Here is a 57,671-nt window from a genome sequence, read left to right on the forward strand (position 1 = left end):
GACCCTTGAAAACATCCATATTTAAACCTTTTTATTGACTTTAAAGATAAGTATTTAGATGATTACCTCTATAAATTAAATTTACAATTCTTGCAAAACAATATCAGATCTTACTGCAATAGATTATTTACCAGAATTTCTGAAATTAGTACTGTTAATAGAGACTTCACTGAAGGGTTTAAAACCTGAAGTAGTTATGCAAGATGTTAAAAATAATTTGGTTAAATATTTTTTGAACGAACATTTTATATAATCAAAATATAAAGGTAATTATTAGTCAATCATTGGTAACAGTCTTAATGACGTTTTTTAACTTAAGCTTATTTAGTAAGATACTGAAAATGTTAATTTTAAACACAAAAAAACCGATGCTTTACAGCATCGGTTTTGATCTTTTTCAAAGCAATTTTAATTCTAAAATTTATTTTGATGTCACGTAAAATGCGTGAATCATACCTGGTATTCCACCGAATAAGGTTAGAATAACATTGATTATAAAATCTTTACCTAATCCTTTGTTCATAGCTACACTTAAAGGCGGTAAGAAAATATTTAATATAATAGTAAGAATGCTCATAGTTAGTTTTTTTTTGATACAATCAAATTTACTGATTTACAGTGGTTTAATTTCTTAAAATATTAAGAATTGTTATTCTATTAACTATTACAAAATGTAGTTGCTTTTATTGGATATTTTTATTGATTTTGGTAACGCTACTTTTAATAGTAACAGAAGTGATAAACACAAGAATTACTGTTAGCGAAATACTTAATTCAATTAAAGAACTACTTTTTTCAAATCTGAAAATGGACTCCATGCGTTCCCTAATTTCTAATCTTATAATATTTGTTATCATATAAGACGTAAATATTACAAGAAGGGTTAATGCTAGCATAATCCATTGGAAATACTTAGTCATAGTTCTGTTAGAATAGCCTATGAGATGTAAATTATTGAATGCACTTTTATTCTTGTAAAACATTAAATTAAAAGAAAGCAACATAGCAACACAAGCTAATACAATGATGATGCAAGCAATAACAAACAAGAAAAGGAAAATAAGCTGAAAAAAGAACCAAATCTTATTTTGTTCTAAAGCTTCCTTGTTGATATCAATATTTCTATTCTCAAAAAAACTAGAAAGTTCAGGATGATCGCTTTGAGATATCTCTATCAATATTCTGCTTGGGTTGCTATTACTGTCATTTCCGTAATTATCATTTGCCCATGACATGAATTTTTCAGGTACGAGAATTGAATTTAACTTGTCACTAAAATCTATTATTCTCCCTTTAAACTTTCTTGATTTTTCTTGTCCTTCAACTTCTATCCCAAATTGCATTTGTGAAATAGTATTTTCAGAAATTACAGGTAAGTTTTTAGACTCTGCCAGTCCAAAGTTGTAAAGTTTTAAATAACTGCTTGGGATTATAATAGGGATTAAGCTATCAGATTCTTTCCACTGCCATTGATCGGTTTTTATGTCTAGGTATTTCTCTGGAATTCCCTCAAAAAACAAATCTGTTTTAAAATCGGGCATTCCTTCCTTTCTTTCTGTAAAACCCTTAATTTCAAACTGTGCGGTTGAGAAAGTCGCAAGATCTCCCACAAACTCTTGATCTCTAATTTCTTGTAATTCTTCTTCTGTAAAATAAATACTCGATTTATCAACTGTTTTGAAAACAGAAACCTGCTTGCTTGCAACAAGTACACGACTTCCCAAAACTGACGATTCATTTGTGAAATAGGGTTTCACATCTATATATAGTTGAGCTGCCAATAGGATTATAATACTTCCTATGGCAAGTACCAGTGCATATCCCAAAATTTGCTTGAGAGGTAGAATCTTAAACTGTAATCTTGCGAGTATGTTCATATCTGCAAAATTTGATCGGCATCCAGTTCGGTTGAATTTCCTAAAGAAGCTATAATAATTGATGCACTATTCTCAAGAGCATCATTTTTAATAATCTCCATAATAATTTTCATGTTGTCATCATCCAGATGGCTGTAGGGTTCATCCATCAATAATAATTTGTAGGGCATGCACAACGATCTAATAATGGCAACTCTTTGTTTTTGCCCTAAAGAAAGAGTCGCAGCGCTTTGGTTTAATTGTTTACTTAGACCAAACTGATTAAAAAGCTCTTTAATTACAGTAATCTCTTTATGTTGAGTAAGATTATTTTTGAGCAATACATTTTCTAGGGCGGTTAATTCTTTAAAGAGTTTTAGATCTTGAAAAACATAAGAAATTTGATCTTTCTTAATTTGATCCTTCTTTATACCGTGATAATGTAATGCGCCTTCATACTTTTCATGGACACCGTAAATAATATTAAGAAGAGAACTTTTTCCTTTACCAGAACCAGCTTCTATAACATACCTTTTCTCTTTTTCAAAAACTACGGATTCCTGTAAATAAATTTGAGAATCAGAAACCTGCTTATCTGAAAGGTAAGCAGGTTTGAGATTATTGAGTTCAATAAGCATGAGACTAACGATTGTTTAGATCACGATAACTATTTTCTGCAAGTTCAATGATTTGAAATAAACTATTATCATCATCATTTTTCATGTATAATGTCATTTCCATTTTGTTTTTATCAGTGACTTTATACTCCATACGATCCATCGTGTTGTTCCAACGATTTAATGTATTACTTACACGATTTCCCATTCCTCTAGTAGCTGCTTCTGGCAATCGGTCACTATTCATATCCATAGATGCGTAAAAAGGATAGTCTTTCATATTGGGCGCAAGTTTAGAATCGCTCAGTGAGTTTTCAATAGCTTTACCAGCTTTATGAGATAATGCATGAGATTCATTTGTTGTTAAAAGAGAGCTCGTATTATTCATACTTAAAAATATTTGATAGTTCTCAATTTCCATTTTCATGATTCCTTTATAATCCTCTAATTTCTCTCCCATTTTAGACCTTAGAAGGTTCTCCATGTAGTTCTTATCATTGATCCCCATAACCATTGAAAATTCAGGAATGGTTTGTTTCCTTTTATATGATCGAGAAGAATAGCGATTATTAACTTCCACCTCTTTTTCATCAACACTTATTAAAGTCATTGCAGCATTACCTTCAAATTTAGCAAGAAGGTTTTCAAGATCCATTTCATCAATGACCTTTTGGACATTTCTCATGGCGCGTTGATCATTTGCCATACCATCCTTAATTAAATTAAGGTAACCTTCCAGATTAATTGTAAAACTTCCAGCAGCGATATTATCGGCTGGTAAGTAGTTCAGCAGTTCATTGGTGACTTTATGATTGCCGGCAAGAATTTTATCATACATCTTCTCCATGTCCTCATTATAGTCCATGTTGACTTTTAAATTAACCTTATCATCATCAAAATTAAGATGAGCCATTAAGGTATTACCACTTAAATCGTAAGGAAGATTTTGCATCTCTCTTTTATATTGTGGCATTTCTGAAATAAAATCAGTTGATAGATATAGATTGATATCTTCTTGATTATCCATATAATCCTCAAAAGCATCATTTTCAAAAATATTATCATTTTCTTCTAATGTAAGCAACTCATTAGTAAGTGCATTTAAGGTGTTTTTTCCACCATAACCTTCTTTAAATAAAATAAGCGCTTTATCTCCATTAAACGCAATATTCATTCTGTTTTTAATGGAATAGATGGTAAATCCGTTTTCATTTTTCTCACTATAGTTGGTTATCTTAGACATATCCAGAATGTCTTTTGCAAACTTTGAAAAATCATTTTCATCCCATAAATGCATAGTCAGACCCATAAATGGATTGTTATTTCCGTCAGACACCATGAACATAAATATAGGATCACGTAAGTCTATCCCTGCACTCAATGGATCTTCCTGTAAATCATCTAGTATATTGTAGAACTGTCTGTTTTCACTTTTAATCTCACTTTCCAGACTTTTAAAAGAAGAAAATTCAGCCACTTTTTCAAGGTTCCCTTTTTTAGCAAGAGATTCCACATCATAAGACATAACTAGAAACGCATCTTCAGGAATTAGTGTGGTCGCAAGTTTTTCATTGGTACACGATATCAGTAGTGTATAGAGAAACAGCGTGTATAGGCTTATTCTAAAAATATTTTTCATGGTGGTTATTTAGTTGGTTGTTTGGTAAAAATAATGAACGTTGGGTTATTATTAAAATAATAATTCTGCTTTCGCGATAGCGGAAACTTGAAATATAAATAAATTATGAAAAATCACTTAAAAGAACAACTTTTCTGGTTTCAAATAATAAGTGTCCAGTTGAAATATTATTTCTTATTAGAGGTCAACCAGAAAGCATGAACTATACCTGGTAAATAACCTAAAAAGGTGAGGATTATATTTATAGTAAGATCTTTACCAGCACCTTTTTTAAGCGCAACACTTATAGGTGGTAAAAATATGTTTAATAGAATAGTAAGAATGCTCATAATGGTTTGGTTTAATTTATGTAAAATTAGTAAAAGTCGCAAATCTATAATGTAGTAAGTTGCAATAAAAGGGAATGTCTGTATTTAAAATAAGCCAAAAGATACTTATGACTAAACATGAAAAAAGCCCTGACTTTTAGTCAAGGCTTTGGTACAACAGGTAAAGGATAAGAATTAAATCCCTGTAAAAGTACTAGGAGTAATGACTCTCATTTCTGCTTTAATATCTTCACTTACGTCTAAGGTTTCAATGAAGTTTGCGATGCTCTTACCAGTAATTTTTTCATTAGTACGAGTTAATTCTTTTAAAGCTTCATAAGGATTTGGGTACGCCTCACGACGTAAAATAGTCTGTATAGCCTCTGCAACAACAGCCCAGTTGTTTTCTAGATCTTGTGCAATCTTTACCTCGTTTAATAAGAGTTTATTAAGTCCTTTTAAAGTAGCTTTAAATGCAATGATCGTGTGTGCAAGTGGTACACCTACATTTCTCAATACGGTAGAATCTGTAAGGTCACGTTGTAATCTAGATATAGGTAATTTTGCTGCTAGGTGTTCAAAAAGAGCATTTGCAATTCCTAGGTTACCTTCAGAATTTTCAAAGTCGATAGGATTTACTTTGTGTGGCATGGCACTAGAACCTATCTCACCAGCTTTAATTTTTTGCTTAAAGTAATCCATAGATATGTACGTCCATATATCACGATCTAGATCTATAAATATGGTGTTGATTCTTTTTAAGTTATCAAAAAGAGCAGCCATGTGATCATAATGCTCAATTTGTGTTGTAGGGAAACTGTGTTTTAAACCTAAACGACTCTCAACAAAATCTTCTCCAAAATGCTGCCAGTTCACTTCTGGAAACGCCACGTGATGTGCGTTATAATTACCTGTCGCACCACCGAATTTTGCTGCGTGCTGTACTTGCTCCAGCATATTCATTTGCTCTTCTATACGTACTACAAATACATAGAATTCCTTACCTAAACGAGTAGGAGATGCTGGCTGTCCGTGAGTACGAGCTAGTAATGGGATGTCTTTCCACTCTTTTGCTAGTCTATGAATATCATCACGTACCGCTTCTAACTCTGGTAAATACACATTTTCTATAGCGTCTTTAATAGAAAGAGGTATAGCAGTATTATTGATATCTTGAGAGGTAAGGCCAAAGTGTATGAACTCTTTGTGGTCAGATAATCCTAGCCTATCAAATTGTTCTTTTAAGAAATACTCTACCGCTTTGACATCGTGATTAGTCACTTTTTCTATGTCCTTAATTGCTTGTGCGTGCTCATCATTAAACTTGTGGTACAAGTCTCTTAATTGTTCTTGAGTTTGCTCAGGTAGTGGTTGTAGTTGTTTAATTCCGCTTTCGCTTAAAGCGATAAAATATTCTACTTCTACAAGAACGCGGTAACGTATTAGTGCAGACTCAGAAAAGTAATTTGCAAGTGGCTCGACTTTAGAACGGTAGCGTCCATCGATAGGAGAAATAGCTTGTAAAGCAGTAGGCATAATTGTGTCTTTAAAGCGTGCTAAATTACGGTTTTAATAATTGATTATAGATCTATTGAGAGTCTATTTTGGCTAAGATTTTTCTAGCACTAGACTTAAAACCGTTACCATAATCTTCTTGTAATTTTTGTTGTAAAACTGGCGCTAGTTCTGGATATATCCAGTTAAATTCTTTGCCTAGTTCAAAGAGACTGTAAACAGAATAAGCCATGTTTGCTGTCTTATCTGTTGTTATTAATTCTTGAAAACAACCTTCTATCATGCTTTCTCTCATGGATTTAAGAAGTAGTTTTTTTACTTTGTTATCTTTTTTGCTATAGAATTGTTTGGTTAAAATTCCAGATATTTTACACAAAGCACGCATGCCAGAAGAGTTGATTTCTAACTCGTATAATTCACCTATTTCCTTTAAAAATGGATAGCAAGCATATTCATGAATCAAGAAAGATTGCTCTAGACTCCAGCAGGCCTGGTGAGAAACGCCACTTTCTGGACGACACAATTCTATAAGTTCTGGTAACAGATTAAATTCTACAGCAGCGGTTCCCAGCCTTACACGTTCTGCCTTATAGGCTTTGAGTTTTTTTAAATTCTGTTTTAAATCTGCAGCGGTCATTGCGATCTAATTCTATTTAAATATGATATTTGCAATTTCTTTTTCTGTTCCTGCCATGTGATCACCTCCAGTAATAATGTGGTAAATACGATTTTCTTTACGTACCATAAGTGCTGGCAAATTCCGGTCTATACCTTCTTTCCATGCAGTTTTACTACTAGATTTTAATACCATGAGTCTGGTGTAACTAGTGACAGCTATAGATTCGTTTTTAAAGATATATTCGGTTACACTTCCTTGAGAAAATATATTACCATTTCTCTTTACCTGAGCTTTGTATTGAAAACTATTCTTTTTAACCACCGTTTTTCCTACTTCCTTTAAAGCACGTTCTATGTTCTCTATTCCTTTAGAATACGTCTGGTCGATATTGTAAAAACCAGGAGGTGAAAGTAATCCGTTGTGGTTGCTTATTACATATTTATATTTAGATGCTTCTAACTTAGATTTGTATAATGGTAGGTAAGAGGTAACATTTGCACTTGTGCTGTCAGTGACAGACTCTTTTATCGGCCTGGATTCTGTGGTAGGAACGATCACATCTTCTACCGTATCGTGTTCTGTGTTTTTATTATAGTCGTTGTTACAACTAACTAGAATCAAGATCGATAATAAGCTTAAAAGTGTTTTCATTATTTTTCTATATTTAAAAGATTGACTACCATGGGCACACCTTTACTTGCTTTTTCCTTAATAACAGTAAGTTTTCCATGAGACTCTATAGATGGTGCAGGGTCTATAAAATAAATAGGTGTAGTGCTAGGTGCAAAATCTTTAAGTCCAGCAGCAGGATAGACCTGTAACGATGTCCCTACTATAAGGAGTACATCTGCTTTTGAGACCAGCTCTATAGCTTGTTCCATGGCAGGTACTTCTTCACCGAACCATACTATGTGTGGTCGCAATTGAGAACCATCGGCACTTAAATCGCCTATTACTATATCGCCATCGCAATCTTGAATTTCATTGCTATTTTTAGAACTGCGTGCCTTTTTTAACTCGCCGTGTAGGTGAATTACAGTAGAAGAACCAGCACGCTCGTGTAGGTCGTCCACATTTTGGGTAATAACCTGCACATTATAATTGTGTTCTAATCTTGCGATACAAAAATGTGCATCATTAGGTGCAACTTCTTTTAATTGCGCACGACGCTTGTTGTAAAAATCTAATACTAATGCAGGGTTTGCCGCATAACCGTCTGGCGAGGCTACTTCCATAATATCATGTCCTTCCCATAAACCACCAGCATCTCTGAAGGTTGCTATACCACTTTCTGCACTAACACCTGCTCCAGATAGAACTACTAGATTTTTCATAAAATTTTATTTTAGGCTTAAAAATAGGCATTCTTTAAAAAATATGCATCTTTTAAAATTTTTGACAGCTATGAGATTTTAGTTAAAAAGGTGGTCTTTGAAGTCCTTAGGCTACTGGATAAATAAGTAGTTTAATACAGGGATGGTAGGTAAATTTATGCACAATGTTTATGTGGGTTCCGCTTTCGCGAAAGCGGACATATAACTATCTTTACCGACCTTAAAAAGTAATGGATATATGAGAGTTTCCTATAACTGGATCAAGCAATTTATCAACGTACCAAATGCGCTGGAAAAACATACTGACTTATTAACCTCTCTAGGGTTAGAAGTAGAAGGTATAGAAAAATATGAAAGCGTAAAAGGTGGGCTGGAAGGCATAGTCGTAGGATATGTAGAATCTTGCGAGCAGCATTCTAATGCAGATAAACTTAAAGTCACAAAGGTAAACCTGGGTAAAGAAACGGTTCAAATAGTATGTGGAGCGCCTAATGTCGCTGCAGGTCAGAAAGTGCCTGTTGCTACCATAGGTACTACTTTATATGATGATAAGGGTGAAGCCTGGAAAATCAAAAAAGGTAAAATAAGAGGTGAAGAAAGTCATGGAATGATATGTGCCGAAGATGAGTTAGGTCTAGGTAAATCACATGACGGTATTATGGTTCTAGATGAGAGTCTAGAGGTAGGTACACCGCTTAAAGATGTAGTAGATATAGAACTAGATCATGTTATAGAAATAGGTTTAACGCCTAACAGGTCTGACGCCATGTCGCACATGGGCGTGGCACGTGATTTAAGAGCTGGACTTGCTGTTAATGCAGACGCGGTAGAGTTTATAACGCCGTCGGTAAGTGGTTTTCATGTAGATAGTCGCTCTTCTAGAGTAGACATAGAAGTAGAAAATACAGATCTAGCACCGCGTTATTGTGGTGTAACTCTTACAGGAATTAAGGTTAAGGAATCTCCAGAATGGATTAAAAATAGATTAAACGCTATAGGTATAGCTCCTAAAAATAATGTAGTAGATGTTACTAATTATGTAATGCACGAGTTAGGACAGCCGCTACATGCTTTTGATTTATCAAAAATTACCGGTAATAAAATTATAGTAAAAACACTCGAGAAAGACACGCCGTTCACAACCTTAGATGGTGTAGAACACAAGCTTCATGAAGATGATTTAATGATTTGTGATACAGAAAAACCTTTATGTATCGCCGGTGTTTATGGTGGTGAGAATAGTGGTGTTACTAATGGTACAACTTCTATTTTCTTAGAAAGTGCTTATTTTAATCCAGTAAGCGTGCGTAAAACGGCCAAAAGGCACAATTTTAATACAGACGCCTCTTTTAGATTTGAGCGTGGTATAGATCCTAATATTACGGAATATGCTCTTAAAAGAGCGGCATTATTAATACAGGAAACTGGTGGCGGTGAGATATCTAGTGATATTACAGACTTGTATTCTCAGAAAATAGAAGATCAACAAGTGTTTTTAACTTATCAAAAGGTGAATTCTTTAATAGGTCAAGAAATACCTAAAGAAGAGATTAAAAGTATTTTAAGAACTCTAGATATAAATGTAAATAACGTTACAGAAACTGGTATAGGACTTACTATTCCTGCTTATAGGAATGATGTAACTCGCCCGGCAGATGTTATTGAGGAGATATTGAGAGTTTATGGTTATGACCGTATAGAAAGCCCTTCAAAGATTAATGCAACTATTGCAAAGTCTTCAAAACTAGAAAACAATAGAGTGCAAAATATAGTAGCACAGCAACTGGTAGGGCAGGGCTTTATTGAGATGATGGCAAACAGCTTAACGTCTGAAAAGAATCACACACTTACTGATCACATCTCGCCTAAAAACCAGGTGAGTATGTTAAATCCGTTAAGCAGTGATCTTGCTGTGATGAGACAGAGTTTAATTTATGGTGGTCTAGAAGCGATCGCTTATAACTTAAATAGAAAACAAGAGAACCTGAGGTTATTTGAATTCGGTAGTAGTTACCACCAGTATCAAGAACGTCAGTTTACAGAAAATAAGCATTTGAGTATTTTAACGGCTGGTAATACTTCTAGTCCTACATGGAATGGTCCATCACAACCAGCAGATTTCTTTTACCTTAAAGGTGCTGTGATTGCTGTTTTAAAACGTTTAGGAATTAATACTATAAATGAAAAACCTACTAAATTAGATTTCTTAAGTGAAGGTATTGCCTTAAGTAGTGGTGCAAAAATTGCCGATCTAGGTGTGGTGAAAAAGAAGGTTGCAAAGAACTTCGGTATAGAGGTAACGGTACATTTTGCAAACATTTATTGGGATGAGGTTTTAAAGATCGTTTCTAAGGAATATACTCCTGTTACTGATATACCTAAATTCCCTGAAGTGAGTAGAGATTTTGCATTGTTAGTAGATGATGCTGTGAATTTTAAACAACTTAGAGAGATTGCTTTAAATTCTGAAAAGAAGATTTTAAAGTCGGTGCAGCTTTTTGATGTTTATGAGGGTAGTAAGTTGCCTAAAGGTAAAAAATCTTACGCCTTAAACTTTACACTTCAAGATGCTAATAAAACACTTACAGATAAGCAAATAGATAAGACTATGAATAAGATACAACAGCAGCTAGAGAATCAGGCTGGTGCGGTATTGAGGTAGATAGATCTTTCTATGTTTAAAAAGATCATTAAAAGGGTAATAAGTTTGTTCAGTGCTGCGTGTACTGAACAAACTGTTATCAAGATCAACGATGACTTTTTTAATACATTGTAATCTTTGATCATTAAGGATCAATAAGCAGGTGGTGTTAAGTCTAACGGCTTTGAGTTTAGAGCTAGAAGATTTCCTAACAATGTACAAATATCTATAAATGAATCTGATGATGGTACTTATACCATTGTTGCAGATTTTTTTATCTCCTTTTGCCTATTACGCATTTCTTCTTATTACAGCAGGAATTTTTAGCTATCTATTCTCTTACTACTTTTGGACTGTTATAGGTATATCTACGTTTGTAATTCTTATCGTAAATAATTTAATAAGTTGGTCTCGTAAAAAGCATGTGGACCATTTTCTGATGAATTATTTTAAAAATAAACGTGGGTATTCTAAAAGCCCTAGAAACCCTAATGGATATTAATAGATTGTATTTTCCGCTTTCGCGAAAGCAGAAAAATTAACATTCTCATTTTGAAATTATAGAGACTCCTTTACGACCTAAACGGTGAATGAGTTACTCGTTCTTGTAACAAGGCTCATTTCATTCTCAATCGTTTAATCAAGAAGTTGTTATGTGGAGTCGTACTAATATTGAAGAAAAGCTCAAGAAATCTAAAGCAAAAAGCTTTAAAGGAACTGAAATCATGGATCAGGTGGCAGCTATTCTTAAAGAAGATGATAAGAGAGAAGATGCGATTATGGCACGTATGAAGAGTCCTCAAAAACCCACGCCTCGCAATCATTTTAATATCGATTTATTAAATAAAGATCGCATTTATCACGTAGATCAAATACAAGATATTTGTATAACCTATAGATTGCGATTTCTGGATACTAAGTATTTTAAGAACGAGATACCTTATGAAGCTTTAATGAAGATTAAAGAGATGGAAAAGGATCACGATATAGAAATGCGCGGTTTTAAAATAGTTGCTCCATCTAAGTTGTTCAAATTAGAAGATGCAGATGATCCGTTACTTTTTGCACCTATTGGAAACGGTTATTTCTATCTTATACATAAATGGGGAAATGATTTAAATCCCTTCAGAAAAATTTGGGCTTGGAATTTTAAGAGTTTTGAAAATCTTATTTTCTCTACGGTAATCGTTAGTCTTTTATTAACTTACTTAATTCCTAATGGAGTCTTCTCAAAGGATACTACAAATGTTCAATTTTTACTTATTTTCTTTTTTACTTTTAAATCTATCGCTGCTATAGTGCTGTACTATTCATTTGCGGCTGGTAAGAATTTTAATACCGCTATATGGAATTCAAAATATTTTAATGGTTAATTTATGAATTGCTATAAGTAGTTTTTCAAATCAAGGGCCTGTCTCTAATGGTCATATTTCCTTTATAGCGTGTCGTGTACTTTTTATTTATCTTTGTTGGATAAAAATATAATTATGGCAGTTAGAAAAAGAAATCCGATTTTAGGAAGTATTATGGCAGTAGCTTTTATAGGTTTTGGTGCTTATAGATTATATGCGCACTACGGTCTAGGAGAAGAGATGGCATCATGGCGACTCGTATTATCGGCTGGTTTTATAGTATATGGACTATATATCGCCTACACTTTATTGCCTAAGAAAGATGTCTAGTAAAGAAGATAATAAACGTAAATACACCTTATTATTATCTATAGCTTTTATAGGTATAGGTGCATGGAAACTCTACGATAAGTTTGTACAAAATTCTGATGTAGAGAGTTACCAATGGATTCTTGCAGCAGGACTTATAGTTTTAGGAATCTATCAATTAATAGGGCTAAGAAAAAAGTAGTTCTACAAAAAGGTTACTTTTATAAAATAGAAAACGGCTATCCGATTTAATGGGATAGCCGTTTTCTATTTTAATAAGAAACTATGTTTAAAGACCTTGTTTTATCGCAGCCATTTTAATAGCTGCCACAGCCGCTTCACTACCTTTATTACCATGAATACCGCCGCTGCGTGCAACAGATTGTTCATGAGTGTTATCTGTTAAGACACAAAAGATGACCGGTACTCTAGATTTATTTAAATTTAAATCTTTAATACCACTAGTAACACCGTTACAAACAAAGTCAAAATGTGCCGTCTCACCTCTAATAACGCTACCTATAGCTATGATAGCATCTAGAGGTTTACGTAGTTTGCTATCTTTAATAGGGTAAGTTGCATATTGCATGTTCTTACATCCGTAGATAAGTTCAAAAGAACCAGGTACATCCATACGGAAAATACGCTCTGGATCAATACCACAATCTAATAAGGTCTGTTGAGCACCTTTAAAAAGGTTTTCAGTAATATCATCATTCCACTCAGACACAACTATACCTATACGCATGTCAGTAGCGTCTGGCATACTTTCTTTATCGTAATGTGATAGGTTTTTTCCTACGGTTGCCATAGTGTTTTAGTTAGAAGCTGCTTGAGCCTGTCCTAGAAGTACTTGTGCTGTCTTAAATTCTACAGCATTAGGATAATTTTCTTTAATTCTTTCTAGAGCTTTTACAGCAGTACTGTTATCTCCAGTAGTTAGAGCTATTTGAGCAGCTTTAAGTAAATACTTAGGAGTTGTAAATTCATTTTCATTAGTATCTGCAGCGTCCATGTAATAAGAAACAGCATCACCAGCCTGACCAGCCTGTACTAGTGCATCACCTATTCCAGCTTGTGCGATAGACTGTAATACAGAATCACCACCGTCATAAGCCTTAAGGTAATCGATAGCTTTTTGAAGCTTATCACCACCTATATTTAAAAATGCCATACCAGCCTGGTAAGTAGCAATGTTACCTACATCTGTACCACTGTACTCTTCAGATATTTGAATTAAACCATATTTTCCATTAACACCTTCTAGTGCTAGGGTATAAAGAGAGTCTTTTTCTTTACCAGTAGAGTTGAGAGCAAGATCATAGTATTTGTTTGCTTCAGTAGTTTCAGAAGCTGCCTCTTCTTGTTTAGGTTCTAGAACAAACTGACTATATGCCCAAGCGCACAATGCGCCTATAGCTATAACAGCAACTATTATAATAAGAGGCTTTTGGTTTCTTTCTAACCATTCTTCTGTTTTGTTAGCACCTTCATCTAGAGTGCTAAATACTTCAGCTGTAGTAGATTCAGAGTCATCAAAGATCTCTTCTTTCTCTTCTTTTTCTGGTTTTGTTTTGGATTTGTATCCTCTTTTGTTATAAGTAGCCATAGTAGTCATTAATTGAACGCGCAAAAATATAATTTTTATCCATATATAAAAATGTGTGAAAGCTTTATTCTCTACCTTTTCTTAGGTTAAATTTGCAAACCTGTTTTAAAGATCGTTATAATTCCGCTTTCGCGAAAGCGATAAAGTTACAATCATTTAATATTCAATATTTTATATTATTTTTCTATGCATCTTAACTCTATTAGTCTTATTAACTATAAAAGTTTTTCTTCGGCCGAATTTGACTTCGATCAAAAGATAAATTGCTTTGTAGGGAACAATGGTGTGGGAAAAACTAATGTTTTGGACGCGATTTATCACCTTGCTTTTGCAAAAAGTTACTTTAATCCTATCACTATTCAAAATATTAAGCATAGTGAAGAGTTTTTTGTGGTTAACGGTAATTTTTTAAAAAACGATCAAGATGAAAAGATAGTAGTCAGCGCAAAAAAAGGGGTGAAGCGTGTAGTAAAACGCAATGGTAAAATCTATGATAAAATTAGTGATCATATAGGGTTAATACCTCTTGTTATTATCTCTCCAGCAGACAGGGATCTTATTATAGAAGGTAGTGATACGAGACGTAAGTTTTTAGATGGTGTGATATCACTAAGCAACTCGTTGTATTTAACTAAACTAATTAATTATAATAAACTGATACAGCAGCGCAATGCATTGCTTAAGTATTTCTTTATTAATCGTACTTTTGATAGTGATGCTCTTGCTGTTTATGACGAGCAACTAGTTGTAATAGGAGGCTACATTCATAAAACTAGAACTGAATTTTTAAAATCATTTACTCCTATTTTTAAGAAGTATTATCATCAAATTTCTCGATCTGAAGAGGTAGTTGATATTTACTATAAAGCCGATTTTAATAATGTAGATCCTGCACAAGTTTTAAAAGCTGCGCAACAAAAGGATATGCAATTGCAGTACACAAGTGTGGGAACGCATAAGGACGACATGTTATTCTTGCTGGATAATCATGCCGTAAAAAAATTCGGTAGTCAGGGACAACAAAAAAGTTTTCTAACTGCATTAAAACTGGCGCAGTTCGAGTTTATTAAACAAGAAAGTGGTACCGTGCCTATCTTGCTATTAGATGATATTTTTGATAAATTAGATGAGTCTAGAGTGGCACAAATTATAGATATGGTTAATGATGATCAATTTGGGCAGTTGTTTATAAGTGACACACACCCAGAAAGAACAGAAGCGGTTATTAAACAAACAGAGCAATCTTATAAGATATTTAAGTTATGAAAAACCTAATTTACATAGTACTAGTTTTTTTACTTATTTCATGTAATTCTAACGAAGAAAAGATAAAAGCCATAGAAGGTTACTGGAATATAGATCAAGTGGTTTTACCTAATGGAAGTGAGCGTGAGTTCCCTTTTTCAAATCATATGGACCATTTTGAAATAGATGGATTTAAAGGGGTTAAAAATCGTGTAAGTCCAACTTATGATGGTAGCTTTGTATCCTACGGTGATCCTGTTAGTTTTGTTTGGGAAGAAAGGGATGGTGATTTATGGCTTTCTTTTAAAGAAGGGGAACAAGCTTACAATCAAAAAGTTGAGAAGGCAACAGAGCAGACTTTGATTTTAATTCACGAGAACGGTACGAGCTACACCTATAAAGCATACACGCCAGATGAGAAATAATAAGAAGAACGATTTTTTAAGCATGAGTGATTTATTGAGTGATTTTAAATCACAAAGTAAGTTGCAAAAAGGTTTTGTAAAAGTAGACGTAGAAGGTGCGTGGAATACAATCATGGGACCAGGTGTTACTAACTACACCACACAGTTAAAGTTTACAGCAGGAACTTTATTTGTTAATTTATCATCTTCTGTATTAAGACAGGAACTTATGTACGGTCGCACCATGATTATTAAAAACCTTAATGAACACCTAGGTAAGGATATGATAGAGAAAATAGTATTGAGATAAAATCTGTGTTTTATTTAAATCGTATAGGAGCACTATCTACTTCTTCACTAGCTTTTACCTCTCTAGCTTTGACCATTTTCTTTTTAAAGATGCGTTCATATAGTTCTTTTAGACTGTCAAAGTCTATGCGGTATTGCAGTCCTAAACCTTGAGTATAGTCTTCTTGTTGTCCTAGTTGTTGTAAGGTGTTTTCTCTATTAAATAGTTTTAAACGTAGGGTGCCATCTTCATTTATTAAGAATTCAATTTCTACATTACCTATTACAGCTCTTTCACTAGAACTGGTTGAGCCCACAGGGACACCTAATTTTCCATTAATCAATACGCGATCGGTAATTTGCGTACTTAAAGTTATACCAAAACGATCTGCGCGCTCTAGGTCAGAATTAGGATTGCGTTCTGACGCTTCATAACTTACCCCAAAATCAAATTTACTATCCTCACGACTTACTAGATCATTAACAATTCCTGTGACGCTCTCTACTACGTTACCAGTGACTGCGTTTTGTCCTATGCTGTTGGGGTTATAGAAAGAGCCAGTAGCAACTAGGGACAGCGCTTGCAGCTGTCTTTGAGATTTATCATCTAGTCTATACTGTAATTCAGAGCTTACCACAGAATTGGTATTAGGAAATCTAATAACAAACTCAGGATCAAAGAAACTTAAGTCACCTTGTAATTTAGTAAGAACCTCTACCGGTACTTGTGCGTTAAGGTTAGGGTTATCTAATAAAATAGAAGGGTTTGCTCTTGTAATGTAAATAGCTTCTACGTCGATATTAGCATTAGTAGGATCTCCATTCCAGTCCATAGTCCCACCTGGTTCGATGGTAAAGTTTTTATTTACGATACCAGCATATTTAAAATTGTATATTCCTTCTGTAACGATAAAATCACCATTCATTATAAATTTACCGTTAGTATTAATTTCTAATAATAGATTACCGACACCTCTACCGCGTATATAACTGCCGTTAGTTGGGTCTACTGTAATTTCAACTTCAGCATCAGGGGTAACTTGTAGTTCAAACCTTAGCTCTAGACCGCTTATCTTATTGGTTATAACTTGCTCGCCAGAAATACGTGCTTTCTTTTCTTCTGGACTTAAGAAATATATGGCAGACGTATCTCCTAGGGACTCACCGTCATCTATAGGAACCTTAAATACAGTTCCTTCTCCAGTAGTAGCGATCACGTTTATAAATAGCTCATTTGTAGGACCGGTGATGGTAGCCTGTCCATCGATAAATGCGGTTCCATAATAAAGAGCATCTGGTGTGAGTTGCGTGTCTAAAGCAAGTAATTTTTCTGATTCTATTTTAAGGTCTAAATCCCAGAAACCAAAGTTTTTATGATTTATAGCACCAGATAACACACCTCTAGTATTGTATTTTGTATCCTTAATTTGTAAGTTATTAAAGTCAAATGAGGTAGATGTAATCGATATTTTTGAGTTATTTTCTATGTCAAAATCGGTATTGAGGTAAGGAATTCTTAAACCTGCATCTCTCATTTTAAGAGAGCCGGAGATATCTGGCGCTTGTACATCTCCTGTTAGTCTCGCTTGACCAGATGTAAAACCTCTTATATTATCTAAAACCTCACCGCCTAATGGGCTTAGGGCATAAAGGTTAAAGTCTTTAAAAACAGCATTTACATCTATAGTACTAGCTTCTCCACTGGCGTCTATATACCCAGATGCTGTAAATGTTTTTTGAACATCATCTTTAAGTTGCGCATTAACATCAAACCTACTTAAATTATCGTTACCTATAACAGATAGTTCAAAATCACCCAAAGGAGTTTCATTCACTTCTAGTCCTTTTACTGTGAAATCACTGGTAGGTGCATACTTACCATCAAATTGTTTTAAAGATAGATCTCCATCTATATGACCTTTGAGTTTTAAACTGTCTATAGGAGATGTTAAGCTAGAGACTCGTACATCTTTAAATCCTATGTGTAGATCTTTACTGTCTTTTCTAGCTACATGACCTACTATGGTGATTAATTCTTCTTGGTGTTTTACAAGTAGACTGTCTAATTTAAATGTTTTGAAATTATGGTCAAAGTTTAATTTTACTTCTCGGTCTTGTTTATTTAGAAACCATTTTTGACCTTGAAAAATGACATCACTTTTTCTTATTCCTACTACAGACTCGTTACTATCATTAACAGTATGATAGAAACTTAAATTGAATTTATCGGTTTCACGTGCCATACTGTTAAATTTAGTACGGAAAAGCAAGGTGTCCTTATTAGTAACATTAATCAACTGAAAATCTTCAATGTCGTAAACATCATTCTTTACTTGATCTATTTTAATGAACGTATTAAATAGTGGATTCTGATTGTTTATTTGAACGTTAACCTGATCCAGTTCAATACCATAAACCTTTATATCTGGCGATCTAAATGTCATTCTAAACTGGGCCTCGTTACTAGCCACTTGACCTTTTAAAATAGTGTTTTCTCCTAAATCAATTTCAGGAAACACGAGATCAACGATTTTATCGTAAATCTTAAATTCATAATCCAGATATTGGTCTTCAGTAATATTTTCTGACCTGTAATTTGTGTAAACGTTACCTAGGCTATTTTTAAATAGTTCTGGTATCTCAGCAATTTTAAATATTCCAGATAATTCACCTTCTATAATGTCAGGGCTGTTTATTGTTATTAATCGCTCTTCATTTTTAAAAGACGATTTTATAGCAAAATCTTCAAAAACATAATCATCATTATGATTTTTATAGCTAGCATCGTTAATTTTTATAGAACCGATAGCATCATCTAGAGTGGTACCTTTCATATTCATGATGACATTTCCTTTTAAAATAGAAAGAGAATCACGAGTAAATAAATTAATGGCTTTTAAATCTGCATATTCTATTCTAGCCTTAAAATCATAAGTATTAACGGCTGCAGTAAGATCAGCTAGTCCGTTAAAGTTCATTTTAACATTAGGGTCATTTATAGATACTTTCCCTTTGAAAATAGGTTTTTTAAATTTTCCATTAATAACTATATTTTTATAAGAATAGCCGTTAAAATCTAGTTGAGCTACTTTACCTCTGAGTGTCGTGTTTATCTTTTCAGGGTCAAAACCACGGCCGTCAACATCTAGGTTTAACGTTACTGTACCAAATTCTTCTAGATGAAGTAAAGAACCTAGTTGAATTTCATCTAATTTTATGTTCCCTTTATAAGCTATATTTTCACTTTGAATATCATTTAAAACTAAATCAGAATTGAAATGTCCCTTGCGTGTAGATCCAGATAATTTAGTTATTACTCGATTAGAATCAACACTAGCATATCCTATAGCCTTAACGGTTCCTAATTGATTTAATTCACCAGGCATCGTTTTACCTAGAATATTTGGTAAGAAGCGTTTTAAATCTGTATTACTTACTTGCAGATTATTAAAATCACCTTCTATAAAAAAGTCATCTTTATTTTCTATGAGGTTCTTAAATCTCATTTTGCCATCGATAGTAATATCGCTCAGTGTAGTTGCGAGCATGTTACTTACGGTAAAATCATTTAATGGACCTTTTAGTACGCCTTTTAACTTTACCGTTTCATTCTCAATTATTTCATTATAGAATTTTCTTAATTCATTAGTAGATAAATCGGCATTTTTAATATGAAAATCCCAAGATACTTTATTGACAAAATCGATAAAATCTTCTCTTTTGTAAGACATTTTTAAATCACCTTCCAGCATAGAGCCAGCCGTATTAATAACTAGATCTGTCGCAAGTATTTGTGATGGAGTGTAAGAAAAGTCAGCTTTAAGACTTTTAACTTTTAAAACTTTAATACCATTTACATTTGGTTTCATTACACCGGTGTACATGTCAAAACTTGCATCTTCTATTACGGCCGATATGTTAGATCCCTCAATTTTCAATCCATCAGATTGTAGATTAAAATTTGTTGCGATAAATGATTCAGGATACTTTAAATTTTCATCCACTATACTAATTCTAGAATTAGTAATATTTAAATCGTCAGTAGTGAGTATAAATGGGCTCTTAGATGGTCCACCATCACTTTTTCTGAACTTATGAAGCAACTCTGTTAAATTATCATCGCTATCACCTTTATACCTTTTCATATTAAAGAAGAGCCCATCTATAGAAGTGTCTCCTAAATCTGGCTGTCCACTTAACAAAGCATTAAAACCCAGTATGGAAGAGGTAAGCTTTTTAAAATAAAATATAGTATCCTTTTGAGAGTCTAAAGCCCTCGATTCTTTAATTATAACGTCCCCTGAAAAAGAAACGTCTATAGCTTCTATTTTTATATTTGTATTATATTCTTCGTTGAGATAGGTCGTCGCGCGACCTGCAACTGCGGTTTGCACAGCTGGGAAAGAGAATACTACTACTAACAACATAAATAGTATTAGAAGTACAAGAGTGGCTTTCGCTAGTATTTTAAGAAGCTTCTTAATGATATATCATTTACTTTTGCAAAGATTACCAATTTTTATGCCTTTATGCCTTAATGGATACACAAATTTCATACATTCTTGCAATTGAATCATCTTGTGATGACACCTCTTGTGCCGTTCTTAGAAATGATCACGTATTATCTAACGTAGTCGCTGGTCAGGAAGTACATAAAAAATATGGCGGTGTCGTACCAGAGCTAGCTTCTAGAGCACATCAGTCTAATATAGTTCCTGTGGTAGATCAGGCATTATCACAGGCCGGGATATCAAAAGAAAATTTAACTGCTATTGCTTTTACCAGAGGTCCAGGACTGATGGGAAGCTTATTAGTAGGTTCTAGTTTTGCAAAATCATTATCTCTAGCACTAAATATTCCACTTATAGATGTCCACCATATGCATGGACATATACTAGCGCATTTTATTAATGAGGATCAAAAAACTCCAGATTTTCCATTTTTAGGTATTACTATAAGTGGTGGACATACGCAAATCGTAAAAGTTACAGATTATCATGATATGGAGGTAATAGGCACCACTCAAGATGATGCAATAGGAGAGGCTTTTGATAAAAGTGGTAAAATTCTAGGGTTAGGATATCCAGCAGGTCCTCAAATAGATAAATTAGCCCAAGAAGGTGATCCTAAGAAATTCTTATTTCCTGTTCCTAAAGCGCCCGATCTTAACTACAGTTTTAGCGGCTTTAAAACAGCTGTATTGTATTTTATACAGAGAGAGGTGAAAAAAGACCCTGATTTTATTGTAAAAAATCTAAAAGATATATGTGCTAGTATACAGTACACGCTTATTAAAATTCTTTTTCAAAAAATTGAAAAAGCAGTAAAACTAACCGGTATAAAATCTGTTGCGATAGGTGGTGGTGTTAGTGCAAATTCAGGTATTAGAGCCCAACTTTTATCTTATGAAAGTAAAGGATGGAATGTATTTATACCTCCATTTCAATATACTACAGATAATGCTGCGATGATAGGTATATCGGGATATTTTAAATATTTAGAAGGAAACTTTGCAGGCATGGAAGTCACTGCTTCACCTAGAATAAAAATGTAATGCAATTATTTTATTTTGAAAATATTACCCAAGACACTACTGTTCTTCAGTTAGATAAAGAACAAGCGCGTCATATGACTAAGGCTCTACGTAAAAAAGTAGGTGATACTGTCCAGATAACAGATGGTGCGGGAAATCTATTTAATGGAACTTTAAATCTGGTTACTAGTAATAAATGTAATATAGATCTCGCTTTTGCGAAAGCGTACCCTCAACAATCTCCTAGACTACACGTAGCAATTGCTCCTACTAAGATGAATGACCGCATGGAATGGTTTCTGGAAAAAGCAACAGAAATGGGCATAGCTTCTATTACACCATTATTGTGTGACCATAGCGAGAGAAAGAAAATAAATCTAGAAAGGTATAAAAAGATAATTGTGAGCGCAATGCAACAAAGTAATCAGTTTTACTTACCTCAAATCAAGGATTTAACAGCCTTTAATGAGTTCTTAAAAAACCCAGTGACTGATAAAGGTGTGAGATGCATCGCACATTGTGAAGAGACAGATAAAAAATTATTGACCCAAGCAATTAATAAAAATCAAGATCTAACCATTATCATAGGTCCAGAAGGTGATTTATCAAGTAGGGAAATAGAAAAAGCGATTAACGCAGGTTTCTTACCTGTATCTTTAGGAACTAAAAGATTACGTACGGAAACCGCAGGGGTTTATGCTGCAGCTGTTTTTAATAGTTTTATTGAACAGTAGCTATAGATGCTGCTACTACAGTCATGTTTTCATCTTGTAATAAAAGAGCAACCTTAAATTTATTATTTTCATTAACCATACTCGGTAATTCAAAAGTTAGAACACCTTTTTTTACACTAGTTTTAAGAGGTACTTTTTTTAAAACTACATTAGGATTTACTAGCGTCATGTTCATGTAAGGATTTTTGTTTATATCTATTTTAAACGAGTCCATTAGTAATAATGCATAAGCACTAGAATAATTATGATTTTTGTCAAGGTCGTAAAACATTTCTATAGCTCTACCATTTCTTAAAGCTGTAGGACTTAATAAAGGCTCTGTGGTGCTTTTCTCTTTTAAAGAATTGTTGAGTAATCTTATGTTAGTACCGTCAAATTGAGTCTTCCCATTCACCACCATTTGTGGAGTAAAAGAAGGTTGTTCTAACTTGTTCTCATACATACGTTGATAGTCCGTGTGTGTAGAGTCAGAGAAGATGTCCTTCCATCCTAGACTATTCCAGTAGTCCACGTGATAGGAGAGGAGTATAACATTTTTATAATCCTTTATTTTATGAGCCACAGCATCTGCATTGTTACAAGTGTAGCAACTTTGAGAAGTGAAAAGCTCAATAACGACAGGGTTTTCCTGAGGTGAAAACTGAATAGGTTGCGAGCTGTTTTCAATATGTTGAAATGCGAGCATACAAAAAGCTACCGATAAACTAATAATGGGTAACAGTATCTTTTGAGAAGTTGTTATGTTCATAACAGGGGAATTATGATGTGTTCAAATATAAAGAATTAACGTTATCGTAACAATTTTATTTTATTTTTTTTACCTAAATATTAATTCCATTTAATAAGAATTGTGATATAAGTTTGTATTTTGCTTACTTATGAAATTTTTCACTTTTATTTTATTTTTGTTTTGTAGTTTATGCAGTAACTCTCAGCAAGTTGCTGTTTTAAAATATAAGGGAGGTGGTGACTGGTATTCTAATCCTACTGCTATGCCTAACCTGGTACAATACTGTAATGAGAATTTAAAAACTCAATTAGATAAAGAAGTTGCCACAGTAGAAGTAAGTAGTATTGATATTTTTCAATACCCTTTTATTCATATGACAGGACATGGAAATTTTGTTTTTAATGAAGGAGATGTTCAAAATCTTAGAAACTATTTATTAAGTGGTGGTTTTTTACATATAGATGATAATTATGGTATGGAGCCTTATGTTAATAAAGAACTCGTTAAACTTTTTCCGCAACAGGAATTGATAGAATTACCATCTACACATCCTATTTTTCACAGTTATGTAGATTTTCCAAAAGGTCTCCCTAAAATTCATGAACATGAAGGTCAGCGACCACAGGCCAAAGGTCTATTTCATGAAGGCAGGCTAGTCCTTCTTTTTACCTACGAGAGTGATCTAGGTGATGGCTGGGAAAGTCCAGAGGTGCATAACGACCCACCGGCGGTGCGTAAAAAAGCCCTAGACATGGGCGCAAATATTATTAAATACGTTTTTACCAACTAGATATGAGCAAAGCAGTACATTCTAAATCCATTGCTTTTGGTATACTAAGAGCGATAGGTGTCATCTTAGGTATCCTGGTATTACTTTGGTTCTTATGGGAAATCCAGTCGGTACTTGCTTATATAGGTATAGCAGCTGTTTTTTCTCTTATAGGTCGACCTATTGTACTTTTATTGAGAGAAAAATTAAAATTTAATAACACCATTGCGGTTATTATAACATTGCTCTTTTTATTTATGATTATCGTAGGTATCGTCATGATGGTTATACCAGTTATAACAGAGCAAAGTGAGAATTTGAGTCAGATAGACCTAGAAGAGTTACAGATTAATATAGAAGTACTCAACGAGCAAGTAAGTAATTATTTTGGTATTAAAAGGGTGAATTTATTAGAGCGATTACAAAAAACCGATTACTATCAGGACTTTAATATGGATCTTATTCCTCAATTTGTAAATGGATTTTTTGGCACGCTAGGCAGTTTTGCCATAGGTCTATTTTCTATACTTTTTATATCGTTTTTTCTACTTAAGGACAGCCGTCTTCTCTTAGAAGGTGTTTTAGTATTTTCTAAAAAAGGTAATGAAGGCCAGTTTTTAAGAGCCTTTACAAAGATTAAACATCTCCTGTCACGTTACTTTATAGGTCTGGTGTTTCAAGTATTGATTCTATTTGTTCTTTACAGTACTATTCTATTTATAGTAGGTGTAGAAAACGCAATTATCATTGCTTTTTTCTGTGCATTATTGAACCTAGTTCCTTATTTAGGTCCTGTCATAGGTTATGTGCTTATGTCAGCATTTGTGATAAGTGATAATCTAGGATCTGACTTTTCTGACGTTATTTTACCGCAGTTAATCATTGTATTTGTAGGATATGGTGCCGTCCAGACCATTGATAACTTCTTAAATCAGCCCTTGATTTTTGGGAAAAGTGTAAAATCACATCCCTTAGAGATATTTATTGTTATTTTAATAGCAGGTATTGTGTTCGGTATATTAGGTCTAGTACTTGCTGTGCCTACTTACACAGCGATTAAGGTGATCTCAAAAGAATTCTTGAGTGAATATAAAATCGTTAAGAAACTGACTCAAAACTTATAGATGAATCTTAAGGTAATTTTACCAGAAGTAACGGAATATTTAAGATCGTGTTTGCATGAAAACGCAGCGGCTTTTATGCTCAAGAAACATCCTTTTAATGAGGTAACTACCCTTGAGTTGACCCAACAATTAATAGGTTTACAGAAAGCACGCAGTAAATTTTTATCATTTTTTGAGAACGACCAGATTATTTATCCTCCTAAGGTAAATCTAGAGCAAACCAGTTCACAAGCTACGGCGGTTTATAAATCTCAAATAAGTAAGATCGATAGTATGATAGATCTTACTGGTGGTTTTGGTGTTGACGTTTCCGCTTTCGCGAAAGCGTGCCCAACAACAACCCACGTAGAATTATCTAGCCAGTTGCAAGAGTATGCACAGCACTCTTTTAAAGTACAGGGTCTTCAAATAAAATCATATTGTGCAGACGGACTGCAATTTTTAAAAGAAAATAGTTCCCAGTATGATTTAATATACATAGACCCTAGTCGCAAAACAGCGAGCCATTCAAAGGCAGTGCTTTTAAAAGATTATGAGCCTAATGTGGTAGAAAACCTTGAGTTTTTATTAAAAAAAGGTAAGCAAATCATGATTAAGACCTCACCCATGCTGGACATAACAGCTGGACTACAGCAGTTAGAATATGTAAGGAGCCTACATATAGTCGCAGTTAAGAACGAGGTAAAAGAATTGTTATGGATTCTAACAAAAGAACAGGTAGGTACACCGGTAGTTAAGTGTGTGAATCTTTTAACAGAACAACCTGTATTTGAATCTGTAATAAAGTATAAATCGATAGGGCGTTATTCTAGGCCTTTAAAATATTTGTATGAACCGAATGCTGCGGTAATGAAATCCCAAGAATTTGACGCGATCCTAGAACAATATCCATTGTTAAAATTAGATCAAGATGCTCATCTGTTTACTTCAGAGCATTTAATAGAATTCCCAGGTCGTGCATTTGAAATCAAAAGTGTAAATGATAACAAGCCTAAAAAAATTAAAAGGCTTTACGGTAAAAGTGCAAGAGGAGTTGTGACGCGCAATCACAAAGAGTCTGTAGCGCAATTACGTAAGAAATACCAATTTTCAGAGCATGAAACCGATTACTTGTTTTTTACAAGTTCTGAAGAATTGGGCAGTATTGTGATTGAGGTCATTAAATTATAGTTCTTTTTTGTAGTTAAATGTGAACTTATATGAACATTTTTTATAGGAAGTGATTTTGTTTTAAAAAACTTGATAGGCATTATGTTCTATATAATTCTTCAAATATCTTTTTTATCTTTAATTCTATAGCTCACTATAATAATGCTTAGAGCAATGACATTAATGGTGTCTTTTTTAAAATATCTATGATTATCTTCACAAGCTTTTATTTGTTTAAATACAGATAATTAGATTTTCAGTTAATAAATACTCCACTACTCAAAGACTCAAAAGCTTAACACTCCCATACTTTTCAATTACTTTTGCATTCTTAAAATATAATCATGATCACAGTAGATAATCTTGCCGTAGAATTTAGTGGTACCACCTTATTTAGCGATGTCTCATTTGTAATAAACCCTACAGATAAAATAGCTTTAATGGGTAAAAACGGTGCAGGAAAATCTACGATGATGAAGATAGTCGCAGGTGCCCAGAGTGCAACACGCGGTCATGTAAGAGCACCTAAAGATGTAGTAATTGCATACTTGCCACAACATTTACTTACTGAAGATGATTGTACTGTTTTTGAAGAAACGGCCAAAGCGTTTAAGCACGTCTTTGAGATGAAGGCAGAGATGGATCATCTTAATAACGAGCTTACTGTTAGAACTGACTATGAGAGTGACGAGTACATGAAAATCATAGAAAAGGTAACAGAATTAGGAGAGAAGTTTTATGCTCTAGAAGACGTTAACTATGATGCCGAAGTAGAAAAAGCTCTCAAAGGATTAGGTTTTAAACAAGAAGATTTTACCAGACAGACTACAGAATTTAGTGGTGGATGGCGCATGCGTATTGAGCTTGCTAAGATCTTACTTCAAAAACCAGATTTGATATTACTCGATGAGCCTACTAACCACATCGATATAGAGTCGGTGATATGGCTAGAGGACTTCTTAGTAAATAAAGCAGACGCTGTTATGGTGATTTCTCATGATAGAGCATTTATTGATAACATAACAAACCGTACTATAGAAGTAACTATGGGACGTATTTTTGATTATAAAGCTACCTATTCTCATTACTTAGTACTACGTGAAGAACGTAGAGCGCACCAAGTAAAAGCGTACCAAGAGCAGCAAAAATTTATAGCCGATAACATGGCTTTTATAGAACGTTTTAAAGGAACATATTCTAAGACTAATCAAGTTACCTCTAGAGAGCGCATGCTAGAAAAACTTCAAATTATCGAGATAGACGAAGTGGATAATAGCGCCTTGAAACTTAGTTTCCCACCATCGCCTCGTTCTGGTGACTATCCTGTTACGGTAAACGATGTGTCAAAATCCTATGGAGATCACGTAGTTTTTAAAGATGCAAATATGTCTATCGCTAGAGGTGAGAAGGTATCTTTTGTAGGTCGTAATGGAGAAGGTAAGTCCACTATGATTAAGGCTATTCTTAAAGAAATAGAGGTAGAAGGGACTTGTGAACTAGGTCATAATGTAAAAGTGGGATACTTTGCACAAAATCAGGCAGCGTTATTAGATCAAGATTTGACTATTTTTCAAACGGTAGATGACGTTGCACATGGCGATGTAAGAACACAGATTAAAAATATATTAGGTCGTTTTATGTTCAGTGGTGACGATCTAGAGAAAAAAGTAAGTGTACTTTCTGGTGGAGAAAAAACCAGACTTGCTATGGTAAAATTACTTCTAGAACCGGTTAATTTATTAATTCTCGATGAGCCCACAAATCACCTAGACCTTAAGTCTAAAGATGTGCTCAAAGAGGCGTTATCTACATATGACGGTACGCTTATTCTCGTATCTCACGATAGAGACTTCTTACAAGGGCTATCAGAAAAAGTATTTGAATTTAAAGAGCAGCGTGTGATAGAACACTTTGAAACTATAGATGCATTCTTAGAACGCAATAGAATAAAAAGTATAGCAGATATTAATTTATAGAAATTCAAAATTAATCTCTAAGAAAAGGACCTGAGATTTAAACTAAATCTCAGGTCCTTTTTCTTTATTTTAATATTCCCACTGACGTAGCTTATTTAATTCTTCTTGAGCTTCTATTTCCTTTAAAGGGACTACTTTTAAGAAGGACTGGTGTTGTTCTATAGCATACTCTAGTTGTTCTACAATCTTTTCTACGCTATCGTTTTCATAATCTATTTCTAGCGGTTCCTTGATCACCATAGATTGTAAAATATTACGTTTTTTAATGCGCAAACCTTTCTTATCAAAACTCCTACGGAAACCATCGATAACCACCGGGACTACTACAGGTTTATACTGTTTTATAATATGAGCAGTTCCTTTTCTAATAGGTTTAAAGGGCTTTGTAGTTCCTTGCGGGAAAGTGATCACCCATCCATCTTCTAGAGCGATACCTATATTCTTTGTATCGTCTGGATTTACAGCGCGATTTACTTCTTCACCTTTTGCTCTCCAGGTTCTTTCTACAGTAATGGCGCCAGCATAAGAAAGTATTTTAGGCAGTAAGCCACTTTGCATAGTTTCCTTGGCAGCTACATAATATACATTTAGCTTAGGACTCCATAAGTAACCTATGTTTTTAATGCTGTCATCACGACCTTTTAAAGCGGCATTAAAGACATGAAACATGCTTACCACATCAGCAAAATAGGTTTGATGATTAGAAACAAATAGCACACCTGTTTCAGGTAGATTTCTTAAAATATCACTTCCTTCTATCTCCATCTCATTAAAGCCACGATAGCGTCTGTGCGATAATGCACCAGCAATACGTATGAGCCATTTTTTGAGAAATAATATATGACCGAAAGGATTTTTTTTAAATAATCCCATGTAGTTTTTTAATTTTAGGCGAATTACAAATATAGTAATAGCTTTTTAAACTATTGCATTCTATTTAAAACCTGCTGTAATAAAAAGATCTTTGATTTCTTGCAGCATCATAGCCGTTGCTCCCCATACCATAACTTTGTTAAAATAAAAACAAGGAACTGTTGCGTTTTTCATATAGCTGTTAGACAGTACGGTAGTAGAGTTGTTTTTAGGATCGATTAAACTCTCCAGAGGTATTTCTATCACAGATTTTACTTCACTTAGTTGAGGTGTGAATGATAGTTCCGCTTTCGCGAAAGCGAGATAAGGAAAAACCATGTAATTACTAGGCGGAATATAGATAGAGGTTAAGGGTCTTATTATATGTTGCTGCTTCATTAATATACCTATTTCTTCTTCAGTTTCTCGCAGTGCGGTGATGCTATTATCTGCATCTGTGGGTTCTTTTCTACCTCCAGGAAAAGCTATCTGACCACTGTGTTTACCTGTAGATTGCGTGCGTTCTATCAGTACAAAGTAAGGGATGTCTTTTTTAGGGTAAATCAACATCATGACAGAGGCTTCTTTATGTTCTTTTTTTTCTACAGCAATTTTCTGTATTTCTTCTAGGCGTTCTACCGCAGCCATTTTAAGCTGAGATTGTGGCCCTGGAAGTGGTAATTTCTTTAGTTTTGAAATCTGATTTAAAAAATCCTCAAATGAAGTCACTAGTATTGATTTTAGTAGTTATACTATTAAGTATCTCTTGTAAAGATAGTCCACATGTGGTAGATATCAAAAATGTAAAAAAACAAGATACGGTTAAGAGATTAACTAGAGCACAGCGTATTTTAGAAAAGACGTATAAGAAACAAATATCAACTAGTGGTGATACTTTGCTTTCTTATATACCTCAAGATAGTGTTCAAGTGTTTTTTACTCGTTATGGGATAGAAAATCCAGAAACTAAGGTGCGATTATTAACGACATATGGAAACATAGAAATGGAGCTATTTACAGAAACGCCTATCTATAGAGCCAGTTTTATTTACCTAGTAAAGAATAAATATTTTAATGGCACTTTTGTGCATAGAGTGGTAGAAGGTTTTGTTATACAGGCTGGTAATAGTGATGAAACGCTGCCTTCTTTAAAAAGAGCCAGTGCAGGAAATTATAAACTAGAACCACATTTTTTACCTTACCTGCGTCATGAAAGAGGTTCTTTAAGTAGTGCAAAACAATGGGTTAATAATCCAGATAACTGGCACGATCCATTTGACTTTTTTATCACTTTGAGTAAATCCCCACATTTAGATAATGAGCATACCATATTCGGTAGAGTAGTAAAAGGTATGGAGGTGGCAGACGCTATTTCTAAAGTTGAAAAAGATGACAGTGACTGGCCTAAAAATGATATTTTTATAGATATGGAAATTATAGATTAGGTTATTGTGATGTCTAGGTCTAGAAAAAAAACACCCCTTGAAATCTTTGATTTCAAGGGGTGTTTTTTAAATTTTAGATAAATTCTAGTATCTGTAAACTATGGCGTTTATATTCATTCCTGCACCTACACTAGCAAACATGACTACATCGCCTTTTTCTACTTTGTGTTGTGGCATTTTATCATGAATGACGAGATCCATAACAGTAGGAACGGTGGCTACAGAGCTGTTACCATATTTATGGATAATCATAGGCATGATATCCTTAGGAACCTCCATATCATAAAGCTTATAGAATCTATTTACTATGGCTTCGTCCATTTTTTCATTGGCCTGATGTATAAATATCTTTTTAAGATCTTTGATATCTACACCTGCTTGTTCCATAGCACTCTTCATGCCTTCTGGTACTTTGGATAACGCAAAATTATATATGCGACGACCATACATTTTTATGTACTTGGTCTTATCTTGTAATTCTTTATTATAAGAAGTTTCATTGAATATGAAAAACGCTTCTTCTTCTGTATAGGTTGCTGTAGCCTGTCCTATGATACCATGCTCATTATTACTAGCTTCTAACACTGCTGCACCAGCACCGTCAGAATATATCATAGAATCTCTATCATGTGGATCTACAACTCTAGACAAAGCTTCTGCTCCTATAACGAGTACTTTTTTAGCAAGTCCTGATTTTATAAAAGAATCTGCTTGAGTAACACCTAGAATCCATCCTGGACAACCGAATAATACATCGTATGCAATACAAGCAGGGTTTTTAATACCTAGTTTATTTTTTACACGACTGGCTAGACTAGGGACCATATCGCTAGAGCCACCATCAGAGTTCATGTCACCATAGTTATGCGCTATGATTATAAAGTCTAATGTCTCTGGATCACAACTTGCATCTTCTATTGCTTTTAAAGCAGCAAGTGTTGCTATATCGCTAGTAACAAGCTCGTCACTTATATACCTGCGCTCTTCAATTCCAGTTATAGCAACAAATTTTTTAATGATAGTAGAGTTATCGCTACCGAAAGAACTACCATCATTATTTAAGAATTCATGATTCATGAACTCTTCATTCTTTCTAACTACATCGGGAATATGACTTCCTACACCAGTGATTTTTGCTCTCATTAAACTGTTTTTCAAACTTAGGAATAACAAAAAAAGTGATTTATGGTGTTCATTCCTAATTATTATCTACGGAATATATGGTAAATTTTATTTTGTTAAGAATCAATCAAAGAATAGGTGTTTTTCTTGCATTATATATAATGCGATGAATAGTAAACTAGCTTGTTTTGCTTATTTTTCTTTATTCTACAGATGAACTAAAATGTATTGGACTATGAATTATTAGAGTTAAGAACGGTACCTATATATGTAAAAGTAGTAGTTTTTTAATCTAAGAAATAGGATCCTTTTTTTAGATGCTAACATTATATTTGCAAAATAATTCAAGAGACCTGAAAAATTTTATAATCATATTTAATGCTTATTTTATTTGCATTGCGACCTATGTACTACGTGGGTCAATTTGTGTTTTATGGCACGAACATGGATTATATAATAGAGAATTACTGTGTAAACAAAGAACGACCACAATTAAAATGTGATGGTAAATGTTTTCTTGCTAATAAACTTATCGCAGCTAACGACTCTGAAACAGATGACTCAAAAAGTGTAGAAGCACATGCTTTTTTCCCTGTGTTTTTAGAAACTCCACAGACGTTACAAATAGAAAGTGACGTCATTTATAAAGATCACTCTATTAATTTCTCTTATCAATTATTATACAGTTATAACTGGTACGAGGCTCCTTTAAAGCCACCTATATCATAAGTTTATTTTTCGTATTTATTACTACAAAGACTTTGGACGTGAGTCTTAGATCTCGTCTACAATAAACTTAAAAAATGAATTTTTCAAAAACTATAGGAGCACTAGCTCTAAGTATCGCTATTATATCATGTTCATCTGACGATGACGCAATGGAAAACCTATCTAACCAGACAGGAGAACTTACTGTTAAGTTTGATAATGCTGTTGGTAATCAGGATTTTATATTTGACTCTTCTTATTCTAAATCTAATGGAGAATCCTTTAAACTAGAAACACTTAAATACATCGTTAGTAACATCAAGTTAACTGACGAGAATGGAGTGGAATTTGAATACCCAACTAGCGATAATATTTTTATTATTGATGAGGCAAATGCAAATAATGCAGGTGAAATTTATGTAGAACTTGATAATGTACCAGCTGCTAACTATACAAAGATCTCCTTTGGAATCGGTGTGGATCAGACTAGATTTGCTCAAGGTGCTGCAAGTCAGGGAGATTTCTTGACTACCGCACAAGATGCAGGTATGTTCTGGTCATGGGCTTCTGGTTATAAATTTATGCGTCTAGATGGAACGTATTCTGACGCTACCGTAACAGATCAACCACTCAATATACACATGGGTAGTGTAGGAACGTCTCTAGATAACTATAGAGAAATCACTTTAGACTTACCTAATACATCAAGAGTAAGAGAAGATTCTCATGGTGAGATTCACCTAGTAACAGATATCCTTCAAATTCTAGATGGAGCATCTTCATTGAATTTTTCAGATGGGTATGACCAGGTACATACTAATCAAGTAGAAACTCCTATCATCGCAAATAACTTTATGGGTAGTTTCAGTGTAGATCACGTACATAACTAATATTCTATATAGTAACCTAGAAGGGTTTAAACAAAACCCTTCTAGTGGTTACTATGATTTTATCTGATATGAAAAAGTATATATTATTTGCACTAGGAATCCTTATGATTTCTTGTACAGAAAATGATATAGAAAAGGGATATGAACCTATTCTTGTATCTTTTCAAAAACCAAGTAATTTCCCTGATCTTGTTTATAATCTAGATGCAAATCCTTTAACTGAAGACGGTATAGCCTTAGGTAAAGCTCTTTTTTACGAAGGAGATTTATCTTCTAATGGGGCAATAGCTTGTGCTTTCTGTCACGAGCAGGCATCAGCTTTTACCCATCATGGGCATACTTTAAGTCATGGAGTAAATGGAAACATAGGATTTAGAAACGCACAACCTATTCAGAATTTAGGTTTTCAAAATGCATTTACATGGGATGGAGCTTCATCACATCTAGATTTACAGCCTATTACTAGTGACCTAGAAATGGGTGAGACTTTATCTAACGTCATAGGTAAATTACAGGCAGACCAAGGTTATAGAAACATGTTTAGTAAAGCATTTGAAGATGGAGAGATTACCTCTAGCCATCTATTACAAGCCTTATCTCAATTTATGGTGACTATGGTTTCTTCAAATTCAAAGTATGATAAAGTAGAACGCAATGAAGGAGCGGTCTACACAACTATAGAAGCTGATGGTTTTGCATCTTTTAACCAAAAATGTACAAGTTGCCATGCAGGTTCTTTGCAAACGGACCAAAGCTACCGCAATAACGGTCTAGCAGTAAACCCTAGATTAAATGATCTAGGAAGATATAACCTATTAGAAATACCTCAAGACCTATATAAATTTAAAGTGCCTAGTCTAAGAAACGTAGCAGTTACTTTTCCATATATGCATGATGGTCGTCTGTCAGACTTAGAATCTGTTCTGGATCACTATGCCTCAGGTATGGTAGATACTGGCACCATAGATCCATCACTAGTAAAAGCTGACGGTAGTCTAGGTATCGATTTAACAACTTATGAAAAAGAGAGCATCATTGCTTTTTTAGAAACATTAACGGATCAAGAATTTTTAAACGACGAGCGCTTTGCAGAATTTTAATAAAACTTTCATCACATTATCCATAGGACTATTATACTGCATATCTAGTTTTGCGGCTTGCCCACCGCATCTAGAAAAAACATTTTGTGACCTTTGCGGCTGTACTACCTCTAGTGGTAGTTCAGGTTTTGGAACACTTAATAACATAAGTTTTATAGGGCTGCGTTATATCCACCAGTCCTATGAATCACGAGATGGTATTTTTGTAAATTCACCTACCAGTAAAGAGAATTTTAATACCAATCAAATATGGAGTAAAGTACCGCTTTCTAAAAAATTCTCTATAAATGCGATTGTACCTTTTCAAGATTTATCAAGAAAACGTAATACCAGTTCTGAGCCTATAAGTGGACTAGGCGATGTGACCGTTATAGGCTGGTATCAACATGTATTTTATGAAAAGCCAGAAGGTTATAAAGTGATTTTTGAAAACAAAGTTCCCACGGGACATCAACTCAACTTTGGTTTAGGTGTAAAATTACCGACAGGAGAATTTGAAGAAGAACTCACAGATCGTATCAATCCTGGTTTTCAAGTAGGTACTGGTAGTGTCGATATTCTAGCATCAGTCTCTCATACCTATTCTAAAAATAAGTTAGGAATCAATACACTAGCCACCTATTATTTTAAAACAGAGAATAAAAACGAGTACCGATTTGGTAACCAGTTCAGTGTTTCTTCAAATGCGTATTATAATATACCGTTTACTAAATCTGCTTTGAGTCCATTCATAGACCTGTCAGCAGATGTTTATGACTCTATCGAGCAGTTTAATGAGCAACTCGTGGATACAGATGGTTATATTTTTAACGGCAGTATCGGTACTGAATATAAATTTGATCAATTTGTTTTAGGAGCTAGTTATACATTGCCTCTAGTTCAAGACCTTTTTGGTGGCGATGTAGAATCCCAAAATAAATTTTTACTGTACGCTAATTTTGTTTTGAACTAATTATAGAATATATAAAACTTAATCATAGACCTAATTATCAGTTCTGTGATTAAGCTTTTATGTTCATCTCGCTTTCGCGAAAGCGGAATTATAAAATTTAATTTTCAATAATTATCAACTTATTGTTTTTTGTATTACTGCTTTTTTCAAGTCTTGTAATTTCAGAATAACTTCTTTAATCAGAATTTACCAAAATTTCCACCAAAGCTTTTTATCAGCCTTATCTTTTGAAGGAGGATGAACATCGATAATGTGGTGATAATCTTCTTGAGAAATACTAATGAATTTATAGGGCAACACACCTGTATCGATCTCTGTTAAATTTCCTTCAAAATCGTAGATAAATGTTTTGTTACTTTCATTTACGATATAAACGTTATCACCATGTTCATCTTTGAGATTTGTATAGATCATTAACCACCCACTGTTTTTTAATTTAGAGAATTCATAAAGCTGTGAACTGTTGTAAAAGCCATAAACTTTAAAAGAAAACGCATCCAGACCCATAGGGTAATCTAGATAGTTCACAAAGTAATTGAACCGCTCAAAATCAGGTTGATTTTTGAATCTCAAAACAAATTTATCATATTCACCTTTCTTTCTATACAACTGTAAACCATGAGCATAACTCGTGTCTTTATATAGATCAACTAAATCATAAATAGCTTTTTCAAGTTTATTTTGATTTTTAGTTTGGATAATGATGTAGTTGGACATTGTTTTTATTCTAAAATTTTAAAGTACGATAATTTCTTATAATAAAAAACCGAATCAACTTTTGTTGATTCGGTTTTATATGAGCGTATTTAAGATTATTGGACTAGTTAACGTCTAATAATCTAAGACCCAGTTAATCTAAATATTCTTCCATAGGAGCACAAGTACACATTAAATTACGGTCTCCATAAGCATCGTCTGCACGACGCACGGTAGGCCAGAATTTATTGTCAGCAATGTAGTCTAGTGCATATGCAGCTTGTTTTCTAGTGTATGGGAGGTCCCAGTCGTCACTAGTTATCATTTGCAAGGTATGTGGACTGTTCTTAAGAACATTATTAGGCTGGTCTTTAGAACACTCTGCAATTTCTGCTCTTATAGAAATCATCGCGTCACAAAAACGATCCATTTCTTCTTTAGATTCAGACTCTGTAGGCTCAATCATCATAGTTCCATTTACTGGAAATGATACCGTAGGAGCATGGAACCCATAATCCATCAATCGTTTTGCGATATCTACCACTTCAATTCCGTTTTCCTTAAATGGACGACAGTCTATAATCATTTCATGAGCAGCACGACCTTTCTCTCCTGTAAAAAGACATTCATAACTACCTTTAAGACGTTCTTTAATATAATTTGCATTTATGATTGCATATTCTGTAGATCGTTTTAAACCTTCGGCACCTAGCATAGCTATGTAACCGTAGGAAATTAGGCAGGCTAGCGCGCTACCGTAAGGTGCAGCACTTATAGGTGTAATAGCCTGCTCGCCACCAGTTGAGATAATAGGGTTAGTAGGTAAAAAAGGAACAAGTTGTGGTGCTACACATATAGGTCCTACACCAGGTCCACCGCCACCATGTGGTATAGCAAACGTTTTGTGTAGATTAAGGTGACACACATCTGCACCGATGTTACCAGGATTAGTAAGGCCGACTTGTGCATTCATGTTAGCTCCATCCATATAAACCTGACCACCATTTTCATGGATAAGTCCTGTAATTTCTTTAATCGCACTTTCATAAACTCCATGAGTAGATGGATACGTAACCATCAGTGCGCTTAAGTTATCCTTATATTTATTTGCTTTTTCACGTAAATCATCGACATCGATGTTTCCGTTTTCTAGCGCTTTAGTTACAACTACCTTCATACCAGCCATTACTGCACTAGCAGGGTTAGTACCGTGTGCGCTAGATGGAATAAGACATATGTTTCTATGTTGATCTCCACGACTGTGGTGATAAGCACGTATAGCCATTAATCCAGCAAATTCTCCTTGCGCACCAGAATTAGGTTGTAAGGACGTCCCAGCAAAGCCCGTGCATTCATTTAACTGTATTTCTAACTTCTTCAACATTTCTTGATACCCTTGCGCCTGGTCTAGCGGTACAAATGGGTGAATGTTTCCCCATTGCGGATTTGAAAGTGGCAGCATTTCTGCTGCAGCGTTCAATTTCATCGTACAAGATCCTAATGCAATCATCGAGTGATTTAAAGCCAGATCTTTACGTTCTAATTTCTTAATATAACGCATCAACTCTGTTTCAGAATGGTAGGAGTTAAACACATCATAGGTCAAGAAATCTGTCTGGCGTCCTGTACCTAGGTGAGTTTTTTCTAATAATTCTGTGATAGGAGAGAAGTCTTTAGAAACCGCTTTTGCAAAAGCGGAAACAATATCATTCAAGTCTGCAAGAGATGTAGTTTCATTTAAAGAAACCTGAACCGTGTTTGCATCTGGATAATAGAAGTTGATTTCTAAATCAAGAGCTTCTTTTTTAACAGTTTCGGCATTTACTTTAAAACTTAAAGTATCAAAGAAGTTTACATTAGTCTGGTAAATACCTAGTTTTTCTACAGCGTCTGCTAGGGTTGTAGTTTGTGCATGTAATTTATTTGCAATAAATTTTAAACCACGTGGTCCGTGATACACACCGTACATACCAGCCATAACAGCTAGTAAAACCTGTGCGGTACAAATGTTAGAGGTCGCTTTATCTCTTTTAATGTGTTGCTCACGCGTTTGTAAAGCCATGCGCAGTGCACGTTTTCCATCTGTATCTTTAGTAACACCTATAATACGACCTGGAATTTGCCTTTTAAATTCTTCTCGAGTGGCAAAGTATGCTGCATGTGGTCCTCCATAACCTAATGGAATTCCAAAACGTTGTGTAGTCCCTACAACAACATCTGCACCCCAATGTCCAGGAGCTTCTAGTAAAACTAAGGACATGATGTCTGCTGCAACTGCTATACGTATATGGTTTTCTTGGCACTTTTTAGAAAAAGCAGTATAATCTACCACATTACCACTAGCACCAGGGTATTGTAAAAGAATACCGTAATATCCTCCATTTACATCTATCTCTTGTGGATTACCTTCTACTAACTCTATACCTAATGGTATAGCACGAGTTTTTAATAGTTCTTTAGTTTGTGGTAAAGCATCTTGATCTACAAAGAATTTTATAACATTTTCTTTTTTCTGAGCTCTTTCACGAACGGAATACAGTAGGGTCATAGCCTCTGCAGCAGCAGTAGACTCGTCTAGTAGAGAAGCATTTGCTAGTTCCATACCGGTTAAATCGGTGATCATGGTCTGGAAGTTTAATAGTGCTTCTAGACGTCCTTGGGCAATCTCTGCCTGATATGGAGTATAAGCGGTATACCATCCTGGATTTTCAAGAATGTTTCTTTGGATTACCGCTGGCGTTATAGGTGCATGGTAACCTAAACCTATATAAGATCTAAATTGCTTATTTTTATCACCCAGTTTTTTAATATGAGATAGAAATTCATACTCACTCATTGCAGGATCTAGCTGTAAATCTTGTTGTAGGCGTATGTTATCTGGGACGGTTTCATAAACTAGTTGGTCAATAGAGTCAACTCCTATTCTTTCTAGCATGGGTGCAAGGTCTGCCTTGCGTGGTCCGATATGTCTTAGGGCAAAACGATCTGTATTCATAGTACTTGTATGGTCTATTTAAGATAGTGCAAAAATAGTCGTTTAAGATATCTAAACTAACAAGGGTTAGCCCAGTTTTATAGGTATTTTTCAACCTTTTTAACCTAGTTATTAACTATGCGCTGTAAATTTGAACCATGAGGTTATTTAAAACCGTTTTAGATTTTTATATACGTAGTAGTTTACATGTAGCAATTTGCTTTGTAGCCTTGCTGTATGTGTTTCATTGCTACGGTTTTGTAAAATTGAGTAATGAATTTGCTTTGTTAGGTTTTTGCTTTATTATTACAGGATATAATTTTATTAAATATGCGACGCTCGTATATGAGAACAAGAGTTTTAAATATAAAAAGAGCATTTTTCTTATCTTTATAATTTGTGCACTAATAGGGGCTTATTTATTGCTTTTTGAAACTTTACAAGCTTACGTGGTATTGCTTATATCAGGTTTATTGTCCTTATTTTATGTATTACCGTTTTACCATAAAAAAAGTCTAAGATGGATGTCTATTATAAAAGTAGCTACTGTTGTGGTGGTATGGTGGCTGGTTATAATGGTGTTACCTGTTTATTCAGTGTATTCAGAAATTATGAATTTAAACGCTATGGGACAAATTAATTGGACAGCTTATCTCATAAAATCTATAGAGTTGTTTCTCTTTGTATTCAGTTTATTGATTCCGTTTGAGATACGAGATTTAAAATATGATGCTCCCAGTTTAAAAACGATACCACAATTAATAGGAATTAGAAAAACAAAATATTTGGGTATTGTATTGTTACTGGTTGCCTTTTTATTACATCACTTTTACTTCGTACACTATAATTTTCCTTATTATTTTATTCCCTTATTAATTTATGTGATAACCGCCATTGCAATATGGTTTTCAGATAAATTTAAAGCAGATTATTATGTGAGTTTCTTTGTAGAAGCTATACCAGTTTTATGGCTAGCTTTATACTGGGTGGTATAAAAAAAAGAGCTAAATAGCTCTTTTTTAATATTTGTAGATTTTACTTTTTTAAAAACTCTGCAATTCTTTTCTTAATAATATTTTTTTGTGAATCGGACATCGCGACCCATTTAAGTCTTTTAAGTTTACGCTGGAAGAATTCATTTTTCTTATGAAAAGACTTGCACCTTATGCAATGTCTTTGATGTAATTTATGACGGAAAGTTTCTTTAGAATTAAGATCTCCATATTGTTTTCTCGTACTTAAAATACTTGCCTCGTCGCAGTTTATAAAAAATCTACCCATCAAATTAGTTGTCTTTGTGCCATTTATTATTCATACATTCCATAAGCTGTACTCTGGCTCTATGAATAATTACCCATAGATTAGACGCTGTGATATCATGTTCCTTACATATAGTTTCAGTTTCTAAATTATCTACAGTTTTTTGAACAAATATAGTGGCATATCTCTCTGGTAAACAGGCGATACATTCTTCAAGCGCCTTCCCTAATTCTTGTTGTTCTATAGTGTCTTCTACATTTGGATTGCGCAAATCCTGAGCCTTTTCTTCCATCCAGTCACCTTCTTGCTCGCTGTTAGAAAGATAGCCCATACGTATTTCGGCTTTTCCTTTTTTAGAATTTATCTTGCGATAATAATCTATAATTTTACGTTTAAGAATAGAAATTAACCAAGTTCTTTCTGTAGAGTTTCCTTTAAATCTATGCGCGCTTTTTAAACCTGCTAGAAAAGTTTCAGATACCAGATCTTGTGCCATTATAGGGTCATTAACCCTACTTATGGTAAAATTAAAGAGGTAGTCACCATAACGGTCCACCCATTTTTCTGGTATTAATTTAACTTCTGGCATTTTAGTAAACTGTTTTAACTTATTAGACCAGCCCTCTTTAAAAGAGCATCTATTTTAGGCTCGCTTCCGCGGAAACGAGTATATAATAACATAGGATCTTCTGTACCACCTTTAGAAAGAACATGATCTCTAAATTTCTTAGCAGTCGTGCGATCGAAGATTCCGTTTTCTTTAAACATTTCAAAAGCATCTGCATCTAGAACTTCGGCCCATTTATAGCTGTAGTATCCTGCGCTGTAACCACCCTGGAAAATGTGTCCAAAAGAAGTACTCATACAACTACTTGCTACATCTGGATAAAGATCTGTCTGGTCAAATGTTTTTCTCTCATGAGCTTTTACATCTGTAATACCAGTTGGGTCTATACCATGCCAGTTCATATCTAACATCCCAAAGGAAAGCTGTCTTAAAGTCTGCAATCCTTCTTGAAAATTAGCCGCTGCTTTTATTTTTTCTACATACTCAAGAGGTATTACCTCGTCAGTTTCATAATGTCTCGCAAATAGCTCTAATGCTTCTTTTTCATAACACCAGTTTTCTAGTACCTGACTAGGCAACTCTACAAAATCCCAGAATACAGAAGTACCTGATAGACTTTGATATTTAGTATCAGCTAGCATACCGTGTAGCGCATGACCAAATTCATGAAACAAAGTCGTTACTTCATTAAAAGTAAGTAAAGAGGGCTTTGTAGCAGTAGGTTTTGTAAAATTGCACACGTTAGAAACATGTGGTCTCACGTTGTTTCCATTTGCATCATGCCACTGTCCTTTAAAAGAAGTCATCCAGGCTCCATTGCGTTTTCCTTTACGTGGAAAAAAGTCTGCATAGAAAATAGAATTTAAACTAGCATCCTCATTTTTTACTACATAAGTAAGTACATCGGGATGGTACTTTTCTATTTCTTGAGTCTCTTCAAAACTTAAACCATATAGACGGCTAGCTATCTCAAAGACTCCATTAATGACATTTTCTAATTTAAAGTATGGTTTTAACAACTCGTCATCTAGACTAAATAGACGTTGCTTTAATTTTTCTGAATAATAAGCTGCATCCCATTTTTCTAACTTAGTTAACGGTTCAGAAATTTCTGACTGATTAGAAATAGAGATCGCAAAGTTAGTCAACTCATCAAAATCTTGTTGAGCAGCTGGTTTTGCTTTTTCAAGAATCTCTTGCGAGAACTGGATAACAGTCTCTGGTGTTTTTGCCATGCGTTCTTCTAGTACAAAGTGTGCATGCGTTTCATAACCTAATAATTGTGCACGCTCATATCTTAAACGTACTATATTTAGTACGTTTTCCTGATTATCATGGTCATCTTTATAAGCTTTTTTACCAAAAGCTCTTGACATCTCCTCACGCAATTTCCTGTCATCTACATAAGTCATGAATGGAATGTAACTAGGATAGTCCAGTGTAAAGACGTATCCCGTTTTATCTTTAGCTTTTGCAGTTTCTGCAGCCGCTTCTTTTGCACTTTCTGGTAGACCTGCAAGTCTAGAATCGTCTTCCAGGTGCATTTCAAAAGCATTAGTTGCTGCAAGTACATTCTCACCAAATGCAAGAGTCAACTTTGAAAGCTCGCTATCTATTTCTCTTAAACGTATTTTCTTATCGTCGGTTAGGTTTGCACCATTACGAGAAAAACGCTTGTACTGTTTATCTAGAAGTGTTTTTTGTTCTTCAGTTAAATCTAGATCATTTTTTTGATCATAAACTGCTTTTACACGCTTAAAAAGATCTAAGTTTAAGGTCACATCATTCCCAAATTCAGATAACTGCGGGCTCACCTCACGAGCGATGCGTTGTATTTCGTCATTAGTTTCTGCACTATTGAGATTAAAAAAGATGCTAGATATACGTCCTAGGGTCTCTCCAGAAGAATCTAGCGCTTCTATTGTGTTCTCAAAAGAAGGTGCTGCTGTATTCTCGGTGATAGAATTTATTTCCTTTTTTGCTATTTGTATCGCTTTCGCGAAAGCGGACTCATAATCAGACTCCTTGATCAATGAAAAAGGCGCTGTGTTATGAAAAGTATGAAACTCTTGTAATAAAGGATTGTTATCTGTGTTCATATAAATGTAAAAGTAAGGGTCAGAAAGAAGAAAGTCATTACTATTTTGTTAAACTTTACCTCCTGAAGGTTAAACAAAGTAGTTAAACGAAAAAATAGCCATATCCAAAAAGGCTCACCATAAGAACACCATGAATGATGCCTAGGTAGTTGTGATCTTTTTGTGTGTACTGCCTGTTTATGATGACTGCCATCAAGAAATTAATACCACCTGCGGTTAAGAAATGCCACTGGACAGAGTGTCTCAACATCATCTCATAACCGAACCATACTGCGGTTAAAGCAATAATAAAGATAGAGGCTATTTGAAAAGCTCTAGACATTTTCACGCATTTGTGCAGCTGCCTTATTTACTTTTTCTTTAAGTCCTTCTTTATAATTAATAATGCGTTCACGTATGTCTTCTTGCGTGGCACCTAAAATTTGTGCAGCGAGAATACCAGCGTTTTTTGCGCCATTAAGAGCAACAGTTGCTACAGGTACACCACCTGGCATTTGTAAAATAGAAAGAACACTATCCCAGCCATCTATAGAATTGCTAGATTTAACGGGCACTCCTATTACAGGTAATGGAGATAAACTGGCTACCATGCCTGGTAGGTGTGCAGCACCACCAGCACCAGCAATAATAACCGCGATACCGTTTTCATGCGCTGTTTTACCGAATTCAAACATTTTCTCTGGTGTGCGATGGGCGCTTACCACATCTACTTGAATTTCTATTTCTAGTTCTTTAAGAACATCTATGGCGTCTTGCATCACTGGTAGGTCGCTCGTAGACCCCATGATAATAGCTACTTTTTTATTCATGAGGTAAATTTACAAATATGAGGTCAGTTTTTTAAAATGAAATTGTGATATTATTGACACAATACTTAACAATATTGCAACAACTGTAAGCGTTTTTAGTACGTAATTTTACCATATCTAAAAATAAGACAGATGATTAAACATATTTTAATAGCCGTTATGGCAATAGGTTTTGTCTCTTGTGGTAACAATACCTCAAAAGAGATCGCAATGAATTCTTCTCATGATCACATGCAACAAGAAAAGGTGTATGAGGTAAAGAAGTCTAATGCAGAGTGGAAAGAAGTTCTAACAGCATCTCAATACAATGTGTTGAGAGAAGCTGGAACAGAGCGTCCACACACGAGTCCTTTAAATAAACAATATGCTCCAGGTACACTAGTATGTGGTGCATGTCATGCACCAGTTTATGATAACGCACATAAATTTGACTCAGGTACTGGATGGCCTAGTTATGATAGAGCGATAGAAGGACAGGTAGAGCGCGATACCGATTATAAAATAGGATATGCTCGTACAGAATTGAAATGTAATACTTGCGGTTCTCATCTAGGTCATGAATTTAGCGATGGTCCTAGAAAAACTACTGGTAAACGCCACTGTATAAATGGTGTGGCTTTAGATTTTATACCACAAGGTCAGGAATTGCCTCCGTTGAGAAAATAAACATATAAGTTGCGTAAGATTTGAATAGAGCTCTGGACTAACTAGTCGAGAGCTTTTTCTTTATCGCTATGGCAATAATGAGATTAATTCAAGAACTTTAAATCATGACAGAACAAGAATATAAAGATAAACTGACTCCAGAGCAATATCACGTGTTAAGAGAGAAGGGAACAGAAAGACCATTTACTGGAGAATATAATACGCACTATGACAGCGGTGTGTACAGTTGTGCGGCTTGTGGTAACGAATTATATAAATCAGATCAAAAATTTGATTCAGGTTGCGGCTGGCCTTCCTTTGATGATGAGGTAGAAGGTGCAATTGAGCGTAAACGAGATACCACTCACGGTATGATACGTACCGAGATTATGTGTTCTAATTGCGGTAGCCACTTAGGTCATGTTTTTAACGATGGTCCTACAGCAACAGGAATAAGGCACTGTGTGAATAGTTTAAGTCTAGATTTTAAAGCAGAGTAGGTTTTAATCTTGTCATTACGCACTTGATGCGGACTCTGCTTTTATATTTCCCGATTTGTAATGTAACTCCTTTACAGATGTGTAAATACTATGAGCTTTATTACTTATTAAACTTCTTTACATAAATACATAGTCAATGCGAGACTCTAGCTCGAGATTGTATTTTCTTTTGTTATTCAAAATTAGTAATGATTTCAACTTCCTTTGAGTCATTTATATTCTGTTGCCCTGGCGGCGGTGGCGGTAAAGCAGGTAGAATTTCTTCAACAAAATGTAAATTAAATGTGGATATTTCTTTTAAAAAGTTTAATTGTTTAATGTTGAGTGCTTTAAGAGGTTGGTTGAATTTGTTCTCACTGAGTAATTCTGCATATCTTATATATGCCGTAATCATAAAACGTAGAAATTCATCTACGACTTCTTGATTTACATTATTATCTTGAATGATGGAGAGGTAGCAGTCTTTTCTACCAAAAGCATTTAAATAATTAGTAATATCCAATTTTTTTAAATCTTCTTTAGATAATAATTGTCCATCTAATACTATCTGATTTTGATTAGTAAATATGGCTGTAACTCCAAATCCTCTATTGCAAGTAGGCCTGTTGTTACAATACCCCATTGCTAATGAACTAATCATACCATTTTTAGTGATTGAATTAAATTTTAAATAATCGATACAATCTGTGTTTAGCGATTTCTTTAATGCAGTTTTAATTTCTTTGTTATCATATTCTTTTATCTTTAAAGTGGGAACTTCATCGTTATTCCTCAACAAGTAAGCTCGGTAATCAAATTTTTCAGACTCCTCAATAGAAGTTTTTGTATCTGTTTTGCAAGATGTTAAAATCAGTACACATAAGAATAAAAAGGGTGGTAGATTTTTCATGAATTATAGGTTATCAATCTTTGTGCCTTTTATTGAATTCTTTTTTGAAATAGCTCTACAGCGTTGTAGCAAGTAAATAAATTCAATTTTTTATATGATCTAGTAGTACGTCTGTGCTGGTTATTAATTACTTAAGTAAATTTTCTGTGATAATATTGTTATATAAATGTATCATATTTGGTCAAATTATAAAAAAGGGTCACTTATGAAAAAAATTACTTTATTACTTACTTATTTATTTGCCATAGCACTTGCGCAAGCACAATGTTCACAACCTGCGAGCAATTTTGGTAACAATACCGTTCCTAATTATGATGTGTCTGGAGATATAGATGTTGTTCTTAATGCAAATAATACGGTATCAGTGAATCTAGGAAATAATTTCTCTACAGCGGCTGGACCAGATGTTAGAATATTTTTAGTAGATCGTGGTTCATTAACAGACAGCCAGTTAACGGTACCTAATAACTTCTTGAACAGCCCTAGAATAGAAATAGGTCTGGTTTCTAGTTTTTCTGGTGCTTCTATTTATACAGCAGCTTTACCTAATAATGTCAGTATTGCAGACTATCAAACTGTGTTTTTCTACTGTTTACAGTTTAATCAATTTTGGGATTTTGGAACATTTACTGCGATAGACAGCTCTAACTGTACCTTATCTAACGAATTAATTGAAAAAACAGAGTTTTCTATCGCACCTAATCCTGCGGTAAACGATCTTACTATAAAAAGCAATACTGCAGCGGCTATTCATTCGGTTTCTATTTATAATATACTGGGTAAAGAAGTGTATTCTAGAAAAGGAAATGTGGAAGAAAGAATTTCCATTAAAGATTTACAAGACGGTGCTTACTTTATGAGGATAACAGATGAAGAGAATGCTGTCTCAACTATTAAATTGCTCAAAAAGAGTTGATAAATAGTGTAGGTTATACTAAAACGAAAAAAGCGATACTTGTATGGGTATCGCTTTTTGTATTTAATGAGATAAACCTGTTAAGAATTCCATTCTGGTAAATCTTCCATCCAGACTTTTAATTTTGTTTTCTTTTGAATAGTTCTCATGTGATTTGCCTCTTCTTTAGAGACTAAAGAAATTGCGGTTCCAGCATTTTCGGCACGACCAGTTCTACCTATACGGTGTATGTAATCTTTGGGAGAGCGAGGCAATTCATAATTAATTACATAAGGTAAGAATTCAATATCTATACCACGAGAAAGCAAATCTGTAGTAACGAGACATCGCACGCCAGTTTCTGCATGGTTTTTAAAAGCTTCTAGATTTGCATTACGCACACCTTGCGTTTTTTTACCGTGTATTGCTTTGGATTTTATTCCATTAACGTTAAGCTTATCATTTACATGATCTACTTGATAGGTGGAAGAACAAAAGATCAACACTTGTTGCATATCATGCTCTTCAATAAGATGTCTTAAAAGAACGCCTCTTTTTTCTTGAGTAACGCGGTAACCTAATTGTTTAATAAGAGAATAATCTTGCTCTTCTTCTTCAATTTCTATGACTACAGGATCAGTTAATAATCCCTGTTGGATATTTTTTACCTCACGACTTAAGGTAGCCGAAAATAATAAGTTTTGTTTCTTTTTAGGTAAATGATAAAGAACTGCATCCATCTCTTCTTTAAAACCTAGAGAGAGCATTTTATCTGCCTCATCCAGTACAAGAATCTTACACTCTTTAAGGACTACAGCGTTAGCCTCTACCAGCTCAATAAGTCGTCCTGGTGTAGCGACCAGCACGTCTACTGTATTCATCTTCATCATTTGAGGATTAATACTCACACCACCATAAACAGGCATTGTGATAAGCGGTAGGTCCAGTGCCTTAGAAAAAGTTTTAATCACCTCACTCACTTGTACAGCAAGTTCTCGAGTAGGTACCATTACAAGACCACTTATGAATCTGTTTTTAGATTCAATACCTTTTAAATTTTGAAGAAGTGGCAACGCATAACTAGCTGTTTTACCAGAACCAGTTTTTGCAATACCCAGCACATCTTTTCCTTCTAGAATTACAGGAATAGCCTGTTCTTGAATAGGAGTAGGCTGTGTTAAATTCTGATCGTTAAGGGATTTTATAAGTGCAGGATCGAGTCCTAATTTTTCAAATGACATATAGGTTTTTTACAAGCTACAAAGGTAAACGATTTTCAATGCTTTTGTTATTCCTTTTCTGTCTCGTTTTCTCTTATCGCCGTGATGTGTAATTCTACACGAGGTCATAAAATCATTCCTAACAGATGTTCTAAATTTACTACCAGCTCTTATTTTTTTAAAACTATAAGTATTTTCATTTTATACAAGACCTAAACTTCTACACGTCTGTTATCAGCTCGTTATAGATTTTTATTGATATTAAAAAAGGAGTTTAAAAAAACTGTTTTTTACTATGATAAAATCTTTAACGGCATGTACTTTTTGTTAGGTCAGTTTAAGATAACAATCCTAAATTGTGTGTTTATTACCATAGTTTATAAGGGTAGTTTATTTTATCACCTTATTAGAATCAGTGTGGATGGATTACAGTAAATTCTAATCACCTGTATTAAAAGTTGTAAAGCGGTATGTTTTAAAATTAATTGAGGACTTCTACGGCAAATGATGTACTTGTTATAGAAAAGCGTATTTCATAAAATCATCTTATTCCTTATGCTGCGCGACTGTTTCTATTATATTTTTAAGACATGAAGTTACCTCAAAGTTATTATTTACAAGAAGACGTCGTTGCGATAGCCAGAGACCTAATAGGTAAAAAGATCGTCACTATGGTAGGTGATCAATTAACATCAGGTATGATAACAGAGACCGAAGCTTATCGTGGTTATGACGATAAAGCCTGTCATGCCCATCTAGGTAAATTTACTAAACGTACACAAGTAATGTATGAAAATGGCGGTGTTGCTTATGTTTACTTATGCTACGGTATTCATAATTTATTTAACATTATAACTAACACTCAAGATCATGCAGACGCGGTTCTTATACGCGCTGTAGAACCTGTAGATGGAGTAGAGGTGATGTTAAAACGTCGCAATAAATTAAAATTAGATAAAACACTTACCTCAGGACCTGGTAATTTCAGTAAAGCTTTTGCCTTAGATAAAACACATTACGGTGCTTTTCTAACAGGAGATCTAGTGTGGATAGAAGAGAATGAATTGTTCCGCTTTCGCGAAAGCGAGATCACAACCACCACTAGAATAGGTATAGACTATGCGCAAGAAGATAAGGATTTACCCTGGCGATTTTATTTAAACACGTCTAAATTTATCAGTAAACGTTAAGTTTGTAAAATGAAAAATTTAATCAGAATTATAATTGTTTCTTTAGTAATAGTGCAACTTACTAGTTGTGGCTACACCAGGACAGAAGATGATAAATTCCCTGATATGCCGGCTTTTCCAGACCATTCTAATGATAAGATCTCGATCAAATCTTCTGGTATGAGAATAGATACCATTTATACCACTAGTAAGAATGAGTTGATGGGCTATGTTGAAATACTAGATGCTGATGGTGATAGGATAAAGAAACAAGTTATAGCAAAATTTGATAAAAAATTAAATATTTTAAATTCTGTCGCTGTATCAGAAGAAACATTTATTACTGAAGATGGGCAGTTTTATAATTCTAATAAAAAGGGCGAGTTAGAACGTTTTGAGAATATAGGTGCGACACCTATTTTAATACCAGACCATCCTTTTAATGGAATGAAATTTAAAGAAAATCTAGAAAAAGAATTAGAAAAAAGCGGGCCGTTTGCGATTCATAAATTTCCAGATAGTCTAAGTTATGAAATTGCAAAAAAGAATGACTCTATAAGCTATCATCGCGCCGTAAGTGCGTTTGAAAAAGAAGTGTTACCGGGCTTACTATGCGTTAAAAACACCATGGGAATAAATATTCTAACTTATAAAAATAAAGAATATCAAATAAATAACCTACCACGACCTCTGTGGGAAAGTGCTTATGGGGATAGAAAAACATGTTATACCATGTTATCAGAATACCCAGAATGTGATCGAGCAAAAAAATATATTACTGACTATAGAAACCATATAAAAATAACCGACCAGGCAGTTACAGGTAACGGCAGTTCTGGCGGTAATCATTTTGTTTTAGGTTCCTTTTACACAAAGGGTTTTGAATATTATGAACTAGAAATAAATGGTACAGTAACTAGGTTTAAAAACTACGGTGACTTAGTAGGCTCTCATAGGGTAACCTCTAGAAAACTACCAGGTACAAGCGTGTACCTGATAGATGTAAAGGGTGATATGTACGATCATGCAGTAACTTATATGGCTACTTTAAAAGAATAGTCTATCTATATTCTGGATTATTAAAAGCCCATTTATTGCCATTATTCCATTCTTCTTTTGAATTACCATAAGTGGGATAGCCGTCATTTTCTTTAAGCATTTTTGCGAGGTGCATTAAATTATATGTCATAAATGTGGTATTACGTTTAGTAAAATCATTATCCAGCCCTGCTTTACCATCATCTCCATAACTAGGCCCAGGGCCAGCTTCTCCTATCCATCCAGCGTCTGCTTGTGGTGGTATGGAATAACCTACATGTTGCATAGCATATAGTATCCCCATGGCACAGTGTTTAATACCGTCTTCATTACCTGTTATAATAGTACCACCTACTTTTCCATAGAATTTATATTGTCCCTTATCGTTAGTAAGTCCACTCATGGCGTATAAACGTTCAATTAATAATTGCGCTTGTGACGATTTTTCACCTAACCAGATAGGAGTACCGATAATTAAAATGTCTGCAGCGTCCACCTTTTTATAAATATCATTCCATGCGTCGGTGTCCCATCCATGTTCTGTCATGTCAGGTTGTACGCCGGTTGCAACATCATGATCTATAAAACGTATGTGCTCCACGTCTACACCTTCATTTTTCATAATAGTTGCGCTAACATCCATTAGAACTTTAGTGTGACTTTTTTCTGGTGATCTTTTAAGAGTACAGTTTATGTAAAGTGCTTTTAATTTTGAAAAATCTGGTTTGTTCATCTTGTATTGTTTCAAGGTTTATTTTGATCTCGCTTTTGCAAAAGCGGAACTATATATTTTAAAATATTTCCTAATTTTTAGGCTGTTGCATTTTTTCTACCATTTTTAGAATCCATTTTTTTGGGATGATAGCTAGTGTGTATAGCATGGCTTTTTGAGTAAGGGAAAGCCCAGCTTTTATATCCATTTTACCTTTAATCATTGCGTTATAGGCTGTGGTAGCAACGTCTAGAGGTGTAGCGGTATTTTTAAACAATGAGGTTTTATCCATTCCCGATGTTTTACCAAAGCCAGTATCTGTAGCGCCAGGCATTACATTAGTCACTGTAATGTTAGTATGCGATAATTCTTGAGAAAGCGCGTTACTCAATGAGGTTACAAAGGCCTTAGTCGCAAAGTAAACCGCCTGCATAGGCCCTGGCATAAGACTCGCCGTAGAAGAAATGTTGAGTATTTTACCTTCATTGCGCTCTATAAAGTCTGGTATAAATAAACGACATAGATGTGTTAATGCGGTTATGTTAAGCATGATCATATTTTGATCTTGTGCCCAGTCTCTTTTATGAAACTTACCTATGCCGCCAAAGCCTGCGTTGTTTATCAAATAATCTACTGAAATACCAGCTGCCTTTACCTCGTCATAAATTTCTTGTGTGGCGTTTTTATGCGTCAGGTCTTTTACGATAACGTGTACAGATATGTTATACTGGTTTTGTAATTCTTCTTTAAGTAATAGTAATCGATCACCACTCCTGGCTATGATAACCAGATGTCCACCTTGTGAAGCATGTATTTTTGCGAGTTCTTTACCTATACCGCTGCTGGCACCAGTTATTAATGCAGTTTTCATTTTATTTATGTTAAAAAATAAAGATAATGAACTAATAAAGTAGTGTAACGGCGTTTATTTTAAGTTTAACAGCGTGTGAGAGGTATGTTAAATTCTTGTAAGACGGGCGAGATAATCATAATGTTCTCCTTTATGAACTAATTCTGCTTTTAAACCAGCTTTTTGAGCATGTGTTTTAAGAAGTTCAAAATCCATATATAACCAATTAAATGGTGCAGATTCTGTCCCTTTATATTGTAAAGAAAAAGTAACTTCTCCATAATATTCTTTGCTAGAGTCTACCCACAGGCCGCCATCTTCTTCGTCTTCATAGAGAAATCTTAGGTCAGAGCTATCGATAAGGATTTGTCCATTTTTATTTATTAAGTTTTTTAAATACTCTAGACAGGAAGTAGCACGAGATAATTTTTCAAAAATGCCTGTACCATTCATGAGTAGAAGAATCGTGTCGTATTTTTCTTTATGTTGCCATATGCTTTGTAGAACTATTTTAGAATCAGTTGATTTTAATCGTTCTTTTAATACCTTTATAGCTCCAGGGCTTTGATCTATCGCAGTAACATTAAGTCCATTACTTTCTAGATACAAAGAATGAGACCCAGCGCCAGCACCTACATCTAGAACAGTACCTGTAGAAAGGAGCAATGCTTTCTTTTCTAGAGCGGGCATTTGATCATAAGATCTAAAGAGGTAGGGAAGTGGCATGACGTCATCTTCCATAGTCGTGCTTAAAACTTTTATATCTCCACTATAATTTCCTTTATGAAAATCTACTAATGCATTACCGTAAAGGTCTGTTTCTATATCCACTTAAATATCTTTAAAACAAAATTAAGCTTTAAGAAATGAATAGCCTTTTCTTAAGTAAAGTTGAAGTAAGATTTAATTAACCCTTGAGCTGATTTAAAAATGTGGTACGTTTTGCTCTAGCTACTGGTATGCTGGTGTTGCCTTCTAGAATTACATAACCATCGTTTAAATAACGTTCTACAAAAATCATGTTTATGATGTAAGATTTATGCACATGATAGAAATCTTTATGATCTAATAATTTTTTAAAATGTCCTATACTGTGTGAGCTTAGTATAGGTTTACCATTTATAAAATGAATTTTAGTATAACCATCTACACCTTCACAATGGGTAATAGATTTAACTTTTACAAATTCTAGACCGACAGTAGAAGGAATAACGATCTTCTTTTTTTGAAATTTTTGAATACCTAGATTTTCTATTAATATTTTATTCTTTTCTAGTGCATTCTTATCCATAATGTTACGTGTAGCATTATCTACTGCCTCTACTAGATCTTCATTATCTATAGGTTTTACTAGATAGCCTATTGCACAATGTTTAATGGCATCGAGAGCGTATTGATCAAAAGCGGTGGCAAAGATAATTTCAAAATTAGGATTTGAAAATTGCTTTAATACTTCAAAGCCACTCATACCAGGCATAGCTATATCTATAAATACAAGATCTGGATTTAACTCGTTTATCGTGTCAAAAGCATCTTGAGGTTTTTCTATAGTAGCTACTATATCTAATGCGGTACAAAAACGAGAGATTTTATTTTTGAGAATAGCGATAGCCTTAGGCTCGTCATCTATAATTATGGTTTTTATATTCATTCTTCCTGGATGTGTTTAAAAGTAATGTAAACCGCTGTGCCTGATTCTCCTCTATGTATGGAACGATCTATGATCTGGTAATCAATGGACCATTCTTGACTTTCGTTTAAAATATCCAGTCGTTCTTTAATTACCTCACTACTGTGTGCTTTGGTATTAGCTTTTTGGTTTTTTTGAATCTCTCTAGATTTCTCACAACCTATACCATCGTCTATAATACTTACTTTGTAACTGTTTTTTTCGGGCAGTAGATCAAAGCTCATTAAAATATGTCCAGCCCCTAGTTTATGAAAGATACCATGATTAACAGCATTCTCTAACATGGGTTGTAAAATCATGGTTGGGATAAAGGTGTTTTCTTTATCTAGATCACTACCTACTTCTATGCTATAACTTATTTTCTCTTCAAATCTTAATTTCTCTATCTGTAAATATTTAACTAGAAACGATATTTCTTCTTCTAGAGTGATGATTTTCTTTCTAGAATAGTCAAAGAAAAGACGCATGAGTTTAGAGAACTTAGTAAGGTAATCTTCTGATATTTCTACTTCATTGCGTTGTATATAGTATTGAATCGCATTAAGGCTGTTATGTACAAAGTGTGGGTTGAGTTGACTACGCAGTGCATTAAGCTCGCTCGTGTGTTGTCTTTTTTGAGCGGCTAGTTGTTCTTCTAGTTTTTCATTAAGTAATTGATTCTTTCTATTATTAAAGGTGATAAACAAAGAGATAGTACCGATGGTAATGACCAGTACAAAAATAAAAACACCTATAAAATAGTCATAATTATTCATCTCGAGCAGATTTTAAACTTAAAGCATACGTAAAACAGCCGTACATAATCAGGTTAATAAAAACCAGTACACCACTTACCTGCCAGGTTAACCTTTTAAGATTAGGTAAAAATAACACGAGTGGCATCGCATTAATATGAAAAACAAATAAACCTATGGTAATCCAGAATGGTCTGTGATTTGTATATTTTTTTACCTTATTGTTAAGCAGCATTTTATTAAAAAAGATAAAAACATTAAGCGTTATAATTAATGCGGCAGCTATAACTATAGCAGGCAACTCGTCCACATAAGATTTCATATAAGATTCTACGTAATAAACACTAATTAAATAACTAGCAATCATTAAAATAGAGCTTATAATTGCTAGCCATTTCATTCTTAAATAAGAGTAAAACCAGTATATAGAGAATAGCATCGCAATCAACGTATAAAAATCTAGAACTATAGACGCATTCTTAACAAGAATCCAAACATAATAATTACTTATAATTTCTATGACGATGGTGAAACAAAGAAAAGGGAGAAATATCGATTCCTTTGTAGTACTCAAATACTTCCAGTTTTTAACAGTGACCCATGTAGTAATAAGAATCAACGCATAAATTATCGCCGTAGAAATATAATAATATGTATAGTCATGTGGCATAAAACTATGGGTATATTAAATCCTTAGGTGGCATTCCAGACGTTCCCTTATTAAGAGCATCTATTCCTGGGATATTAGTATCTATACCTGATTGTGTTGTACTTTTTTGTGGTGTAGAGCCATTATTAGGATTTCCTGTCCCATAAAAGAATACCGTAGTAACTGCCTTACCATCTTTAAGCGGTTCTTTAGTACCTAGATAAACTCTTATACCTAATTGATCATAATTGTTATCCTTACCATGTTGCTCTATATAGGCAATGTAGTTTTTAAGGTCTTTTAGATTAAACCATACCTCTCTAGTATCTTGATATACCTCACTATTTGCATCGATTAAAGAATCTCTCGATCCATTGTAAAGCATTTTTTTATAATTCTCTTCTAGTTGATTAGCCTCTTTATTAGAGATTTTACCATCTGTTTTGTTCCAATTCTCAGCTATTTCTTCTGGTGATGGTTCCTTATGTTTAGGAGTATCTTTAATCCACTCACAAGAAGTTAAGCTTATAGCGATGGTTAATAAAAGTAAAGGTTTAATAATCGTATTTTTCATGGTTGAGAAACATTGAGTTAGTGGTTAAAATTAAGGCTTTAAAATTATTTAAGTTAATTTTCTTAAATTTTCATTATTTGTTAGGAGTTAAAACTTCTCATTTTTACATGGATAGCATGCACAGACTGACATGTGGTCCTGTATTTTTCATAAGGGCTTAAATAGCTGTTAACTTTATTATTCTCCATAATTGATAAAGTATGGTTTTTAAAAATCCATATATATTTGTGTATTAAAAACTCGATTTAAAAAGAGAAAAGCCGCAGGATTACTCACCACGACTCTTCCCCTAAAATCTAAACGCTTACTTAAAATGGGCGATACAAATATGTGCCTGCATTAAGGTTTATAAAATAGCTAGTACAACATCGGTAGCTTTGGGTCTATAATCAGTAGGTTTAAAACTATCATTACATTATCATTAAACTGTCAGCTTGTCGTATTCTTTTAAATGGTACGAGGCTTGAAATAGGAATGGGGTATTTAACAATTCCGCTTTCGCGAAAGCGGAACAGATATAAACCTAATAGAATAAAAAATAATATGTCACAACAAGGAACCATTAACGTAGCGGTGGAAAATATTTTCCCTCTTATTAAAAAGTTTTTATACAGCGATCACGAGATATTCTTAAGAGAACTGGTCTCTAACGCAACAGATGCTACACTTAAATTACAACACCTGGCTAGAATAGGTGAGGCGAGTGTAGAACTAGGTGATCAAAAAATAGAGATTAAGATCGATAAAGAAGCAAAAACGCTTCATATCATAGATCAAGGTCTAGGTATGTCTGAAGATGAGGTGCAGAAGTATATTAACGAAGTAGCCTTTTCTGGAGCTGAGGAGTTTTTAGAGAAATATAAAGACACTGCAAAGGATAGTGGTATTATAGGTCATTTTGGTCTAGGTTTTTACTCTGCTTTTATGGTAGCAGACCAGGTAGAGATTATTACAAAATCTTTTAGAGGTGACGAGGCAGTACACTGGACTTGTGATGGATCTCCTAATTATACGCTAGAGGCTGCGACTAAGGAAGATTTTGGTACTGAAATTATTCTTCATATTTCTGACGACGAGACAGAATTTCTAGAAGAAAGCCGTATTACAGAGCTTCTTAATAAGTACAATAAATTCATGCCAGTGCCTATTAAATTCGGTATGAGAACAGAAACTCTAGAAAAACCAGAAGGAGCTGCAGAAGAAGATGCCGCGCCTACTGAAGAGGTAGATAATATAATCAATAATCCTTCTCCAGCATGGACTAAGCAGCCTAGCGAGTTAGAAGAAGCAGATTATAAAGGTTTCTATCGCGAGTTGTATCCTACGCAATTTGAAGAGCCTCTTTTTAATATACACCTTAATGTAGATTATCCTTTTAATCTAACTGGGATTTTATATTTCCCTAAGATGACCCAAGATCTTAATGTACAAAAGGACCGTATACAATTGTACCAAAACCAAGTCTATGTTACCGATAACGTAGAAGGAATTGTACCAGAATTCTTAACCATGTTACGTGGTGTTATAGATTCTCCAGATATACCGTTAAATGTATCGCGTTCTTATTTACAGGCAGATGGTGCTGTAAAGAAAATCTCTAGTTACATCACTCGTAAGGTAGCAGATAAATTAAAGAGTCTTTTCAACGATGACCGTAAAGGTTTTGAAGAAAAGTGGAACGATATTAAAATCGTTATCGAATACGGTATGTTGAGTGAAGAGAAATTCTTTGATAAAGCAGACAAGTTTGCTTTATACCCTACTGTAGACGGTTCTTATTACTTATGGGACGAACTGGTAGAAAAAATTAAAGACGCACAGACCGATAAAGATGGTAAGACAGTAATTCTTTATACGTCAAATAAAGAGACTCAACATTCTTATGTAGCGGCAGCGACAGAAAGAGGTTATGAAGTACTATTATTAGATTCTCCTATTATCTCGCACCTGATGCAAAAGTTAGAAGGATCTAAAGAGAATGTTTCTTTTATAAGAGTAGATGCTGACCACGTTGATAATCTTATCAAGAAAGATGAGGAGCAAATCTCTAAACTATCTGATGAGGAGAAAGAATCTCTTCAAAAAGTAATTACTGACACCATTAAGGACTCAGAATATACGGTTCAAGTAGAGGCGATGAGCAGTGATGCAGCACCGTTTATTATCACGCAACCAGAGTTTATGAGACGTATGAAAGAAATGCAAGCGTCTGGTGGTGGCGGTATGATGGGCTTTGGTAATATGCCTGACATGCACAATCTAGTGGTTAACGGTAATCATGAATTAGTACAATCTATCTTTAATGAAAAAGATGAAACTAAGAAAACTGGACTTATTCAACAAGCGGTAGACCTTGCAAAATTATCTCAAGGATTACTTAAAGGTGAGAAATTAACTGAGTTTGTGAATCGCAGTTATGGTTTAATTAAATAAGACTGTAGTAATTCTAATTTATTTTATGAAAGAGGTTGTCTATAAAAAGGCAACCTCTTTTTTTATATAGCAAAACAATAGCGTTCTAAACGATTAAAAAGAGAATGTCGATTCCTTCCTTAAAGTTATATTTTTAAGGTGCAACACAAAACAAAAACCATTCTCTATGTCAAATATAATTTTGTACTCTCGCTATATAAATAAGACTAACTACCAGATAAGTCTACACTTTCAAAGGCACCGGCGTCTGGAAAAATAGCTCTCGCGTTACCACCTATATCTAGAGTCTCACTAGTAGTAGGATTTGCGATACCGTTTGCACCACTTAAATTATCTATACGCAGTTTAAAATCATCAATATCTTCAAAAAGAGGGTCTTCATTGAATACACAATTTTCGTATAGACTAGAATTACTAATATCATAAGAAGGAAAACCATCAAAACTA

Annotated in this window: 59 protein-coding genes (1 of these 59 running past the window's edge); 26 read left to right on the top strand and 33 right to left on the bottom strand. The window is 34.2% G+C overall.

Annotated features, from left to right (window positions below):
- Nucleotides 1-421: 421 nt before the first annotated feature.
- The 9 genes from Q0838_RS08845 to Q0838_RS08885 all read right to left on the bottom strand — a co-directional run bounded on the left by Q0838_RS08845 (nt 422) and on the right by Q0838_RS08885 (nt 7,888).
- A complete protein-coding gene (locus tag Q0838_RS08845; protein WP_298953698.1) occupies nt 422-577 on the bottom strand; it encodes a YqaE/Pmp3 family membrane protein in 156 nt (51 codons plus the stop codon).
- 106 nt (nt 578-683) lie between these two features.
- Nucleotides 684-1,877, bottom strand: a complete 1,194-nt coding sequence (locus Q0838_RS08850; protein WP_298953700.1) for an ABC transporter permease — start codon at nt 1,875-1,877, stop codon at nt 684-686.
- A complete protein-coding gene (locus Q0838_RS08855; protein ID WP_298953703.1) occupies nt 1,874-2,494 on the bottom strand; it encodes an ATP-binding cassette domain-containing protein in 621 nt (206 codons plus the stop codon). Before Q0838_RS08855 ends, Q0838_RS08850 begins: the two co-directional genes overlap by 4 nt.
- Before the next feature lie 4 nt (nt 2,495-2,498).
- Entirely contained in the window at nt 2,499-4,112 is a 1,614-nt protein-coding gene (locus Q0838_RS08860; protein WP_298953704.1) for a DUF4836 family protein, read from the bottom strand.
- A 167-nt stretch (nt 4,113-4,279) separates the two neighbouring features.
- On the bottom strand, nt 4,280-4,441 hold the full coding sequence (locus Q0838_RS08865; RefSeq protein ID WP_298953707.1) for a YqaE/Pmp3 family membrane protein: 162 nt from the start codon (nt 4,439-4,441) through the stop codon (nt 4,280-4,282).
- Between the two features lie 174 nt (nt 4,442-4,615).
- Nucleotides 4,616-5,959, bottom strand: a complete 1,344-nt coding sequence (gene purB, locus Q0838_RS08870) for an adenylosuccinate lyase (protein ID WP_298953870.1) — start codon at nt 5,957-5,959, stop codon at nt 4,616-4,618.
- Between the two features lie 49 nt (nt 5,960-6,008).
- Nucleotides 6,009-6,572, bottom strand: coding sequence for an adenylosuccinate lyase (locus Q0838_RS08875; protein WP_298953710.1), 564 nt, complete (start codon nt 6,570-6,572; stop codon nt 6,009-6,011).
- A 12-nt stretch (nt 6,573-6,584) separates the two neighbouring features.
- Nucleotides 6,585-7,205, bottom strand: a complete 621-nt coding sequence (locus Q0838_RS08880; protein WP_298953713.1) for a hypothetical protein — start codon at nt 7,203-7,205, stop codon at nt 6,585-6,587.
- Nucleotides 7,205-7,888, bottom strand: a complete 684-nt coding sequence (locus tag Q0838_RS08885; protein WP_298953716.1) for an NAD-dependent deacylase — start codon at nt 7,886-7,888, stop codon at nt 7,205-7,207. Before Q0838_RS08885 ends, Q0838_RS08880 begins: the two co-directional genes overlap by 1 nt.
- Before the next feature lie 238 nt (nt 7,889-8,126).
- On the opposite strand from Q0838_RS08885, the gene pheT reads away from it, so the two are divergent.
- The 5 genes from pheT to Q0838_RS08910 all read left to right on the top strand — a co-directional run bounded on the left by pheT (nt 8,127) and on the right by Q0838_RS08910 (nt 12,392).
- The gene (gene pheT / locus Q0838_RS08890; protein WP_298953718.1) at nt 8,127-10,550 is read left to right on the top strand and encodes a phenylalanine--tRNA ligase subunit beta; all 2,424 of its coding nucleotides are present in this window, start codon (nt 8,127-8,129) and stop codon (nt 10,548-10,550) included.
- Nucleotides 10,551-10,770: 220 nt separating this feature from the next.
- Nucleotides 10,771-11,031, top strand: coding sequence for a hypothetical protein (locus Q0838_RS08895; RefSeq protein WP_298953721.1), 261 nt, complete (start codon nt 10,771-10,773; stop codon nt 11,029-11,031).
- Nucleotides 11,032-11,182: 151 nt separating this feature from the next.
- Nucleotides 11,183-11,902 (top strand): hypothetical protein, encoded by a 720-nt coding sequence (locus tag Q0838_RS08900; protein WP_298953724.1) that lies wholly within the window; start codon nt 11,183-11,185, stop codon nt 11,900-11,902.
- Between the two features lie 114 nt (nt 11,903-12,016).
- Complete coding sequence (locus Q0838_RS08905) at nt 12,017-12,211, top strand: hypothetical protein (protein WP_298953727.1); 195 nt, start codon at nt 12,017-12,019, stop codon at nt 12,209-12,211.
- On the top strand, nt 12,204-12,392 hold the full coding sequence (locus Q0838_RS08910) for a hypothetical protein (RefSeq protein ID WP_298953730.1): 189 nt from the start codon (nt 12,204-12,206) through the stop codon (nt 12,390-12,392). Before Q0838_RS08905 ends, Q0838_RS08910 begins: the two co-directional genes overlap by 8 nt.
- Before the next feature lie 87 nt (nt 12,393-12,479).
- On the opposite strand, the gene ribH is transcribed toward Q0838_RS08910, so the two are convergent.
- Together ribH and Q0838_RS08920 are read right to left on the bottom strand one after the other, a co-directional pair.
- Nucleotides 12,480-13,001: a 6,7-dimethyl-8-ribityllumazine synthase gene (ribH, locus tag Q0838_RS08915; RefSeq protein ID WP_298953732.1), complete on the bottom strand. Its 522-nt coding sequence runs from the start codon at nt 12,999-13,001 to the stop codon at nt 12,480-12,482.
- A gap of 6 nt (nt 13,002-13,007) precedes the next feature.
- Nucleotides 13,008-13,823: a hypothetical protein gene (locus Q0838_RS08920; protein ID WP_298953737.1), complete on the bottom strand. Its 816-nt coding sequence runs from the start codon at nt 13,821-13,823 to the stop codon at nt 13,008-13,010.
- 162 nt (nt 13,824-13,985) lie between these two features.
- Between Q0838_RS08920 and recF the strand changes: the two genes are divergently transcribed.
- Genes recF through Q0838_RS08935 form a run of 3 tightly spaced genes read left to right on the top strand, consistent with a single transcriptional unit; the run spans nt 13,986 to nt 15,758 of the window.
- Nucleotides 13,986-15,065 (top strand): DNA replication/repair protein RecF, encoded by a 1,080-nt coding sequence (gene recF, locus Q0838_RS08925; protein WP_298953739.1) that lies wholly within the window; start codon nt 13,986-13,988, stop codon nt 15,063-15,065.
- Nucleotides 15,062-15,469 carry a lipocalin family protein gene (locus tag Q0838_RS08930; RefSeq protein WP_298953742.1) on the top strand — a complete coding sequence of 136 codons (408 nt, stop codon included), beginning with the start codon at nt 15,062-15,064 and terminating at the stop codon, nt 15,467-15,469. Before recF ends, Q0838_RS08930 begins: the two co-directional genes overlap by 4 nt.
- Complete coding sequence (locus Q0838_RS08935) at nt 15,459-15,758, top strand: DUF721 domain-containing protein (protein ID WP_298953745.1); 300 nt, start codon at nt 15,459-15,461, stop codon at nt 15,756-15,758. The genes Q0838_RS08930 and Q0838_RS08935 overlap by 11 nt, the downstream gene beginning before the upstream one ends.
- 10 nt (nt 15,759-15,768) lie before the next feature.
- On the opposite strand, the gene Q0838_RS08940 is transcribed toward Q0838_RS08935, so the two are convergent.
- Nucleotides 15,769-20,163 (bottom strand): translocation/assembly module TamB domain-containing protein, encoded by a 4,395-nt coding sequence (locus tag Q0838_RS08940; RefSeq protein WP_298953747.1) that lies wholly within the window; start codon nt 20,161-20,163, stop codon nt 15,769-15,771.
- A 110-nt stretch (nt 20,164-20,273) separates the two neighbouring features.
- On the opposite strand from Q0838_RS08940, the gene tsaD reads away from it, so the two are divergent.
- Complete coding sequence (tsaD, locus tag Q0838_RS08945; RefSeq protein WP_298953750.1) at nt 20,274-21,290, top strand: tRNA (adenosine(37)-N6)-threonylcarbamoyltransferase complex transferase subunit TsaD; 1,017 nt, start codon at nt 20,274-20,276, stop codon at nt 21,288-21,290.
- Complete coding sequence (locus tag Q0838_RS08950; protein WP_298953753.1) at nt 21,290-22,003, top strand: 16S rRNA (uracil(1498)-N(3))-methyltransferase; 714 nt, start codon at nt 21,290-21,292, stop codon at nt 22,001-22,003. The genes tsaD and Q0838_RS08950 overlap by 1 nt, the downstream gene beginning before the upstream one ends.
- Here the strand turns inward: Q0838_RS08950 and Q0838_RS08955 are convergent.
- Nucleotides 21,990-22,751: a DUF1223 domain-containing protein gene (locus tag Q0838_RS08955; protein WP_298953756.1), complete on the bottom strand. Its 762-nt coding sequence runs from the start codon at nt 22,749-22,751 to the stop codon at nt 21,990-21,992. The genes Q0838_RS08950 and Q0838_RS08955 overlap by 14 nt on opposite strands.
- A gap of 130 nt (nt 22,752-22,881) precedes the next feature.
- Between Q0838_RS08955 and Q0838_RS08960 the strand changes: the two genes are divergently transcribed.
- The 4 genes from Q0838_RS08960 to Q0838_RS08975 all read left to right on the top strand — a co-directional run bounded on the left by Q0838_RS08960 (nt 22,882) and on the right by Q0838_RS08975 (nt 27,751).
- Nucleotides 22,882-23,523: a DUF4159 domain-containing protein gene (locus Q0838_RS08960; RefSeq protein WP_298953757.1), complete on the top strand. Its 642-nt coding sequence runs from the start codon at nt 22,882-22,884 to the stop codon at nt 23,521-23,523.
- A gap of 2 nt (nt 23,524-23,525) precedes the next feature.
- Nucleotides 23,526-24,626 (top strand): AI-2E family transporter, encoded by a 1,101-nt coding sequence (locus tag Q0838_RS08965; protein ID WP_298953760.1) that lies wholly within the window; start codon nt 23,526-23,528, stop codon nt 24,624-24,626.
- The gene (locus tag Q0838_RS08970) at nt 24,627-25,796 is read left to right on the top strand and encodes a methyltransferase (protein WP_298953763.1); all 1,170 of its coding nucleotides are present in this window, start codon (nt 24,627-24,629) and stop codon (nt 25,794-25,796) included.
- A gap of 323 nt (nt 25,797-26,119) precedes the next feature.
- Nucleotides 26,120-27,751, top strand: coding sequence for an ABC-F family ATP-binding cassette domain-containing protein (locus Q0838_RS08975; protein ID WP_298953765.1), 1,632 nt, complete (start codon nt 26,120-26,122; stop codon nt 27,749-27,751).
- Nucleotides 27,752-27,820: 69 nt separating this feature from the next.
- Here the strand turns inward: Q0838_RS08975 and Q0838_RS08980 are convergent, their stop codons facing one another.
- Nucleotides 27,821-28,624 carry a 1-acyl-sn-glycerol-3-phosphate acyltransferase gene (locus tag Q0838_RS08980; protein WP_298953767.1) on the bottom strand — a complete coding sequence of 268 codons (804 nt, stop codon included), beginning with the start codon at nt 28,622-28,624 and terminating at the stop codon, nt 27,821-27,823.
- Between the two features lie 60 nt (nt 28,625-28,684).
- Nucleotides 28,685-29,332: a CoA pyrophosphatase gene (locus tag Q0838_RS08985; protein ID WP_298953770.1), complete on the bottom strand. Its 648-nt coding sequence runs from the start codon at nt 29,330-29,332 to the stop codon at nt 28,685-28,687.
- Between Q0838_RS08985 and Q0838_RS08990 the strand changes: the two genes are divergently transcribed.
- Complete coding sequence (locus Q0838_RS08990) at nt 29,323-30,048, top strand: peptidylprolyl isomerase (RefSeq protein ID WP_298953775.1); 726 nt, start codon at nt 29,323-29,325, stop codon at nt 30,046-30,048. The two genes, Q0838_RS08985 and Q0838_RS08990, sit on opposite strands and share 10 nt — an antisense overlap.
- An 84-nt stretch (nt 30,049-30,132) precedes the next feature.
- On the opposite strand, the gene Q0838_RS08995 is transcribed toward Q0838_RS08990, so the two are convergent.
- Entirely contained in the window at nt 30,133-31,191 is a 1,059-nt protein-coding gene (locus tag Q0838_RS08995; RefSeq protein WP_298953778.1) for a 3-oxoacyl-ACP synthase III family protein, read from the bottom strand.
- 357 nt (nt 31,192-31,548) lie between these two features.
- Here Q0838_RS08995 and Q0838_RS09000 point away from each other — a divergent pair, with 357 nt between their 5' ends.
- From Q0838_RS09000 to Q0838_RS09015, 4 genes are all read left to right on the top strand, one after another.
- Entirely contained in the window at nt 31,549-31,899 is a 351-nt protein-coding gene (locus Q0838_RS09000; protein ID WP_298953782.1) for a hypothetical protein, read from the top strand.
- Between the two features lie 74 nt (nt 31,900-31,973).
- Nucleotides 31,974-32,768: an MbnP family protein gene (locus tag Q0838_RS09005; RefSeq protein ID WP_298953784.1), complete on the top strand. Its 795-nt coding sequence runs from the start codon at nt 31,974-31,976 to the stop codon at nt 32,766-32,768.
- Nucleotides 32,769-32,836: 68 nt separating this feature from the next.
- Complete coding sequence (locus tag Q0838_RS09010; RefSeq protein WP_298953786.1) at nt 32,837-33,868, top strand: cytochrome c peroxidase; 1,032 nt, start codon at nt 32,837-32,839, stop codon at nt 33,866-33,868.
- Nucleotides 33,855-34,820, top strand: coding sequence for a hypothetical protein (locus Q0838_RS09015; RefSeq protein ID WP_298953788.1), 966 nt, complete (start codon nt 33,855-33,857; stop codon nt 34,818-34,820). Before Q0838_RS09010 ends, Q0838_RS09015 begins: the two co-directional genes overlap by 14 nt.
- 186 nt (nt 34,821-35,006) lie before the next feature.
- Here Q0838_RS09015 and Q0838_RS09020 read toward each other — a convergent pair whose 3' ends face one another.
- Both Q0838_RS09020 and gcvP read right to left on the bottom strand, forming a co-directional pair.
- Nucleotides 35,007-35,537, bottom strand: coding sequence for a hypothetical protein (locus Q0838_RS09020; protein ID WP_298953790.1), 531 nt, complete (start codon nt 35,535-35,537; stop codon nt 35,007-35,009).
- Nucleotides 35,538-35,670: 133 nt separating this feature from the next.
- Nucleotides 35,671-38,511 (bottom strand): aminomethyl-transferring glycine dehydrogenase, encoded by a 2,841-nt coding sequence (gene gcvP / locus Q0838_RS09025; RefSeq protein WP_298953791.1) that lies wholly within the window; start codon nt 38,509-38,511, stop codon nt 35,671-35,673.
- A 137-nt stretch (nt 38,512-38,648) separates the two neighbouring features.
- Between gcvP and Q0838_RS09030 the strand changes: the two genes are divergently transcribed.
- Nucleotides 38,649-39,485 (top strand): hypothetical protein, encoded by an 837-nt coding sequence (locus Q0838_RS09030; protein ID WP_298953793.1) that lies wholly within the window; start codon nt 38,649-38,651, stop codon nt 39,483-39,485.
- A gap of 40 nt (nt 39,486-39,525) precedes the next feature.
- On the opposite strand, the gene Q0838_RS09035 is transcribed toward Q0838_RS09030, so the two are convergent.
- The 5 genes from Q0838_RS09035 to purE form a co-directional block, all read right to left on the bottom strand.
- Nucleotides 39,526-39,771 (bottom strand): hypothetical protein, encoded by a 246-nt coding sequence (locus tag Q0838_RS09035; RefSeq protein ID WP_298953795.1) that lies wholly within the window; start codon nt 39,769-39,771, stop codon nt 39,526-39,528.
- 4 nt (nt 39,772-39,775) lie between these two features.
- Nucleotides 39,776-40,339 (bottom strand): sigma-70 family RNA polymerase sigma factor, encoded by a 564-nt coding sequence (locus Q0838_RS09040; RefSeq protein WP_298953797.1) that lies wholly within the window; start codon nt 40,337-40,339, stop codon nt 39,776-39,778.
- Between the two features lie 14 nt (nt 40,340-40,353).
- The gene (locus tag Q0838_RS09045; RefSeq protein WP_298953799.1) at nt 40,354-42,417 is read right to left on the bottom strand and encodes a M3 family metallopeptidase; all 2,064 of its coding nucleotides are present in this window, start codon (nt 42,415-42,417) and stop codon (nt 40,354-40,356) included.
- An 82-nt stretch (nt 42,418-42,499) separates the two neighbouring features.
- On the bottom strand, nt 42,500-42,739 hold the full coding sequence (locus tag Q0838_RS09050) for a hypothetical protein (RefSeq protein ID WP_298953802.1): 240 nt from the start codon (nt 42,737-42,739) through the stop codon (nt 42,500-42,502).
- Complete coding sequence (gene purE / locus Q0838_RS09055; protein WP_298953805.1) at nt 42,732-43,226, bottom strand: 5-(carboxyamino)imidazole ribonucleotide mutase; 495 nt, start codon at nt 43,224-43,226, stop codon at nt 42,732-42,734. Before purE ends, Q0838_RS09050 begins: the two co-directional genes overlap by 8 nt.
- A gap of 132 nt (nt 43,227-43,358) precedes the next feature.
- On the opposite strand from purE, the gene msrB (Q0838_RS09060) reads away from it, so the two are divergent.
- On the top strand, nt 43,359-43,892 hold the full coding sequence (gene msrB / locus Q0838_RS09060) for a peptide-methionine (R)-S-oxide reductase MsrB (protein WP_298953807.1): 534 nt from the start codon (nt 43,359-43,361) through the stop codon (nt 43,890-43,892).
- Nucleotides 43,893-43,996: 104 nt separating this feature from the next.
- Nucleotides 43,997-44,371, top strand: a complete 375-nt coding sequence (msrB, locus tag Q0838_RS09065) for a peptide-methionine (R)-S-oxide reductase MsrB (protein ID WP_298953809.1) — start codon at nt 43,997-43,999, stop codon at nt 44,369-44,371.
- A 172-nt stretch (nt 44,372-44,543) separates the two neighbouring features.
- Here msrB (Q0838_RS09065) and Q0838_RS09070 read toward each other — a convergent pair whose 3' ends face one another.
- Nucleotides 44,544-45,260, bottom strand: coding sequence for a hypothetical protein (locus tag Q0838_RS09070; RefSeq protein WP_298953811.1), 717 nt, complete (start codon nt 45,258-45,260; stop codon nt 44,544-44,546).
- Between the two features lie 205 nt (nt 45,261-45,465).
- Between Q0838_RS09070 and Q0838_RS09075 the strand changes: the two genes are divergently transcribed.
- Complete coding sequence (locus Q0838_RS09075) at nt 45,466-46,176, top strand: DM13 domain-containing protein (RefSeq protein ID WP_298953813.1); 711 nt, start codon at nt 45,466-45,468, stop codon at nt 46,174-46,176.
- Between the two features lie 80 nt (nt 46,177-46,256).
- On the opposite strand, the gene Q0838_RS09080 is transcribed toward Q0838_RS09075, so the two are convergent.
- A complete protein-coding gene (locus Q0838_RS09080; RefSeq protein WP_298953815.1) occupies nt 46,257-47,396 on the bottom strand; it encodes a DEAD/DEAH box helicase in 1,140 nt (379 codons plus the stop codon).
- A gap of 569 nt (nt 47,397-47,965) precedes the next feature.
- Here Q0838_RS09080 and Q0838_RS09085 point away from each other — a divergent pair.
- Complete coding sequence (locus tag Q0838_RS09085; protein WP_298953818.1) at nt 47,966-48,565, top strand: DNA-3-methyladenine glycosylase; 600 nt, start codon at nt 47,966-47,968, stop codon at nt 48,563-48,565.
- A gap of 9 nt (nt 48,566-48,574) precedes the next feature.
- Nucleotides 48,575-49,603, top strand: coding sequence for a hypothetical protein (locus Q0838_RS09090; RefSeq protein WP_298953821.1), 1,029 nt, complete (start codon nt 48,575-48,577; stop codon nt 49,601-49,603).
- A 1-nt stretch (nt 49,604) separates the two neighbouring features.
- On the opposite strand, the gene Q0838_RS09095 is transcribed toward Q0838_RS09090, so the two are convergent.
- The 7 genes from Q0838_RS09095 to Q0838_RS09125 form a co-directional block, all read right to left on the bottom strand.
- Nucleotides 49,605-50,315 carry a flavodoxin family protein gene (locus Q0838_RS09095; RefSeq protein ID WP_298953824.1) on the bottom strand — a complete coding sequence of 237 codons (711 nt, stop codon included), beginning with the start codon at nt 50,313-50,315 and terminating at the stop codon, nt 49,605-49,607.
- 70 nt (nt 50,316-50,385) lie between these two features.
- On the bottom strand, nt 50,386-51,165 hold the full coding sequence (locus Q0838_RS09100) for an SDR family oxidoreductase (RefSeq protein ID WP_298953827.1): 780 nt from the start codon (nt 51,163-51,165) through the stop codon (nt 50,386-50,388).
- Between the two features lie 87 nt (nt 51,166-51,252).
- Nucleotides 51,253-51,975, bottom strand: coding sequence for a bifunctional 2-polyprenyl-6-hydroxyphenol methylase/3-demethylubiquinol 3-O-methyltransferase UbiG (locus Q0838_RS09105; protein ID WP_298953829.1), 723 nt, complete (start codon nt 51,973-51,975; stop codon nt 51,253-51,255).
- A gap of 76 nt (nt 51,976-52,051) precedes the next feature.
- Entirely contained in the window at nt 52,052-52,795 is a 744-nt protein-coding gene (locus Q0838_RS09110) for a LytTR family DNA-binding domain-containing protein (protein ID WP_298953832.1), read from the bottom strand.
- Nucleotides 52,792-53,589, bottom strand: coding sequence for a histidine kinase (locus Q0838_RS09115; RefSeq protein ID WP_298953835.1), 798 nt, complete (start codon nt 53,587-53,589; stop codon nt 52,792-52,794). The genes Q0838_RS09110 and Q0838_RS09115 overlap by 4 nt, the downstream gene beginning before the upstream one ends.
- Entirely contained in the window at nt 53,582-54,238 is a 657-nt protein-coding gene (locus Q0838_RS09120; RefSeq protein WP_298953838.1) for a hypothetical protein, read from the bottom strand. Before Q0838_RS09120 ends, Q0838_RS09115 begins: the two co-directional genes overlap by 8 nt.
- A 4-nt stretch (nt 54,239-54,242) precedes the next feature.
- Nucleotides 54,243-54,791, bottom strand: a complete 549-nt coding sequence (locus Q0838_RS09125; protein WP_298953841.1) for a hypothetical protein — start codon at nt 54,789-54,791, stop codon at nt 54,243-54,245.
- A 543-nt stretch (nt 54,792-55,334) separates the two neighbouring features.
- Here Q0838_RS09125 and htpG point away from each other — a divergent pair.
- On the top strand, nt 55,335-57,224 hold the full coding sequence (htpG, locus tag Q0838_RS09130) for a molecular chaperone HtpG (RefSeq protein WP_298953873.1): 1,890 nt from the start codon (nt 55,335-55,337) through the stop codon (nt 57,222-57,224).
- Nucleotides 57,225-57,430: 206 nt separating this feature from the next.
- Here htpG and Q0838_RS09135 read toward each other — a convergent pair whose 3' ends face one another.
- Nucleotides 57,431-57,671, bottom strand: the 3' portion of a protein-coding gene (locus Q0838_RS09135) for a hypothetical protein (protein ID WP_298953843.1). 1,298 nt of this gene lie beyond the right edge of the window; only the last 241 of its 1,539 coding nucleotides appear in the window; its start codon lies off the right edge, out of view; it ends in the stop codon at nt 57,431-57,433.

This window comes from uncultured Nonlabens sp., assembly GCF_947495285.1.
GTDB lineage: Bacteria > Bacteroidota > Bacteroidia > Flavobacteriales > Flavobacteriaceae > Nonlabens.

What these genes read in the sequence shown, in the direction of transcription:
- Q0838_RS08845 (WP_298953698.1), bottom strand. Translation starts at nt 577, where the DNA reads ATGAGCATTCTTACTATTATATTAAATATTTTCTTACCGCCTTTAAGT.
- Q0838_RS08850 (WP_298953700.1), bottom strand. Translation starts at nt 1,877, where the DNA reads ATGAACATACTCGCAAGATTACAGTTTAAGATTCTACCTCTCAAGCAA.
- Q0838_RS08855 (WP_298953703.1), bottom strand. Translation starts at nt 2,494, where the DNA reads ATGCTTATTGAACTCAATAATCTCAAACCTGCTTACCTTTCAGATAAG.
- Q0838_RS08860 (WP_298953704.1), bottom strand. Translation starts at nt 4,112, where the DNA reads ATGAAAAATATTTTTAGAATAAGCCTATACACGCTGTTTCTCTATACA.
- Q0838_RS08865 (WP_298953707.1), bottom strand. Translation starts at nt 4,441, where the DNA reads ATGAGCATTCTTACTATTCTATTAAACATATTTTTACCACCTATAAGT.
- Q0838_RS08875 (WP_298953710.1), bottom strand. Translation starts at nt 6,572, where the DNA reads ATGACCGCTGCAGATTTAAAACAGAATTTAAAAAAACTCAAAGCCTAT.
- Q0838_RS08880 (WP_298953713.1), bottom strand. Translation starts at nt 7,205, where the DNA reads ATGAAAACACTTTTAAGCTTATTATCGATCTTGATTCTAGTTAGTTGT.
- Q0838_RS08885 (WP_298953716.1), bottom strand. Translation starts at nt 7,888, where the DNA reads ATGAAAAATCTAGTAGTTCTATCTGGAGCAGGTGTTAGTGCAGAAAGT.
- pheT (WP_298953718.1), top strand. Translation starts at nt 8,127, where the DNA reads ATGAGAGTTTCCTATAACTGGATCAAGCAATTTATCAACGTACCAAAT.
- Q0838_RS08895 (WP_298953721.1), top strand. Translation starts at nt 10,771, where the DNA reads ATGATGGTACTTATACCATTGTTGCAGATTTTTTTATCTCCTTTTGCC.
- Q0838_RS08900 (WP_298953724.1), top strand. Translation starts at nt 11,183, where the DNA reads ATGTGGAGTCGTACTAATATTGAAGAAAAGCTCAAGAAATCTAAAGCA.
- Q0838_RS08905 (WP_298953727.1), top strand. Translation starts at nt 12,017, where the DNA reads ATGGCAGTTAGAAAAAGAAATCCGATTTTAGGAAGTATTATGGCAGTA.
- Q0838_RS08910 (WP_298953730.1), top strand. Translation starts at nt 12,204, where the DNA reads ATGTCTAGTAAAGAAGATAATAAACGTAAATACACCTTATTATTATCT.
- ribH (WP_298953732.1), bottom strand. Translation starts at nt 13,001, where the DNA reads ATGGCAACCGTAGGAAAAAACCTATCACATTACGATAAAGAAAGTATG.
- recF (WP_298953739.1), top strand. Translation starts at nt 13,986, where the DNA reads ATGCATCTTAACTCTATTAGTCTTATTAACTATAAAAGTTTTTCTTCG.
- Q0838_RS08930 (WP_298953742.1), top strand. Translation starts at nt 15,062, where the DNA reads ATGAAAAACCTAATTTACATAGTACTAGTTTTTTTACTTATTTCATGT.
- Q0838_RS08935 (WP_298953745.1), top strand. Translation starts at nt 15,459, where the DNA reads ATGAGAAATAATAAGAAGAACGATTTTTTAAGCATGAGTGATTTATTG.
- Q0838_RS08940 (WP_298953747.1), bottom strand. Translation starts at nt 20,163, where the DNA reads ATGTTGTTAGTAGTAGTATTCTCTTTCCCAGCTGTGCAAACCGCAGTT.
- tsaD (WP_298953750.1), top strand. Translation starts at nt 20,274, where the DNA reads ATGGATACACAAATTTCATACATTCTTGCAATTGAATCATCTTGTGAT.
- Q0838_RS08950 (WP_298953753.1), top strand. Translation starts at nt 21,290, where the DNA reads ATGCAATTATTTTATTTTGAAAATATTACCCAAGACACTACTGTTCTT.
- Q0838_RS08955 (WP_298953756.1), bottom strand. Translation starts at nt 22,751, where the DNA reads ATGAACATAACAACTTCTCAAAAGATACTGTTACCCATTATTAGTTTA.
- Q0838_RS08960 (WP_298953757.1), top strand. Translation starts at nt 22,882, where the DNA reads ATGAAATTTTTCACTTTTATTTTATTTTTGTTTTGTAGTTTATGCAGT.
- Q0838_RS08965 (WP_298953760.1), top strand. Translation starts at nt 23,526, where the DNA reads ATGAGCAAAGCAGTACATTCTAAATCCATTGCTTTTGGTATACTAAGA.
- Q0838_RS08970 (WP_298953763.1), top strand. Translation starts at nt 24,627, where the DNA reads ATGAATCTTAAGGTAATTTTACCAGAAGTAACGGAATATTTAAGATCG.
- Q0838_RS08975 (WP_298953765.1), top strand. Translation starts at nt 26,120, where the DNA reads ATGATCACAGTAGATAATCTTGCCGTAGAATTTAGTGGTACCACCTTA.
- Q0838_RS08980 (WP_298953767.1), bottom strand. Translation starts at nt 28,624, where the DNA reads ATGGGATTATTTAAAAAAAATCCTTTCGGTCATATATTATTTCTCAAA.
- Q0838_RS08990 (WP_298953775.1), top strand. Translation starts at nt 29,323, where the DNA reads ATGAAGTCACTAGTATTGATTTTAGTAGTTATACTATTAAGTATCTCT.
- Q0838_RS08995 (WP_298953778.1), bottom strand. Translation starts at nt 31,191, where the DNA reads ATGAGAGCAAAAATCACTGGTGTAGGAAGTCATATTCCCGATGTAGTT.
- Q0838_RS09000 (WP_298953782.1), top strand. Translation starts at nt 31,549, where the DNA reads ATGCTTATTTTATTTGCATTGCGACCTATGTACTACGTGGGTCAATTT.
- Q0838_RS09005 (WP_298953784.1), top strand. Translation starts at nt 31,974, where the DNA reads ATGAATTTTTCAAAAACTATAGGAGCACTAGCTCTAAGTATCGCTATT.
- Q0838_RS09010 (WP_298953786.1), top strand. Translation starts at nt 32,837, where the DNA reads ATGAAAAAGTATATATTATTTGCACTAGGAATCCTTATGATTTCTTGT.
- Q0838_RS09020 (WP_298953790.1), bottom strand. Translation starts at nt 35,537, where the DNA reads ATGTCCAACTACATCATTATCCAAACTAAAAATCAAAATAAACTTGAA.
- gcvP (WP_298953791.1), bottom strand. Translation starts at nt 38,511, where the DNA reads ATGAATACAGATCGTTTTGCCCTAAGACATATCGGACCACGCAAGGCA.
- Q0838_RS09030 (WP_298953793.1), top strand. Translation starts at nt 38,649, where the DNA reads ATGAGGTTATTTAAAACCGTTTTAGATTTTTATATACGTAGTAGTTTA.
- Q0838_RS09035 (WP_298953795.1), bottom strand. Translation starts at nt 39,771, where the DNA reads ATGGGTAGATTTTTTATAAACTGCGACGAGGCAAGTATTTTAAGTACG.
- Q0838_RS09040 (WP_298953797.1), bottom strand. Translation starts at nt 40,339, where the DNA reads ATGCCAGAAGTTAAATTAATACCAGAAAAATGGGTGGACCGTTATGGT.
- Q0838_RS09045 (WP_298953799.1), bottom strand. Translation starts at nt 42,417, where the DNA reads ATGAACACAGATAACAATCCTTTATTACAAGAGTTTCATACTTTTCAT.
- Q0838_RS09050 (WP_298953802.1), bottom strand. Translation starts at nt 42,739, where the DNA reads ATGTCTAGAGCTTTTCAAATAGCCTCTATCTTTATTATTGCTTTAACC.
- purE (WP_298953805.1), bottom strand. Translation starts at nt 43,226, where the DNA reads ATGAATAAAAAAGTAGCTATTATCATGGGGTCTACGAGCGACCTACCA.
- msrB (WP_298953807.1), top strand. Translation starts at nt 43,359, where the DNA reads ATGATTAAACATATTTTAATAGCCGTTATGGCAATAGGTTTTGTCTCT.
- msrB (WP_298953809.1), top strand. Translation starts at nt 43,997, where the DNA reads ATGACAGAACAAGAATATAAAGATAAACTGACTCCAGAGCAATATCAC.
- Q0838_RS09070 (WP_298953811.1), bottom strand. Translation starts at nt 45,260, where the DNA reads ATGAAAAATCTACCACCCTTTTTATTCTTATGTGTACTGATTTTAACA.
- Q0838_RS09075 (WP_298953813.1), top strand. Translation starts at nt 45,466, where the DNA reads ATGAAAAAAATTACTTTATTACTTACTTATTTATTTGCCATAGCACTT.
- Q0838_RS09080 (WP_298953815.1), bottom strand. Translation starts at nt 47,396, where the DNA reads ATGTCATTTGAAAAATTAGGACTCGATCCTGCACTTATAAAATCCCTT.
- Q0838_RS09085 (WP_298953818.1), top strand. Translation starts at nt 47,966, where the DNA reads ATGAAGTTACCTCAAAGTTATTATTTACAAGAAGACGTCGTTGCGATA.
- Q0838_RS09090 (WP_298953821.1), top strand. Translation starts at nt 48,575, where the DNA reads ATGAAAAATTTAATCAGAATTATAATTGTTTCTTTAGTAATAGTGCAA.
- Q0838_RS09095 (WP_298953824.1), bottom strand. Translation starts at nt 50,315, where the DNA reads ATGAACAAACCAGATTTTTCAAAATTAAAAGCACTTTACATAAACTGT.
- Q0838_RS09100 (WP_298953827.1), bottom strand. Translation starts at nt 51,165, where the DNA reads ATGAAAACTGCATTAATAACTGGTGCCAGCAGCGGTATAGGTAAAGAA.
- Q0838_RS09110 (WP_298953832.1), bottom strand. Translation starts at nt 52,795, where the DNA reads ATGAATATAAAAACCATAATTATAGATGACGAGCCTAAGGCTATCGCT.
- Q0838_RS09115 (WP_298953835.1), bottom strand. Translation starts at nt 53,589, where the DNA reads ATGAATAATTATGACTATTTTATAGGTGTTTTTATTTTTGTACTGGTC.
- Q0838_RS09120 (WP_298953838.1), bottom strand. Translation starts at nt 54,238, where the DNA reads ATGCCACATGACTATACATATTATTATATTTCTACGGCGATAATTTAT.
- Q0838_RS09125 (WP_298953841.1), bottom strand. Translation starts at nt 54,791, where the DNA reads ATGAAAAATACGATTATTAAACCTTTACTTTTATTAACCATCGCTATA.
- htpG (WP_298953873.1), top strand. Translation starts at nt 55,335, where the DNA reads ATGTCACAACAAGGAACCATTAACGTAGCGGTGGAAAATATTTTCCCT.